Here is a 57,671-nt window from a genome sequence, read left to right as displayed (position 1 = left end):
CCTGGCTGACTTGATTGTGCTGGGTGGTGCCGTCGGCGTAGAGCAGGCGGCGAAGAATGCCGGTCACAACGTAAACGTGCCCTTCTCTCCTGGACGGGCTGACGCCTCGCAAGAACAGACCGATGTCGAGTCCTTCAGCCTGCTGGAGCCTGTAGCCGATGGCTTTCGCAACTTTGCCAAAGCCGGACTCAAGATCAAACCCGAGAAGCTACTGGTGGATAAGGCCCAGTTGCTGACCTTGAGCGCACCGGAAATGACCGTTCTTGTCGGTGGCCTGCGGGTGCTGGGCAACAATGTCGGACAAGGCACCCAGGGGGTGTTCACTCAGCGGCCGGGTCAGTTGACCAATGACTTCTTCCACAACCTGCTGGACATGAGCGTGGAATGGAAGCCGACCTCCAGTGCCAACGACAGCTATGAAGCCCGCGACCGCAAGAGCGGCGAGCTGAAATGGACGGCCAGCCGCGTCGACCTGGTGTTTGGCTCTAATGCCCAGCTACGGGCATTGGCTGAGGTGTACGGCAGCGACGATGGCAAGGACAAGTTCGTCCACGACTTCGTCGCCGCCTGGACCAAGGTGATGAATCTGGACCGTTTTGACCTGGCGTAAAAGGACCGCTGTGTTCTGCTGGTGAAATGTAAAAGCGCCCCGAGTTGCAAGGCCGACTCGGGGTGTTTTTGTCTGATCCGTATTTTTACACCACATCTGCATCTGTAATGAAAATCCCGACACTCCGACAATAAAGCCCCTACAGGGCACCTTTCGCTGCGTGCCTGAGCAGGCAGTTGCATCGTCTGCAACGCCTGTTGCCTCTTTCCTGTTCAATTCGGAGTTCATATGGGCAAGCTTGCACTTTTCGTGGTTGGCTTTCTGGTGCTGGCCATTGGTATCGGGGCGTTAGGGACGATTTCGCCGCTGTAACAAATTCAGCACCACGCAAGGAGCTGTCATCTTTGCGTCATCAATCGAGTGGAAGATCGTCGCCAACGCGTTAGAGCGTTGCCCGATGAACCTGCAAGGACCACTCGATGAAAGGCGATACCTCCCTGTTTGCGGCCATTGACCTGGGGTCAAATGCGTTTCGCATGATGATCGGCCAACCGGTCAAACGGAACCGCCAATGGCAGATCGAGGAAGTTAAATCCTTGCGTGAGCCAGTTCGTCTGGCAGAGGGCCTGCACGGAGGCACCCTCGACGAACTGGCACTGGATCGAGGCTGGCAAGCGCTGGCACGCTTTGGCAAAAAACTGCGTGGTTTCGAGCCAGGGCGAGTACGTGCCGTCGCCACCAGCGCCGTGCGCGAAGCTGCCAACGCCAAGCTGTTCTTGAGTGATGCCCAGCGTCACCTGGGCTTTCCAATCGACGTCATCTCCGGCGAGGAAGAAGCACAGCTGGTGTACGCCGGCGTCAGTCATCGGATCCCCGATGCGGCCACCATGCGTTTGGTGGTCGACATCGGCGGCGGCTCCACAGAGCTGATTCTGGGCCAAGGCGACAAGGCGCTGCTGACCGAAAGTCTGACCATTGGCAGTGGGATCTGGAGCACGCGCTTCTTCCCTGACGGCAAGGTTACCGCGCAATCCCTGCTCGACGCCGAGCGCACCGCCACGCTGCAATTTGAAAAAGTCGCGCGCCGCTATCGCTACCTGGGCTGGCAACAGGCAATCGGGTCGTCAGGCACTGCACGCATGTTGGCTAAAGTGCTCAGGGCCAATGCCTTGAACGACTGTGGTGAAGGCGGAATCACTTACCGCGGTTTGTTGCGCCTGTCAGTGCTGCTGCTCGAACAGGGCAACGTCAACACTGCTCGGCTGGGTGGCCTGCAACCTCATCGCCAGAGCGCTCTGCCCGGAGGCCTGGCAATCATGATGGCTGCATTCAAAGCCTTCGGAATCACCGAGATGATGCCTTCCGAGCCCGGTTTGAGGTTCGGCGTGCTGCATGGTTTGATGAACAAAGGCTGATCGTCACCTCGACAGGCAACGTGACTAATAGCCCGTCATTTCCAGATAACCCCTGCCGCTCGAACTGCCGCTGAAGCGCACCGGCCCCTCCCAGTACGCAAAGCTGTTGCCCATCCAGGCGTTGTCTTGCAACGCTTCGACCTGCACATCCACGCCGTGCACGGGCACCTGCACGCGCCACCGGGTGGGCACTGAGGCGCCGTGCTGCTGACGTGTCCAGGTCAACTCCGTTAGCTGTATCTGCTCACCTTGCAAAGCCTGTGGCTCGCCCTGAGGGCTGATCCAAGTGCCCGCCCGATAGGGTTGGCCGTCTTTTTCGCGCACACGAAACAGCATCAGCTTGGCGCCGCTGTCCAGATGCAAGGAAAACCAGTCCCAGCCCGTTTGCCCGGCGGCCAATGGCTGGCTGCTCCATTCGCGATCAAGCCAGGCATTGCCGGTAACCGCGAAGCGTTGGCCGTCGCGTTCGACCTCACCGCTGACCCGGTAGAACGGCTGACTGTAATAGTAGGAAGCCTGCCCCTTGCCGGATTTTTCACTGTAGCCCTGGTCACCATGAAGGACCGGCGCAAGACTGCTGGTAAGGTTCAAGCGATAGCCAAAACCCTCGCCACTGGCAGTCATCTGCAACTGATCAATGCTGCCCGAGCCCTGCAACGACCAATCATTGATCCAGGCCCTGAATGGCTGGGCCACGACGCCGGCCTGGCCGATACCGCCGCGCGCCAGCGTTTCGCTGGACTGATGACCGCCCGGGCCGGTCAGGGCCGCATGCCCCATCCATAGATTCGGACTGTTCCAGCCAAGGGTTTCCGGGCCATTGCGCAGGGCTGAACGGAACAGCGTCCATTGCACGCCCCAGTCTCGGCCTTGACTGTCCTTGAGGTTGGCAGTGACATACCACCACTCGATCCGAAAGCCCTCATGGGCGCCGTGGTCCCGCGGAAATACCAGCGGATGATCGCGCGTCACCTGCGCGAATTCAGCCGCGTCCAGCCCCAGCCCGGCATAGCTTTTGGGCCCGGGCGCAGGCTGATCACAGCCCGCCAGCAGCAGTAGCAGCGCCCACACCCAGACTTCAGGTTTCATCGCCAAACTTCCTCAACAACTCGCTCGGCTGGCGCCGCGCCAATTCCCACAATGGCCAGGCACTGGCCAGCAGACTGGTCAATAGGCCCAAAAGCCCCAACTGCAACAGCTGCCCGGGAAACAGATGCAGCGGCAAACGCCAACCAAACGCCTGCACGTTCACTTCCGCCACCAGGCACCAAGTGAGCAGCAACCCCAACGGCATTGCCAGCAGCACAGTCAGGCTACTGAGCATCAAGGTCTGCCCGAGCGACAGCCACACCAACTGGCTACGCGCTACCCCCAGCGCCCAGAGCGGCGCCAGTTGGCCCAGGCGGCTCTGGTTCAGCGTCAACAAACTGATGAACAACGCGATGCCCGCGACACCCAGGGTCAGGCTGTTGAGTGCCGTAGTCGCGGCGAAGGTGCGACTGAAAACATCAGTCGACCAGCCCTTCAACGTCGCTTGCTCGACTACGCGGCTATCGTCCAAGGCAAAGCGCTGCTGCAGTTGCGCTTTGAGTGCTATCACCGACGCAGATGCGACACTCAGGCTCAAGCCACTGAGTCGCGCCTCGGGCCAATGCCTTCGCAGCCACTGGGCATTGACCAGCATATGCCCCTTGGGATTGCCGTAGTCCGCATACACCGCCACTACACGCATCACTGGCCCTGGCTCGCCAGGCAACTGCAGGCTATCGCCCAGTTTTACACCCAGGCGTCGCGCCAATTGCTCGCTGAGCATGACCCCACCACCGCTCGCCAATTGCTCCCAGGCTTGTGCGCTGCGCTCCAGCAACGGCCAGCGCATTCGATAGGCATCGTGGGCGAGGATGCCTTGCACCTGCACCGGCCAACCCTGCAAGCGCAGCTCAATGCGCCAGCTTGGCAGTACATCGGTGACTGCTGGCTGTTGCACCAGCCAGGTATTGATCAGCAGGCCTTGTGCGGTATCACGCGGAGTTACGTAGAGATCCGCTGATAAACGCTGGTCAAGCCAGCCGGTAAATGTTTTGCGAAAGCCTTCGGTCATGCTGCCTACCCCGACACTGGCGGCCAACGCCAGCAGCAAGGCCATCAGCGCCAGACTCAATGCAGGTAACTGCTGGCGGCTGTCGGCTATGAACCACTGTGACAACGGCCCGGTGCTGCCTATACGCGCCAACCCGGTCAACAGGCTATCGAGCAAAGCTGGCAACAGCAGTGCTGCTGCCAGCAACAGGGCCGCGAGAAGAACCAGAGCACTGGCCAGGCTGCTTCCCCACTGCCAACAGCCCAGCGCGACCAACAGCAGCAATCCTGCAGCCAGCGCTTGGCGGCGCAACCAGGGGCCTTGGGCCATGCGCCACGCCTGCGGCTGGGCCAGGGCCAGCAATGGCAAACGGGCTGCACGCAGCACACTGCTCGCCCCGGCCAGCACAGCACCGAACACACTCACCAACACCCCGCCCAGCCACCACCAGGCCGGCAGGCTCAGTTGGCCGGCGACTTGCGCACCATACAAACCACCCAAGCTGGCAGCGACATCGGGCAGCAACAAACCCGCCAGCAGATACCCACTGGCGACTCCGGCCAAACCACCCAACACTGCAAAAACACCCAACTCCAAGGCAAGGCTGAACAACAGGGTTTTCAAACTGACGCCGCACGAACGCAGGTTGCGAATCAGGCCTCGGCGCTGTTCAAGTGCCAGGCCAATGGCGGCATGCGCTATGAACAGACCGACGACAAAGGCCAGCAGACCGAGCGCAGTGAGATTGAGGTGAAAACTATCGGTAAGGCGTTGCAGGTCACCATCGTCGCTGGCCTCCTGCAGTGTCAACTGACTGGCAATCGCTGCGGGCAAGGTTGGCACATCACCGTTGAGCAGTAACCGAGACAACTGTGCCGGTGCTTGCAGCAACGTTTGCGCGTGGCCGATATCTACCACCACGACCCCGGGCGCCAACTGTGCTTTCAGCACAAACGGTGGCAAGCGTTGACCGTCGCTGCCAAGCGCTTGATCCCCTTCTTTCAGGCCCAGTTGGTGCAGTGTATCCGGTCCAACCCAGGCTTGCCCGGGGGTGCCGATAAACGCCTGTAGGTCAAAGCCCTGTGCCTGGGTTCCGGCAATAGCTGCGCCGGCCGGCAGACTCAACGGCTCGATACCCATCAAGCGCACACTCAGCGCTGACTCGCCCGCAAGACGTAAACGGCCCTCCAACACAGGCGCTACCCGCCAGCCAGCCAGACGTAGTTGCAGGTAGATCGATTGAGCGAAGCGATCCCCCATTCGCGCTACCAACTGTGCTTGCCCCAGACCGCTCAGCACGGCACTGGCCCGTGCATAATCGGCCTGGGCCTGACTGTTGAGCGCCTGTACGCCGGTCCACAGCGCTGTTGCCAACCACAACCCGGTGAAGATGCTGAAAAACTGCAAACGATGGCGCCACCAGTGACTCAATAGCGCCTGTAAGGCGATGATCAATGGGCCTTTACCTCCTACTGTCCCCGTTGCACGGGCCTCATCGCAGCGCAACGCTGCTGCCTGCGGTGTATCAGTGCTCGTCGACTTGCACGCGTCCGGCCGACAGAACGCATCGTTGCTCGAGCCGTGCGGCCAAGCGACGGCTATGGGTCACCATCAGCACGCTGCTGCCTGCCTCGCCAACCAACTGCAACATCAAGTTCAGCACTTCATCGCTGCTGAGTTCATCCAGGCTACCGGTCGGCTCATCGGCCAGCACCCACGCCGGTCGCCCCGCCAGCGCCCGACCGATTGCCACGCGCTGCTGCTGACCACCCGACAACTGCTCCGGATAACGTTGCAGTAATGTACCAAGACCAAGACGCTCGGCCAGGTAATCCACCCATTGCCGCTCGAACCGGCCAGCCAAACGCGCCTGAAATGCCAGATTGGCGGCGACATTCAGGCTGCTGATCAAATTGAATTGCTGAAATACCAAGCCGATGCCCTCCCTCCGCCAACGGGCCAACGCCGACTCCGAGCGGTCATCGAGAGGCTCGCCGTCGATCAGGATGCGACCGCTGTCGGCGCGATCAAGACCCGCCAGCAAGTGCAGCAGGGTGCTTTTTCCGCTACCCGACTCGCCCATCAACGCCAGACTGCTCCCCCTCGCCAAACTCAAATCGACGCCCTGCAACACCGGCAAGGGTCCCTGGGCGGTGATGAATGCCTTGCACAGTTGTTCGACGACCAGCATCAATAGCCTACCCTTGACTGCTTGAACCCTTAGGAATAGCAGCGTTCGCATGCTTTGCCCATTCGCTGCCGCCCGATAGCTATTTATCCTAACCTTCATCCCAGACAGCCATTGCGGACGCCACCATGCCCAACCCTGAATCTGCACTCCAGCAAAGCTGGAGCGACAATGCCCGAATGTGGATCGAAGCCATCCGCAGCGGCACGATCGAAAGCCGTCGCCAGGTTACCGACCAGGCGATTCTGCTAGCGATCCTCGGACGTCAACCCGAGCGCGTGCTCGACCTTGGCTGCGGCGAAGGCTGGCTCCTGCGAACACTGGCTGAACGGGGCATTGCGGCGGTGGGCGTGGACGGTGAGCCTGCCTTGGTCGAAGCCGCACGATGGAGCGGCGCTGCGCATGTGCATCTGGCTCGCTACGAGGCCTTGGTCGAAGGCTGTGTGGATGTCGGCAACGACTACGACCTGATCTGCGCCAACTTTGCCCTGCTGCATCAGGACATCATCCCCCTGCTCGGCGAGATGAATGCCCTGCTCGCCCCTGGCGGCGCGCTGGTGATCCAGACCCTGCATCCCTGGAGCTGTGCAGCCGGCGACTATCAGGATGGCTGGCGGCAGGAGACGTTCACCGCGCTCGAAGGCCAATGGCAACCCATGCCCTGGTATTTTCGTACCTTATCCAGTTGGCTCAATGCGTTGGACATCGCCGGCTGGCGCCTGACCGCCCTGCAAGAGCCACAGCATCCACAAAGCGCCGTGCCGCAATCACTGTTGCTGGTGGCCGAGCAACAGCGCTGAGCGCTGCCCGCGAGGCCGGCTAGAGCGTGGTGCGCTGGCCCTGGCGGTCCAACTCGAACACCTTGTTGCTTTGCAGGCGTTCTTGCAGCCAGCGCTGCGCCTTGCCCATAGGCCTTTGTCGCGCCCAGAGCAGATCCACGCCCACCTGCCAATCGGTGTGGGGATAAGCATTCAGTTGCAGCTCCACCAATTCGCCGCGCTCCAGTTCGCGTTGAATCAATTGGCGCGGCAAGGTGGTCCACCCCAACCCTGCGCGCACCATTTCCAGCAACGCCAAGTAGCTCTCCGCTTGCCACAGCTGCGTGGAGCGCAGGTATTCACTGCTGGGCAGTTTGCTGGCGTGGGCACTGAATGCCAGACGCCGATGCACATGCAGATCATCGAAGGTCACGGTGGGCAATTGCGCCAACGGATGCCCGGGGTGACAGACATGCAGCATGATCAACTTGCCCAATTGCTGGAACGCCAGTTCCTTGGCATAGCCCGGTTGTGAAAAGGCGATGCCCAATGCGGCCTCGCCTTGAACCACAAGCTCGCTGACGTCGCCATGGACCGGGTGGCGGATGATCAGATCAACATACGGGAAAGCCAGCTCGAACACCTTGAGCACCGGCAGAATCGGACCATAGGGCGTCTCGATCGCCAGCGTCAGGCTCGGCTCCACAGTCTCGGACAGACAATCGGCATGCGCCTCGAGCGCCAGGCACCGCTCCAGTACCGCTTCAGCTTGAATCAGCAGTTTTTGCCCGCTGGCGGTCAGCCCCGGAATACGGCTGGTTCTATCGAACAGTTCGACACCCAGGTCCGCTTCCAGGTTGGCAATCGCCGCGCTGATCGTCGACTGGGTTTTGCCCAGCTTGCGTCCTGCTGCAGAAAAAGAGCCGCTTTTCACCGCCTCCACGAACATCAGCAATTGATCCAGAGAAAAGCGCAATGTCCCGCTCCTTGCCTAGTAGATGCCACAGCCTGCAACGCAATGTGCCTTTGTGCAAGGGTGCAACCATCGATGTGGTCGATGGCTATTAACTTGTTTCATCGCCAAAAACACTGAAATATGACCACGTCGTCGGTAGTTCCTGCTTCTAAAAACAATAAGCGCTGCACCTTCAGGAGACATGCGCCATGAGCAAAACACCGGTTCATCCAGTGGACGAAGTCTTGCCTCTGCGTCAGTTATTCACATTCGGTTTGCAACATGTACTGGTGATGTACGCCGGGGCGGTGGCGGTACCGCTGATTCTCGGTAGCGCGCTGGGGCTGACATCGGCGCAGGTCATCATGCTGATCAACGCCAACCTGCTGACGTCGGGCGTGGCGACCCTGATCCAGACCATCGGTTTCTGGAAGTTCGGCGCTCGCTTGCCCATGATCCAAGGCTGCTCGTTCATTGCCCTGGCACCCATGATCATGATCGGCAAGGAGTTCGGGCTCAGTCAGATTTTCGGAGCCGTGATCGCGGCGGGCGCCATTACTATCGCGCTGGCCCCCATATTCAGTCGCCTATTGCGCTTCTTTCCGCCGGTGGTAATCGGCAGCCTGATCACCATCATCGGTATCTCGCTAATGCCTGCCGCGGCTATCTGGCTGGGCGGCGGCAACCCCGCTGCCGAAGACTTTGGCAACCCTGCCAATCTACTGCTGGGTCTGGCGACAGTCACTGTAACCCTGGTCATCTATGCCAAGTTCTCCGGCTTCATCGGCAACCTCAGTGTGCTCATCGGCTTGTTTGTCGGCAGTTTGATCGCCGCAGCGTTTGGCATGACCAACTTCAGCCGAGTGGGTGAAGCCGCCTGGTTCGAACTGAGCCCACCCATGGCCTTCGGCGCGCCGCAGTTCTCGCTGGTGCCAATCATGGTCATGACCCTGGCCATGTTGGTGATCATGGCCGAGACCACGGGCAACTGCTTGGCCATCGGTAAATTGACCGGCAAACCGACCACGCAGCAAACCCTGGGCAACGCGTTTCGTGCGGACGGCCTATCAACCATGCTCGGCGGCCTCTTCAATAGCTTTCCGTACAACGCGTTCACGCAAAACACCGGACTGATTGCTCTTTCCAACATCAAGAGCCGCTTCGTGGTGGCCGCTGCTGGAGCAATCATGGTGTTGATGGGCTTGTTCCCCAAGCTCGGCGCCTTGATTGCTGCAGTGCCCACCCCGGTGCTGGGTGGCTGCGCCATCGTGATGTTCGGCATGACCACGGTCGCCGGTATCCAGGAGCTGTCGCGGGTGAAGTTCGAAGGTACCCGCAACGGCATCATCGTGGCTGTTTCGGTCAGCGTCGGGGTGCTGCCGATGTCCTTCCCAGCCCTGTTCGAACACGCCAACGGCGCGCTCAAGCTGGTACTGGAGAGTGGCATTTTCCTCGGCGCGATAACCGCCATCGTGCTCAACGTACTGCTCAATAACGAAAAGAAAACCAACGACAGCGTCGCCGCCGAGATGGCCGAGTGACCCGTTCACCCTTTACTACCAAGGAGTAAACCATGACCAGCATCACTCAGCTCAGCCCTGCTGGCGTTACCGAGATGGACCTGCAACTGCTGCGCCGCGCCATCGATTTGTCCACTGCGTCCCGGCAGCGCGGCCGCCACCCCTTCGCCGCCCTGGTGGCCGATCGCGATGGCAATGTGATTGCCGAAGCTGGCAACAACTCCATGCCTCCGGAAGGTGATCCGACTCAACACGCCGAACTGGTCGCGGCCGCCAACGCGGCCAAGCGGCTCGACCCTCAAGCACTGGCCAGTTGCACCTTGTACACCAGCGCCGAGCCTTGCTGCATGTGCGCCGGCGCGGTGTATTGGACGGGTATCGGCCGAGTGGTGTACGCCTTGTCCGAGCATGCCTTGCTCGGCTTGACGGGCGATCACCCGGAAAACCCGACTTTCTCACTGCCGTGTCGCGAAGTGTTCGCCAAAGGCCAACGCAAGGTCAGCGTGTTCGGCCCAATGCTTGAAGATGAAGCTGCCGCGCCGCACAAGGGCTTTTGGTCATGAATGGCGGAATCTCCATCCATGTCGTGGATGTCGCCAGCGGTTGCGTGGCACAAGGGCTGGAAGTACGCCTGGAGCGATTGGATGCAGCACGGCGTGAGCTGATCTGTGCCGGCCGTATCGGCAGTAATGGGCTGCTGGCTGAGCTAGCTGATCTCAGTGAGTGTTGCCCTGCAGGGGTATACGAGGTCAGCTTGCAGGTTGCCAACTTCTACCGGGCCCAGGGGACTGCGCTACCAGCGCAGCCGTTTCTGGATGAGCTGGTGTACCGCTTCGGCGTTGGCGAACCAACCCAGCACTACCATTTACCGTTCAAATTGACCGCCTGGGGCGTTTCCTGTTTTCGCGGTGGCGCCTGACGCTCGGCTCGACGCACATTCGTGCGTCGAGCCTCGGCCTTGATCTTCAGGCATTCAGTTGCTGCAACAGCACTTGCAGCGGATGGCGCAGGGTGCGATCAGCCTGGCGCTTGACCTGGCTGCGGCACGAATAGCCGGTCGCCAATGCTTCACCTTCCTTATCCAACTTGCTGGCCCAGGACTGTTCGAAGATGGTCTTCGACGTTTGCTGATTGCGTGCTTCATGGCCGTAAGTGCCCGACATTCCGCAGCAACCGGTGGCCTCGGTGGACAGTTTCAGGCCCACGCGCGCAAACACCTGCTCCCACTGGCGCGTGCTGGCCGGTACGTTGGTCTTCTCGGTGCAGTGAGCCATGAGTCGGAAAGTACCCGTCGTTCTGCCTGGTTGCTCAGGCAGCACCTCCATCAGCCACTCCTGTGGCAACAGGACTTTCGGGCATTCACCCAGGCCAGGAACCTTCAGGTACTCCTGGCGATACACCAGGGTCATCGCCGGGTCCAGGCCAACCAGCGGCACACCGCAATCTGCCAAGGCACTGAGCTGACGGGCGTTACGAATAGCCGCCTTGTTGAACGCGCCGAGAAAGCCCTGCACGTGCAGCGGCTTGCCGTTGGCGCTGTACGGCGCCAGGTAGATACGTTGACCAAGGCGGTAAGCCAGGTCGATGAAGGCGGCCAACACCGGCGTTTCGAAGTAGCGGGTGAAGGCATCCTGAACCAGGACGATACTGCGCTCGCGCTGCGCTGGAGTGAGCTCGCGCAGGGTCGGGATGCTGGCCATGCGCACGTTGCAACGGGTCAGCGTCGCTTGCAGGTTGTAGCGGCTGATCAAGGGACTGTCGAGCATGCCGACCTGCTGTTCCAGCAGTTTGCTCACCCACTTGGAGCCCATCACCGCGTTATACAAACCGGGGGCGTGGGCCAGGTATGGAATGCTGAACTCCAGTGAGCCGATCAGATAATCACGCAGGGGGCGCTGGTAGCGCCCGTGGTACAGCTCAAGAAAGCGCGAGCGGAATTCCGGCACATTGACCTTGATAGGGCATTGGCCAGCACAGGATTTGCACGCCAGGCAACCGGCCATGGCGTCGTAGACTTCATGGGAAAAATCCGCCTCGCCTTTGCTGCGCGAAAAATTATTGCGCAAGCGTGCTGGCAGGCCCTTGACCCAATCGAGCTTGCCCTGCGCAGTCGCCAGCACATCGATGTTGGCAGCGCCCTGCAGGCGCAGCCATTCACGGATCAGCGAAGCGCGACCCTTAGGTGAATGCTGGCGCTCACGGGTGGCCTTCCATGACGGGCACATGGCGTCGTTGGGATCATAGTTGTAGCAGGCGCCGTTGCCGTTGCAGTGCACGGCACTGCCAAAGCTTTGCCATACGCGCTCGTCGATCTGGCGGTCGAAGTCCCCTCGCAGCGGCGCCTCGTTGACCTTGATCAGGCCCTGGGCGCTATCGGGGGGTGTGCAAATCTTGCCGGGGTTGAGCTGGTTGTGCGGGTCGAACGCACCCTTGAGCGCTTGCAGCGACGGGTACAGTTCGCCGAAGTATTCCGGCACGTATTCCGAGCGCAAGCCTTTGCCGTGTTCACCCCAGAGCAGGCCGCCATAGCGCAGGGTCAAGGCGGCCACCGCATCGGAAATCGGCTTGACCAGCGCCGCCTGCGCCGGGTCCTTCATGTCCAGGGCCGGACGCACGTGCAGCACGCCGGCATCGACGTGGCCGAACATGCCATAGGCCAGGCCGTAACCGTCAAGCAAGGCACGGAACTCGGCAATGTAGTCCGCCAGTTGCTCCGGCGGCACCGCCGTGTCTTCCACGAACGGCTGCGGCCGCACTTCACCCTCGACGTTGCCGAGCAGACCCACCGAGCGCTTGCGCATGGTGTAGACCCGCGTCACCGCCTCGGCGCCTTCGGCCAGTGTGTGGCCCAGGCGTTCGACACCGGTGTCGGCCTGCAGGTGAGCGACGAAAGCCTGTACCCGGGCATTCACTTCCTGCGGGTCATCACCACAGAACTCGACCAGGTTGATCCCCAGGGTCGGGCGTTCGGCGTCAGCGGGGAAATACTCGGCAACGCTGTGCCAGACGATGTCTTTCATCGCCAGCATGAGCACCTTGGAGTCCACCGTCTCGATCGACAATGGCTTGTGCGCCATCAACGCATTGGCGTCTCGCAAGGCGTCCATGAAACTGCTATAGCGGACGTTGACCAACACGGCGTACTTGGGAATTGGTAGCACATTGAGCTTGGCCTCGACCACATACCCGAGCGAGCCTTCCGCACCGCACAACACACTGTTGAGGTTGAAACAGCCCTGCTCATCGCGCAGGTGCGCCAGGTCGTAACCGGTCAGGCAGCGGTTGAGCTTGGGGAAGATCTGCTCGATCAGCTCGGCCTTGGTTTCCTGAATGGTGCGAGCCGTGCGATACACCTCGCCGACACGGCCAGTTTCAGCACATGCCTGATCCAGTTCAGCCTCGTTCAAAGGCCGGGTATGCAGACGTTGGCCACCGAGCAGGACACTGTGCAACTCCAGCACGTGGTCACGGGTTTTGCCGTAGGTACAACTGCCCTGTCCGCTGGCATCGGTATTGATCATGCCGCCGACGGTGGCACGGTTGGAAGTGGAAAGCTCCGGCGCGAAGAACAGCCCATACGGTTTGAGCGCGGCATTGAGCTGGTCCTTGACCACCCCGGCCTGCACCCGTACCCAGCGCTCCTCGACATTGATTTCAAGAATGCTGTTCATGTGGCGCGACAGGTCGACCACAATGCCATCGGTCAGCGACTGACCGTTGGTGCCGGTACCGCCACCGCGAGGCGTGAGCTTGACCGCCTGGAAGCGCGGTTCGGCCATCAGCGCGGCAATACGCGCGACGTCATCGGCGTCCACAGGGAACACCGCCGCCTGCGGCAAGCGCTGGTAGATAGAGTTGTCCGTGGCCAGCACCGTGCGGGTCGCGTAGTCAGCACTGAGCTGGCCACGGAAACCGGCACTGCGCAGGGCTTCGAGGAAATCAGGGTAAAGAGTGGCCGGTGCGGTGCCGGTCAGTCGGGCGATCATCGGTGGATGGCCTCATTTATGTCAGGCTAATCGAGAATACTTGCTGAAACGGTATGGTCAGTACACCGCCAGGTAGTGGATGATGCCAATGATCCCGCAGCCTTGAGCCAGGCACAAACGGATATTCCCGCAGCCTTTGATGACTTTTACGAATGAATTACCGCAACCTCACCCCATCCATGTCTTTACTGCTGGCGTTCGAGGCCGCGGCGCGCTATGAAAGCTACACCCGCGCCGCCGTGGAGCTATCGCTGACCCAAAGCGCAGTCAGCCGCCAGGTCCAGGCGCTTGAGCAACACTTGGGCGTGACACTGTTCCGGCGCGAAGGCCGCACGGTAAAGCTCACCGACGTCGGGCGGCTGTACCAGCGTGAAATCAGCGAGGCCCTGGGCCGCGTCCGCAGTGCCACCCTGCACGCTATCGCCCACCAGGCAGGGGGTGGCAACCTGCGCCTGGCAACCCTGCCGACTTTCGGCTCGAAATGGTTGCTGCCACGGCTGCACGCGTTCTACCGGAACCATCCAGAAGTACTGGTACACATCAATTCACGCATTGAACCGGTGGACTTCGCCACCAGTGGTATCGACGCCGCTATCGTCGTCGCGACCAGTGATCTGCCCGGGCTGATTTGTCATCGTTTGCATGCAGAAGAGTTGATGGTGATCCTCTCGCCCACCCTGGCCGCCTCGCGGCCGACCTGGAGCCCGCAGGACATCAGCCAGCAAGTCCTGCTCAGTGTGGCCAACAACGCCAATGCCTGGGGCGAGTGGTTTACCCATCACGGCCTGACCCACCACGCCATGCGCCTTGGGCCGAGCTTTGAATTGACGTCGCATCTGATCCAGGCGGTGCGTGCCGATATCGGCATCGGCCTGGTGCCACGCATCCTCATTACCGAGGAACTGGCCGGGGGTGAACTGAGCAGCCCCGCCCTGCCCTTTGCCAGCGCGCGCAGCTATTACCTGGTATACCCGCCGCGCAACCAGGCGCTGCCAGCACTGCAAGCGTTCCGTAGTTGGCTCCTGGAAAAAGCAGGCAGGGAACTTAGCGACTGAGATCGAGCGCGACGCCGCAACGTCGCGCTCGTTGGCCCTTAATGCGGGGCGCGGGGAATGGTCTTGAGCAAGTCTTCAGGACTGATGTGCCCGACCACTTGCTGACTGCCCGGTTGCGGCAAATCGAAGATGTGACCCTTCATCTTGCCGATCACATGCATTTCGCAAGGCTTGCAGTCGAACTTCAACGTCAGCACCTCGTCACCGTGGATCAACTGCATCGGTGCAACCTTGGTGCGCACACCCGTTACGCCCTTGGCCTGCTTGGGGCACAAGTTGAAAGAGAAACGCAGGCAGTGCTTGGTGATCATCACCGGCACTTCGCCTTTCTCTTCGTGGGCCTCGTAAGCGGCGTCAATCAGCTTGACCCCGTGACGGTGATAGAAGTCGCGAGCCTTCTGGTTGTAGACGTTGGCCAAAAATGACAGGTGCGACTCCGGGTACACCGGCGGCGGATTGCTCTCTGCTTTGCGCCCACCCCGTGGATGCGCGGCAATGCGCGCAGCCGTAAGGGATTCGATGACTTCACGACGCAAGGCTTTAAGCTGCGAGTTGGGAATGAAGTATGCCTGTGGCGCATCCAGGTCGATGGCGGTGGCATGGTATTGAGTGGTACCCAACTGACCAAGCAGATCGTGCAGTTGCTCCAACGCCTGCTCCGGCTTGTTGGCGACCCCGAACGGGCCGTCAAGCGTAATGCTGGCGCTGACGCCCTCCTCGCTGGTGGCAGTCAATTGCAGGCTGCTTTCGGTCAAGCGCGCCGCCCACGCCAGGCCGATGCGACGCTCGGCAGAGGTTTTCTGCAGGGCTTGCTGCCAGTTGTGGTCCAGGTTGCGGCTCAACGGATGATTTGGCCGTAGCTGGTACATGCCCTTAGGCATTTCGTTGGGTTCGACACGATAGCGGTAGCGCTTCTCGCCGTCTTCATCGAACTCGCCTTTCGGCTCGGCGATGTTGGCGCGAAAGCCAACCACTTCACGTTTGACCAGCACATTGAGGCCGTCACCGTTGGACAGTGGCTCATGGGTGACGACTTGCATGTCACGCTTGCCGACTTTCTCCACCACGCCGACCGCCAAACCAGTGAAGGTTGGCGAGTCGAAGGCGCCGATATCGATCTTGCGCTCACTGACGAAGTAGTCGGTACTGCCACGGTGAAAGGTTTTATCCGGGTCGGGCACGAAGAAGTGCGCGGTGCGACCACTGGAGGCGCGCGCCAGGTCCGGGCGATCTTCAAGGACTTCGTCCAGGCGCTGACGGTAATAGGCGGTGATGTTCTTCACATAGCCCATGTCCTTGTAACGCCCTTCGATCTTGAACGAGCGAACACCCGCCTCGACCAGAGCGCGGATGTTGGCGCTCTGGTTGTTGTCCTTCATCGACAGCAGGTGCTTCTCATAGGCAATCACACCGCCTTTTTCGTCCTTGAGGGTGTACGGCAGACGGCAGGCCTGAGAGCAGTCGCCACGGTTGGCACTGCGACCGGTCTGAGCGTGGGAAATGTTGCATTGCCCCGAGAAAGCTACACACAACGCGCCATGGATGAAAAACTCGATGGCAGCATCGGTCTCGTCGGCAATCGCGCGAATTTCCTTGAGGTTCAGCTCTCGGGCCAGTACCAGTTGCGAGAAACCGGCCTGATCGAGAAATTTGGCCCGCGCCAGGGTACGGATGTCTGTCTGCGTACTGGCGTGCAGCTCGATCGGTGGGATATCCAGTTCCATCACGCCCAGGTCCTGGACGATCAGCGCATCGACACCGGCATCGTACAACTGGTGGATCAGCTTGCGCGCCGGCTCCAGCTCGTTGTCGTGAAGGATGGTGTTGATGGTGGTGAACACCCGCGCGTGATAGCGGTGGGCAAACTCCACCAACTGGGCGATATCGCTGACCTCGTTGCAGGCGTTGTGGCGGGCGCCGAAGCTTGGGCCACCGAGGTACACGGCGTCGGCGCCATGCAAGATGGCCTCACGAGCGATGGCCACATCGCGGGCAGGGCTGAGCAGTTCGAGGTGATGCTTGGGTAAGGACATGTTTTTTTAGTCAGGCTTGGCACGGTCAAGGCGCGCATTGTAGCGCGAAACGTACGATGGGACCCCCTACCCTGCCGGATGGCACGGTTGAGGAGTCTGCATACGTGCCACTGACCTGGCGCACAAGCCCGCCGCGGTTCAAGCCTTGGCAGCCATCGCCGTCACTTCCACGCGCATACCCTCAACCGCCAGCGATGCCACGCCAACAGCGGCGCGTACCGGCCACGGTTTGGCGAAGAAACGTTGGTAGACGTCGTTGAAAGCGCCGCGATCAGCCATGTCGGTCAGGTAGATGGTCAGGTGCAACACCCGATCCATCGAGCTGCCAGCTCGCTCCAGGGCAACCTTGAGTGCTTGCAGGGTGCACTCACTCTGCAAGGTGATATCGCCCAATTCCAGGCTGCCATCGGCGCGCGTCGGAATCTGGGTGGAAACCAGCATGCCGCCAAAACCGGCAACATCACTGGAAATGGATTCCGGATCGGGGTCAGGCGTGAAGGTGATGTCGTGGTTTGCCATGTGAGAATTTCCTGCTGAATAAGTAATCGCTACGATGATGCAACAGTAACCAGCTGTTTTAAAAACAAATTTTTTGCTTGAGGACTTCACAGACGGCGCAAAAGTTGTTAAATTCGCGGCCATTCCTGCTACAGCAGCGAATGCAGCAATCTCTTCAAATGAGTGCCAGACACTCATCGCAACATCTACAGGGGCGTCGCCAAGCGGTAAGGCAGCAGGTTTTGATCCTGCCATGCGTTGGTTCGAATCCAGCCGCCCCTGCCATTTCCTTCTTCAAATCCAAAGCTATCTCACGCCGACTCCCGTCGAAAGCAAGCGCGCCTGCAGCACAACACTCAGCAATAGGCCGGGATTGACGCTGTTCAGCGCCAACCCCAACCTGCCGGTTACTTGCCGACTACCAGTGGCGGCGTGCGCGGCGGCACCACGCGCCTGGAACCGGTGGACTCGAATGCCGAAGCCAGGCGCAGCAGCGACGAATCGTCATAGGCACGCCCGGCGAAGGTCAGCCCGACGGGCATACCAATGTCCGCCATCACCCCCATCGGCACTGTTACCGTCGGCACGCCCAGGTGTCGGATAGCCAGGTTGCCGTTGGCAACCCACACGCCGTTGCTCCAGGCTATATCGGCCGATGCCGGGTCGACATCGGAATTGGCCGGGGCAACGTCGGCGACCGTCGGAAACAGCACGGCATCGAGCTGGAGGCGATCCATCCACTCTTCAAGGTCGATACGACGGGTTGTCTCCAAACCACGCAAGCCATCAGGCACGGTGCCGATCTGATCCCAAGGCGTGATGCCCCGCTCCGCCATGCGCACGTACTCATCCATACCTGCAGCAAGATCGCCCTCGCGATTTGGCAAGGTGCCCGGATCATGGGGAAAAATCTTTGCACCCTCGACATCGACCAGGCGGTTCAACTTTGGGTCGCCATTGGCCTGGAGAAAATCGTCAAACGCCCAGGCAGTCAGGTCCCACAGTTCATGGTGCAGGAACTCCTTGGAAACCAGGCCACGATTGAACACTGTCGGCGCGCCGGGACGATCCCCTTCGCAATTGGAGACCAACGGAAAATCCACCTCGATCACCTCGGCGCCCGCCGCTTCCAGCGCCTTGCGGGCCTCCTCCCACAGTGCGATTACCGTCGGCCGAGTATTGATACGTTGACCTGTTGGTCCGCCGATACCCGGCGCTTCGCTGGTGCCCGCGTCGGGATCGGCATTGATGTACATACGCGGAATGCCCAGGCGCTTGCCGTTGAGCGATGCAGCATCGACGGCCAACTCCAAATACGAAGCCGGTCGCACCGACGCCACACTCGGAATCGGTACCCAAGGCTGCATCCGCCACAGATCACCACGGGTATCGGGGTCTTCGGCGACCACCACATCGAGTACTTCGAGCAGGTCGGTCATGGTTCGGGCAAAGGGCACGACCACGTCCATGGTGGGCGTCAGCGGCCAGTTGCCGCGCACCGAAATTACCCCGCGTGAAGGGGTGTAGGCACACAGGCCGTTGTTCGATGCAGGTCCGCGACCGCTCGACCAGGTTTCCTCAGCCAGCCCGAAAGCTGCAAAGCTGGCAGCAGTGGCAGTGCCTGCGCCATTGGATGAGCCCGATGCGAAAGGCGCAGTGAGGTAGTCGGCGTTGTACGGGCTTTCAGCCCGGCCATACACCCCACGCTGCATACCGCCGTTGGCCATGGGCGGCATGTTGGTCTTGCCCAGGCAGATCGCCCCTGCGGCACGCAGGCGCTCAATGGTGAAGGCATCGCGATAGGCAACCAGTTCGGCAAAAGCCGGGCTTCCCGAGGCAGCGGTGAGCCCCTTCACCAGATAACTGTCTTTGGCTGTGTAAGGAATGCCATCGAGTGGCCCGAGGGATTCGCCCTTGGCCCGTCGCGCATCGGCTGCCCGCGCTTCATTGAGCGCTTCGGGGTTGCGTACCACCACTGCATTGAGCGCAGTCGTGGTTGCAGGGCCGTCATAGGCATCGATTCGGGCGAGGTATGCCTCAACCAATTCCACCGAGGTCGTGCTGCCGGATTCGAGCGCGGCGCGCAATTGCGCGATGGATACTTCAGTGACCTCGATCATGGGTTCACCTCCGATGGCTGGAGGTTGACGCCAGGACGTTCGCCATCACACTGAATACTGGGCACAGACACATCAATTCTCTCAAAACGGGTTTTCATATCGAGTCTCGTTGCACGCCATTACGCGATTCCGCGCATTGGCCACCATGAAAACCCGGCGTTGCTTTTAAAGCAACAGAGCAGCCGAAGGAACAGCCGGAGCAAAATGTACCAACTTGTTAATTAGCTTGCTAAGGGTATAATTCCGCCACTCCCCTCTTCGAGTTTTTTTCGACATGAAGCAAGCATCGCGCCCTGCTGGCGCCTCAACATTCATCCTTGCCGGCCTTGGCACCATCATCGCTGTGCTCGGTCTGGCGCTGGCCGCAGGTGGCGTGAAACTGCTCAGCTTGGGTGGCTCCTGGTACTTTCTGATCGGCGGCTTGGCAATGACCGGCGCCGGCTTGCTGGTCGCGCGCCGCAAACCAGTCGGCGCCTGGCTGTATGCCACCTTCCTTGTCGGCACGGCCATTTGGGCTGTGGCCGATGTCGGGCTGGAGTTCTGGCCGCTGTTCTCGCGCCTGTTCATGTTCGGCGCAATCGGCCTGGCAGTGGCGCTGGTCTACCCCATGCTGGCCCGCTCTGCAGGCGCAACACCTGGCCGCGGCGCTTATGCCATGGCAGGCGTCATGGCCGTGGCACTGGTGGTTGCAGCCGGCAATATGTTCGTCGCCCACCCCAGCGTCAGCCCAAGCGGCGACGGCCCCGGCTTGACCCCGGTCGACCCGGCCAAGGCGCAGAAGGATTGGGCGCATTACGGCAACACCGAAGGTGGCAGCCGCTTTGCCGCCCTTGACCAGATCAATCGCGACAACGTCAATGACTTGAAAGTGGCCTGGACCTATCACACCGGAGATGTCGCCATCAGTGACGGCAATGGCGCCGAAGACCAGCTCACCCCGTTGCAGGTCGGCAACAAGGTTTTCATCTGCACCCCTCACAACAACCTGATTGCCCTGGATGCCGACACCGGCAAAGAGCTGTGGAAGAATCAGATCAATGCCCAATCGGCGGTCTGGCAACGCTGCCGCGGCATGGCCTATTTCGATGCCAGCACACCAATCGTGCAACCTACCCAAGCCAACAGCTCGGCGATCATTGCCGCCAGCGTGCCGGCGGGCGCCAACTGCCAGCGACGACTGCTGACCAACACCATCGACGCCCGCCTGATCGCCGTTGACGCTGACACCGGCGAGTTCTGCCAGGGCTTCGGCAGCAACGGTCAGGTCGACCTCAAGGCCGGTCTCGGCAATGTCCCCGACAGCTACTATCAATTGTCATCTGCACCGCTGATGGCCGGTACCACCGTAGTTGTCGGTGGACGCGTCGCAGACAACGTGCAAACCGATATGCCAGGCGGCGTGATCCGAGGTTTCGATGTCATCAGCGGGCAAATGCGCTGGGCATTCGACCCGGGCAATCCCGAAGACCGTAACGCGCCAGACGCTGACAATACCTATGTTCGCAGCACGCCCAACAGCTGGGCGCCGATGTCCTACGACCCGGCGATGAACACTCTGTTCCTGCCGATGGGCAGCTCGTCTACCGACATCTATGGGGTCGAGCGTAGCGAGCTGAACCACAAGTACGGCGCTTCAATACTGGCACTGGACGCTACCAGCGGTGAAGAAAAGTGGGTGTACCAGACCGTGCACAACGATCTCTGGGATTTTGACCTGCCCATGCAACCGAGCCTGATCGACTTCACCAAGGCCGATGGCCAAACCGTGCCAGCGGTGGTGATCGGCACCAAGGCCGGGCAGATTTTTGTACTCGATCGCGCTACCGGCAAGCCGCTGACCCAGGTCGAAGAAGTCGCCGTCAAGCCGAGCAACATCCCCAACGAACCCTACTCGCCAACCCAGCCAAAATCGGTTGGCATGCCACAGATCGGAGCCCAACAACTGACCGAGTCGGACATGTGGGGCGCCACGCCGTACGATCAATTGCTGTGTCGCATCAACTTCAAGAAAATGCGCTACGACGGCCTCTATACCGCGCCGGGCACCGACCTGTCACTGAGTTTCCCAGGCTCGCTTGGAGGCATGAACTGGGGCAGTATTTCTACCGACCCGGTGCATGGCTTTATCTTCGTCAACGACATGCGCCTGGGCCTATGGATTCAGATGATTCCATCGCAGAACAAGGCTCAGGCCAGTTCCGGCGGCGAAGCACTTAACACCGGCATGGGCGCCGTGCCGCTCAAGGGTACGCCCTACGCGGTGAACAAGAACCGCTTCCTGTCAGTGGCCGGCATTCCTTGCCAGGCGCCGCCGTTCGGCACTCTGACTGCCATCGACATGAAAACCCAGAAAGTTGCCTGGCAGGTACCCGTAGGCACGGTCGAAGACACCGGCCCCCTGGGTATCCGTATGCACTTGCCGATCAAAGTTGGCCTGCCGACCCTTGGCGGCACCCTGTCGACTCAGGGCGGGCTGATATTCATTGCCGGCACTCAAGACTTCTATCTGCGCGCTTTCAACAGCGGCAACGGTGAAGAAATCTGGAAAGTCCGCCTACCCGTCGGCAGCCAGGGTGGCCCGATGACCTACGTGTCGCCGAAAACCGGCAAGCAGTACATCGTGATTACCGCAGGTGGTGCCCGCCAGTCGACCGATCGCGGCGACTACGTCATGGCCTACGCCCTGCCGTAACCACGCCACTGCTGTATGGCGCGGCGCCTGGGTGCCGCGCCCCTGCCCTTGTCTTTTCTCGCGATTCTTTTCAGATAGGTTGTGCATGTCCCGCGCTTTTCGCTTCTCTCGCCCTCGCCTGCTTACCGGCCCGCTATTGACCCTAACGTGCATCACCTTCCAACCCGCGCTGGCCAACGAGGCGGACCTGATGACCCGCAGCAGCCTCAGCGGTGACTGGGGTGGCCTGCGTCACCGACTGGACAGCCAAGGCATCAAATTCACTGGCGACTACAGTGGCGAGACTGCCTACATCGCCGAGGGTGGCCTGCATCGCTCCGCCAGGTACTCGCAAAACATCAAACTTGGCGTGCAATTCGATCTGGGCAAGCTTTATGGCCTGGATAACGGCGGCAAGCTGCAAATGACCATTAATGATCGTCGCGGCAACAGTGCTTCTGAAGACTTGGTAGGCAACCGTCTGCCTATCCAGGAAAACTTCGGTGGTCTCTATACCCGCCTGACCGAATTGAGTTACGAGCGCACCCTGTTCACCCCCGAGCTGAACGTCAAGCTGGGTTACATGGCCATGGGCAACGATCTGGGTGGCCTGGACAGCGGCATTCTCTGCAACTTCATGAACGCAGGTTTCTGCGGCCATCCGTTGAACATGTCCGGCGGTAGCGGCTGGACCAATTACCCCAACGCTCACCTCGGCGTGCGCCTGAAGTACGACCTGTCATCGACCTGGCAAGTGCGGGTCGCCGCGTTCAACGTTGATCCACAGAGCAACGGCAACTCCAGCCGCGCGTGGCACTTGGGACCCAAGCACACCACCGGCACTGTGCTGCCCCTAGAGCTGGTATACAAGCTGCAGGGCGAGTTGCCCGGTGAGTACAAGCTGGGCTACTACTACGACAGCTCCGACGCCAAGCGCATCGGCAGTGACAAGGAAGTCTCCGGTCGTGACGGCCATTACCTGCTGATCGACCAGGCCGTGTGGCATTCGCAAGCTTCGCCAGGGCGCAGCATGCATGCCTTTGGTCAGTACTCGGCAGCGAGCACCGCCGCGTCCCCGTTCAGCACGTGGTATGGCGTCGGCCTGGTCTTGTACAAGCCGTTCGAAGGTCGCGCGCGAGACACCCTCGCTATTGGCTACGGCCGCGCCGTGCCCAATCCGCGCAGCCGCGACGTCCAGCAAGATGCCGCCGCCGCCAATGGCGAAAGCTTTCCCAACCTCAACAGCGCCGAACAACTGATCGAACTCAGCTACGGCTATCAGGCTACCCCCTGGCTGACGCTGCGCCCGGATGTGCAATACATCATCGAGCCTGGGGCATTTTCCGCAGAGAAAATCGACAACGCCTTGGTGGTGGGAGTCCAAGTCAAAGCGAGTTTCTAAGCCTGCCCAAGTCGATTATGGTTCGAAAAGACAAGGCCCCGTCCATTTCTGGCGGGGCCTTGTTTTACCTACTGCCTAAAGTTCAAGCGCCGGTACCGGACCCGCGATTGGCGGTAGTCGTGGTACGCATCGAGGTCAGCAGGCAAATCGTGTTGATTTCATACTGCGCCGGTGCTGGCGACCGGTCAACGTCAAACCCTCTACCGTTTGTCAGACGATTTTGAGTACTACCATGGTCCAATCTATGACTGGCCGTTTCCCATCTGCACGGGATGTATTATCGTGGCTGCGTGCGCAATAAGAGACGCCTGTTCGTCAGGCATATGCAAATCGATTCGAGGGTGCCATGAGTAACGAAAGCATTAACTGGGACAAGCTGGGCTTCGACTACATCAAGACCGACAAGCGCTACCTGTCCTATTTCCGTAACGGCGAGTGGGACCAGGGCACCCTGACCGAAGACAACGTGCTGCACATCAGCGAAGGCTCAACTGCGCTGCATTACGGCCAGCAATGTTTCGAGGGTATGAAGGCCTACCGCTGCAAGGACGGTTCGATCAACCTGTTCCGCCCTGACCAGAACGCCCTGCGCATGCAGCGCAGCTGCGACCGCCTGTTGATGCCACAGGTACCGACCGAGCAGTTCATCGAAGCGTGCAAACAGGTGGTAAAAGCCAACGAACGCTTCGTCCCGCCGCACGGCAAAGGCGCCCTGTACCTGCGTCCGTTCGTAATCGGTGTAGGCGACAACATTGGCGTGCGTACCGCCCCGGAATTCATTTTCTCGATCTTCGCCATTCCGGTCGGCTCCTATTTCAAAGGCGGCATGACCCCGCACAAGTTCCTGATTTCCGACTACGACCGCGCCGCACCGCAAGGCACCGGTGCCGCCAAGGTTGGCGGTAACTATGCCGCCAGCCTGCAGCCCGGCTACAAAGCCAAGCAGGCCGGTTTTGCCGACTGCATCTACCTGGACCCACTGACCCACACCAAAATTGAAGAAGTCGGCTCAGCCAACTTCTTCGGGATCACCCCGGACAATAAGTTCATCACCCCGAAATCGCCGTCGGTATTGCCAGGCATCACTCGCCTGTCGCTGATGGAACTGGCCAAATCGCGTCTGGGCCTGGAAGTGATAGAAGGTGATGTGCTGATCGACAAGATCGGCCAGTTCAGCGAGGCCGGTGCCTGCGGTACTGCTGCGGTGATCACCCCGATCGGCGGCATCCAGTACAACGGCGAGCTGCATGTGTTCTACAGCGAAACCGAAGTCGGCCCGGTTACCCGCAAGCTCTACGATGAGCTGACCGGCATCCAGAGCGGCGACGTCGAAGCGCCAGCTGGCTGGATCGTCAAAGTAGCGTGACCCACAGACCCCGCCGATGGCGGGGTTTGTTTTTCTGCAGGCATGCGTTTATTCACGCTTGCAGTGCCTGATCCTCGCAGATGAATTTTTCTTTAACCCGGGCACCGCCTATTCTTTGGCACAATCAAGTCTCTACTCGCCGCCCAGGTACTAGCATGCCCCGCGTACTGACTATCGAAGACGACGCCGTGACCGCCCAGGAGATCGTCGCCGAGCTCACCAGCCATGGCCTGGAAGTGGATTGGGCCGATAACGGCCGTGAAGGCTTGGCCAAAGCCATAGCCGGTGGCTACGACCTGATCACGCTCGACCGCATGCTCCCCGAGCTGGACGGCCTGACCATCGTCACCACCCTGCGCAACCTGAAAATCGCCACGCCGATTCTGATGATCAGCGCACTGTCCGATGTCGATGAACGGGTGCGCGGCCTGCGTGCCGGTGGCGATGATTATCTGACCAAACCCTTTGCCTCGGATGAAATGGCTGCCCGCGTTGAAGTGCTGCTGCGGCGCAACAGCGTGCCCCTGGCGCAGACCCGCCTGCAGGTGGCCGACCTGCAACTGGACCTGATCAGCCATGAGGCCCGACGCGGGGAGCAGGCGCTGAACTTGCTCCCCACCGAGTACAAGCTACTGGAATTTCTCATGCGCCATGCAGGCCAGGTCATCACCCGGATGATGATCTTCGAAGAAGTCTGGGGCTATCACTTCGATCCCGGCACCAACCTGATTGACGTACACATCGGACGCTTGCGCAAAAAAATCGACGCGGCCGGTCAGACGCCCCTGATTCGAACCGTACGGGGCTCGGGCTATGCCATTGCCGAACCCGTCTAAGGGTTGGAGTTCCTCCACCAGTCGTCTGCTGGCGCTCTACAGTTTTTTGTTCGTGGCCTGGAGCAGCATCCTCATGGGGGTGCTGTATTTTGAGGTTTCCGGCTACCTGAACAAGCTCACCCGGCACTCGTTACAACAGCGCCAGCATTTGTTCGCGCACATGAGTGGCAAGCAACTGGACGACGCCTTGATCGCAAGCCAAGCCTTCGAAGAACGCAGCTTCGACGCCTACGGTTTGTTCGACGCACAGTTCAACCCATTGGCCGGACAGATCCGCCAGGTGCCGACCGACCTGGGGCTGGACGGCAAAATCCACGAGCTGAGCCGTTGTCTGGACGCCGATGATCCGCACCTACCTCGCGACAGTTGTGACGCCGTGGCCATCAAAGTGCGTGATGGCCGCTGGCTGGTGCTGGTACGCGACAACGGCTCGTTGTTTGTCGTGACCCGCATCATTCTTCATGCCCTGCTCTGGGGACTGTCACTGACGATCATCCCCGGGATTGCCGGCTGGTACCTGCTGCGCCGGCGACCGCTCAAACGTATTCGCGCCATTCAGGCGACTGCCGAACAGATCGTCGCAGGTGATCTTACCCAGCGCCTGCCACTGTCTCAGCGACGCGACGAACTGGACATGCTCGCAGCCATTGTCAACGCCATGCTCGATCGCATCGAACGCCTGATGCACGAGGTCAAGGGCGTATGTGACAACATCGCTCATGACCTGCGCACCCCGCTGACGCGCCTGCGTGCCCAGCTCTACCGGATACGCCAGCAGGCCGGGGACAATTCCGCGCAAGCCGACGCACTGGAGCAGGCGATTGGAGAAACCGACACCCTGATGGCGCGCTTTCGTGGCTTGCTGCGCATCAGCGAACTGGAAGACCGCCAGCGCCGGGCGGGATTTGTCGAGCTTGATCCGCGCGTCCTGTTGGTGGAAATGCACGACTTCTACCTGCCTTTGGCAGAGGACGGCGAGATTCAGTTGGCGCTGGAACTGCCCGCACAGCTACCGTCGCTCAATGGTGACCGCGAGCTGTTGTTCGAGGCGCTGGCCAATTTATTGGGCAATGCGATCAAATTTACCCCTGCCGGCGGCGCTGTACGCATGCGTGCCCGCAATGAGGCCGGCGTGGTGAGCATCGAGGTGGAGGACAGCGGCCCGGGAATTCCCGAGAGCGAGCGCGAAGCAGTGTTAAAGCGCTTTTATCGTAGCGAAGAAGGTCATCGTCACCCAGGCTTCGGGCTGGGGTTGTCGGTGGTTGCGGCGATTGTCGACCTGCATGGCTTTGCGCTTGAGATCGGGTCGAGTGAATTGGGCGGCGCGAGATTGGTGTTGCATTGCCGGACCGGGGTAATTCGTTAGAGCCATCGCGGGGCAAGCCCTGCTCCCACCGTGGGAGCGGGCTTGCCCCGCGAGTGTTCAGTCAGCCAGACGCCAGGTGGTCGCCCCTTTACTGTCTTCCAGCACCACGCCCATGGCGGTGATCTGGTCACGGATGCGGTCCGATTCTGCCCAGTTCTTGTCGGCACGCGCCTGCAGGCGCGCCTGGATCAACGCTTCGACCTCGGCGGCATCGACCTTGCCTTCGGCACCCGCGCGCAGGAAGTCGTCGGCCTCCAGTTGCAGTACACCCAACAAGCCTGCCAGCTCGCGAAGACGCGCAGCCAGACCGGCAGCCGCCTCAGGCTCGCTCTCGCGCAAGCGGTTGATCTCGCGCACCAGATCGAACAGCACCGCACAGGCTTCAGGCGTACCGAAGTCGTCGTTCATCGCCGCGGTGAAACGCTCGACGTAGGCTTCGCCACCCTTGGCTTGCACTCGCGGCAAGCCGCGCAATGCGTGGTAGAAGCGCTCCAGGGCGCCCTTGGACTCGCGCAGGCTGTCTTCGGAGTAGTTGATCGAGCTACGGTAGTGGCTCGACACCAGCAGGTAGCGGACCACCTCCGGGTGATATTTGTCGAGCACATCACGAATGGTGAAGAAGTTGTTCAAGGACTTGGACATCTTCTCGCCATTGATGCGAATCATGCCGCAGTGCATCCACGAATTGGCGTACTGCTTGCCGGTTGCAGCCTCGCTCTGGGCGATTTCGTTTTCGTGGTGCGGGAACTCCAGGTCGTTGCCACCGCCATGGATGTCGAAACTTTCACCCAGGCAGCAGGTGGACATCACCGAGCATTCGATATGCCAGCCAGGACGGCCTGGGCCCCACGGCGACTCCCAACTTGGCTCGCCCGGCTTGACGGCTTTCCACAGGACGAAGTCGAGCGGATCCTGCTTGGCTTCGTCCACTTCGATACGAGCACCAATACGCAAGTCTTCGATCTTCTTGCGTGACAACTTGCCGTAACCGACGAACTTGCCGACCCGGTAATACACATCACCGTTCGCCGCGGCGTAGGCAAAACCCTTGTCGATCAGGGTCTGGATCATCGCGTGCATGCCGGCGATATGGTCGGTGGCACGCGGCTCCTGATCTGGCGGCAAGATATTCAGGCGGCGCTCATCTTCGTGCATCGCATCTATCATGCGCGCCGTCAGGGCGTCGAACGACTCGCCGTTTTCATTGGCCCGGTTGATGATCTTGTCATCGATGTCGGTGATGTTGCGCACGTAGGTCAGGTCGTAGCCGCTGTAACGCAGCCAGCGCGTGACCAGGTCGAAGGCTACCATGCTGCGACCGTGGCCCAGGTGGCAGTAGTCGTACACGGTCATGCCGCAGACATACATGCGCACTTTGTTGCCATCGAGCGGCTTGAAAACTTCCTTGGTCTTGCTAAGCGTGTTGTAGATGTTAAGCACGAGCGTTCCTCAGCTGCCCCACGAATCGCGCAGGGTCACAGTCCGGTTGAATACCGGGCGACCCGGCTGGGAGTCTTTCAGGTCGGCGCAGAAATAGCCTTCGCGCTCGAACTGGAAGCGGTCTTCTGGCTGGGCCTGGCCCAGTGAAGGTTCCGCACGACAACCGGTGAGTACCTGCAGCGAATCGGAGTTGATATTGTCGAGGAAGCTGCCGCCGTCTTCGGTTTTCTCGGGATTGGCCGAGCGGAACAGACGGTCGTAAAGGCGCACTTCGCATTCGACGCTGGCTGCAGCCGGCACCCAGTGAATCACGCCCTTGACCTTGCGACCTTCAGGGTTTTTGCCCAGGGTGTCCGGGTCGTAGGAACAATGCAGCTCGACGATATTGCCATCAGCGTCCTTGATCGCCTCGTCGGCGCGAATCACGTAGCTGCCGCGCAGACGCACTTCACCGGCTGGCTCCAGGCGCTTGTAGCCTTTTGGCGGCTCTTCCATGAAGTCGTCGCGGTCGATGTAGATCTCGCGAGCGAACGGCAGCGCACGCACGCCCATGTCTTCTTTAGGGTGACGCGGCAGTTCGAGGTTCTCGACCTGGCCCTGCGGATAGTTGGTGATAACCACCTTCAAGGGACGCAGCACGCACATGGCGCGTGGCGCGGTGCGATCAAGGTCGTCACGGATGCTGAATTCGAGCATCGACATGTCGACCACACCGTCGGAACGGTTGGTGCCGATCATTTCGCAGAAGTTGCGGATCGATGCCGGGGTATAGCCGCGACGGCGAAAGCCCGACAGCGTCGACATGCGTGGGTCGTCCCAACCGTTGACGTGCTGCTCATCAACCAGTTGCTTGAGCTTGCGCTTGCTGGTGATGGTGTAGTTAAGGTTCAGGCGGCTGAATTCGTACTGGCGCGGCTTGGCCGGCACCGGCAAGTGGTCAAGGAACCACTCGTACAGCGGGCGATGACCTTCGAACTCCAGGGTGCAGATGGAGTGCGTGATGCCCTCGATAGCGTCCGACTGGCCATGGGTGAAGTCGTAGTTCGGGTAGATACACCACTTGTCACCGGTCTGATGGTGGTGAGCATGACGAATGCGGTACAGGATCGGGTCCCGCAGGTTCATGTTCGGCGAGGCCATGTCGATCTTGGCCCGCAGCACACGTTCACCGTCCTTGAACTCGCCTGCTTTCATGCGGGCGAACAAGTCCAGGTTCTCTTCGACGCTGCGCTCACGGAACGGGCTGTTCTTGCCGGGCTCGGTCAGGTTGCCACGGTATTCCTTGGCCTGCTCCGGGGTCAGGTCGCAGACGTAGGCATTGCCCGACTTGATCAGGTCCACGGCCCAGTCGTGCAACTGGTCGAAGTACTCGGAGGCGTAACGCACCGGGCCGGTCCACTGGAAGCCCAGCCACTGCACATCGCTCTGGATGGCATCGATGTACTCCTGGTCCTCTTTGGCCGGGTTGGTGTCATCGAAACGCAGGTGACAAGCCCCACCGAATTCCTGGGCCAGGCCGAAGTTCACACAAATCGACTTGGCATGGCCGATGTGCAGGTATCCGTTGGGCTCTGGTGGAAAACGGGTGACGATGCTGCTGTGCTTGCCCGAATCCAGGTCGGCCTGCACGATCGGACGCAGGAAGTTCGCAGGGATGGCGGGTGCGCCTTTGGCAGCGGCGTTAGGAGCGGTGTCGGCAGTGGGCTTGCTCATAGGATCCTTGAATACGGGTACACGGCCTGGGTAGGCCGACTGAATCAAAGCGCTTATCATAGCCGAAGCGGTCGAGCTGCCGACAGCTTCGGTCCGACAAACTGGCCCGATATTCGGCAGGCAATGCGAAAAAACTCCCGCGAACCACGTATCGCGGGCTGTAGACTGTGCGTCAGGTTTGTATCGCGATCCTGCGTAACCCCAATTCGAATGCCTTGAAAGAGCGAATTCCAGTATGTCCAAAGTCAAACTGAGCACCAACCACGGCGACATCGTCATTGAACTGAATGCCGAAAAAGCCCCGATCACCGTGGCCAACTTCATCGAATACGTAAATGCCGGTCACTACAGCAACACCGTATTCCACCGCGTAATCGGCAACTTCATGATCCAGGGTGGCGGTTTCGAGCCAGGCATGAAAGAAAAGAAAGACAAGCGTCCGAGCATCCAGAACGAAGCCGACAACGGCCTGAGCAACGACAAGTACACCATCGCCATGGCTCGTACCATGGAGCCGCATTCGGCGTCAGCACAGTTCTTCATCAACGTGACCGACAACAGTTTCCTCAACCACAGCGGCAAGAACGTGCAGGGCTGGGGTTATGCGGTATTCGGTAAAGTTACCGAAGGTACCGACGTTGTCGACAAGATCAAGGCTGTTTCCACCGGTTCCAAGTCTGGCCACCAGGACGTACCGGTCGAAGACGTGATCATCGAGAAAGCCGAGATCATTGAGTGATACTGCTGATCTCTGATCTGCACTTGCAAGAAGAACGCCCGGATATAACCCGGGCGTTTCTTGATCTGCTCGACGGCCGTGCGCGCCATGCCCAGGCGCTGTACATCCTCGGCGACTTCTTCGAGGCCTGGATCGGCGATGACGCCATGACGCCCTTCCAGACCAGTATTTGCCAGGCCCTGCGCGCCTTGAGCGACAGTGGTACCCAAGTCTACCTAATGCATGGCAACCGCGATTTCCTGATCGGCGAGGCCTTCTGCAAGGCTGCCGGCTGCACCCTGCTGAGCGACCCAAGTGTCGTGCAACTGGGCGGCGAGCCGGTGTTGTTGATGCACGGCGACAGCCTATGCACCCTTGATCTGGCCTACATGAAAATGCGCCGTTACCTGCGTAACCCGGTAAGCCTATGGCTTCTTCGGCACCTGCCGCTGAGCACCCGCCAGAAGCTGGCGCGCAAGCTGCGCAGTGAAAGCCGGGCGCAGACGCGAATGAAAGCCAACGACATAGTCGACGTGACGCCGGAAGAAGTTCCGCGGATCATGGCGCACTATGGCGTACGCACCCTGGTGCACGGCCACACCCACCGTCCGGCGATTCACAAACTGATGGTCGATGATCAACCGGCTCGGCGAATCGTGCTGGGCGATTGGGACCGCCAGGGTTGGGCACTGGAAGTGGATGAGCAAGGGTTTCAGTTGCAGCCGTTTGCTTTTCCTTGAGACTTGATCGCAGGGCAAGCCCTCTCCCACCCCTACGGCAGGAGCAGGCTTGTCCGGCGATTACTCAATGCCCCGCCGACGCCGGCCCTGCCTTGGCCGCAAACGGCGGCTTGGCCAGCCACACCAGTAAGATCAGCCCAGCAAACACCCAACCCATCATGGTGAAGTAATCCACCGTCGACATCATGTAAGCCTGACTGCTGAGCATTCGCTCCAACTGCGCAAAAGACTGTCCATTCACACCCCCGAGTTGATTGAGCGCTTCACGGGTGGCCGGCTCGTAGGTGCTGATGCTTTCGCTCAGGTAGGCGTGATGCTGGTCCGCGCGGCGAATCCACAACCAGGTCGTCAAGGATGCGGCGAAGCTGCCACCCAGGGTGCGCAGGAAGGTGGCTAGCCCGGAGCCGTCGGCGATCTGGTGCGGTGGCAAGTCCGACAACAGGATGCTCAAGGTCGGCATGAAGAACAGCGCCACGCCGATACCCATGAATAGCTGCACCAGGGCGATGTGCTGAAAGTCGACCTCATTGGTAAAGCCTGCTCGCATGAAACAACTGGTGCCGATGGCCAGGAACGCCAGGCCTGCCAGCAGGCGCAAGTCGATTCTGTGTGCATATTTACCGACGAACGGCGACATCAGTACCGGCAGCAATCCGATGGGCGCCACCGCCAGGCCAGCCCAGGTGGCGGTGTAGCCCATTTGTGTCTGCAACCACTGCGGCAGAATCAGGTTGATACCGAAAAAGCCCGCATAGCCTCCTACCAATACGATGGTGCCGATGCGAAAGTTGCGATGGACGAACAAGCGCAGATTGACCACCGGATGCTTATCGGTCAGTTCCCAGATGATAAAGATCGCCAGGAATACCACCGATATCAGACTGCCAACAATAATGAAATTGGACTCGAACCAGTCCAGGTCATTGCCCTTGTCCAACACCACCTGCAAGGCACCGACACCGACGATCAGGGTCAGTAGGCCGATGTAGTCCATCGGCTGGCGCTGGGTCGACACCGGACGCGTGCGCATCTGCTGGCGTACGACTGCCGCAGCGAACAGGCCGATCGGAACGTTGATGAAGAAGATCCACGGCCAACTGTAACTGTCGGTTATCCAACCGCCGAGGATCGGACCGGCGATCGGCGCCACGACCGTGACCATCGCCAGCAAGGCCAGGGCCATGCCGCGCTTGGCCGGCGGATAGACAGCGATCAACAATGTTTGGGTCATCGGATACAAAGGACCGGCAACGATCCCCTGCAAAACCCGGAAGCCCACCAACTCCGGCATCGACCGGGCGATACCACAGAGAAACGACGCCAGCACGAACAGCAAGGTGGCCCAGATAAACAGCTTCACTTCGCCGAAACGCCGGCTCAGCCAGCCGGTCAACGGCAAGGCAATGGCGTTACTCACCGCGAACGAGGTGATGACCCAGGTGCCCTGCTCGGTACTTACCCCCAGATTGCCGGAAATGGTCGGCAAGGCGACGTTGGCAATGGTGGTATCGAGCACCTGCATGAACGTTGCCAGCGACAACCCGATGGTGGTCAGCAGCAAGCTCGGCGGGGTGAATGAAGCGGTGTTGCTCATCGCACGGCCGTCTTGCTGGAGCCTTCACTGTTTTCATGGATCAACCGCGAGATCATGGCATCGGCTTCAACCAACTGGCGGTCATACACCTGGGTGGTAAACGATGCCTTTTGCGCAGGCACCTGGGCCAACACAGGGCCGCTCTGGTCATGCAGGTCAACGCTAACCTGGGTCGAAAGACCGATACGCAGTGGATGGGCGGCCAGTTGCTCGGCATTGATATGAATACGCACTGGCACCCGCTGGACGATCTTGATCCAGTTGCCAGTGGCGTTCTGCGCTGGCAGCAGCGCGAAGGCACTGCCGGTGCCGGCGCCGAGACTGTCGATGGTGCCGCTATACTTGACCTCGCTACCATACAAGTCAGCAACAATGTCTACCGGCTGACCGATGCGCATGTTGCGCAACTGGGTTTCCTTGAAGTTGGCGTCGATCCATAGCTGGTCCAGGGGAATCACCGCCATGGTTGCGGTACCGGGTTCCAAGCGCTGACCCAATTGCACGGTGCGCTTGGCCACATAACCTGTAACCGGCGCCACCAGAGTGGTGCGTGCGGCAGCTAGGTAGGCCTGGCGCAACTCGGCAGCCGCGGCCATCACCTGTGGATGGGACGAAACCACGGTGTCATCAACCAGCGCAGTGGTGGTATTGAGCTGCTGCTTGGCATTGATCAGCGAACTTTGTGCCGAGGCCAGATCATCACGGGCGTGAGACAGCTCTTCCAGGGAAATTGCCCCGCCCGCAGCAAGGGTCTTGCGTCGGTTGTAGTTTTCCTGGGCTTTGGTCTGTTCAGCCTGACGCGCCGCGACCTGAGCCCGCATGCCATCGACATTGCTGTACAACCCGCGCACCTGACGCACAGCACGGGCCAACTGCGCCTGCGCAGCCTGTAAACCCACTTCGGCATCACTGGGATCGAACTCAATCAGTACTTGGCCAGCATGAACCAGATCACCATCGTCGGCGCCGATGCTGACGACGGTACCGGTGATCAACGGCGTGATCTCTACAACGTTGCCGTTGACATAGGCATCGTCGGTTTCTTCATTCCATCGCCCGTAAAGCTCATGCCAGGCCCATACCGTGCCCCCGCCAAGCACGACCAGCAAGGCAAGGCCGAACAACCAGGTTTTGCGTTTTCGGGTGTTGTGGAGATCTTGCGCGCTGTTGGCGCTATCAGGCATGTCGCTCATTTCGCACCTACCCGCAGAGCTGTCAGGGTGTCGCCGGCTGCAAGCAATACTTTTGTCAGCAAGCCTTCAAGGGTTGCCAGTTCCGTTGCATCGAGCACGCCTACCAACTCATTCATTGCTGCTGCACCGATCTGCGGCAATTGGTCCGCCAGTTTCTGCCCTTCCTCGCTCAAACCAAGACGCACTTGACGCCGGTCATCCGGGCAACGCCGACGCTCGATCAATTGCTTTTGTTCGAGACGATCGAGCATGCGCGTCATCGAACCGCTATCCAGAGACAGATAACGGCACAGCTCGGCAGGGGTATCGACACCGTATTGGGAAACGATGATCAACACCTTGAACTGCGCGGCAGTGACGCCGAAGTCTTGCAGGTGGCTGTCGAGAATGCGGTCCTTGACCAGCGCGGCGCGCCCCAGGAGCAAGCCTATGGTGCAGGTCTGGAAGTTTTCGGGGGAGAAATGCTGCATGAAGGCATTACCTGCTTAGGCAGTTAGTAACATAATGTTACTGCCTAGACAGCTAGCGTCAAGCCATTAATTAGCCTGCTTACTATTTGCCTATAAAAAATCGCGGGGCAACTCAGTGGCCGCACCGCGATGGTTTAAGCAGGAATACCGCTATGGAAACGAAATTCTTCATCCGGGGTGGTGATCAATTCGGCTTCAACCTCTCTGACCTTCAGTACTACCCGCTCGACATCCGCCGCTTCACCGTATTGATGCGCCAGCTTGAGGTAACCCTGGTAATGCCGGGCTTCGCTGTTGAGCAGGCCGTGATAGAACTTGCCCAATTCTTCGTCCAGATGCGGCACCAACGCGGCAAAGCGCTCGCAGCTGCGCGCCTCGATAAATGCACCGACCACCAGCGTGTCGACCAGTTTCACCGGTTCGTGCGTGCGCACCACGCGACGCAACCCGGATGCATAGCGCCCGGCCGAAAGTGGACGCAGACCGATCTTGCGGCGCTTCATCAGCCGCAGGACTTGTTCATGATGCACCAGCTCTTCACGTGCCAGGCGCGACATCATGTTGATCAGGTCCAGGTGCGTGTTGTACTTGGCCATCAGGCTCAACGCTGTACTGGCGGCCTTGAACTCGCAGTTCTTGTGGTCGATCAGCAGGGTTTCCTGATCGGCAAGGGCGGCCTGAACCCAGGCATCGGGAGTACGGCAACCAAGGAACGCATCAATTTCGGGAATAAGGTGCATAGGCTCACAAACAGGCAGGGCAACGACAAGAGCGGCGATTATACCGGCGGTGGAGGCGATCACCAGTGGACTATGCTTGATACATATCAGGCCCATCGCATTGAGTGCCGTCTATAGTCAGACAGCGGTGACCAATTCTGAAGGGAGTTCACGCTCATGCTAGAAGTACGCAGCATCCTGGTGGTACTCGATCCCGAGCACGCCCACAGCCGGGCCCTGACCCGGGCGAAACTGATCGCAGGCGTCACGGGTGCTCGTCTGCACTTGTTGATGTGCGATAAAAAACACGACCACAGCGCCTTGTTGAGCCTGTTGTGCAGCCAACTGCACGACGACGGCTACAACAATGTGACCTACGAACAAGCGTGGCATGACACCCTGCATGAATCGATCATCAGCGTACAACAAGCTGAAGGTTGCGAGCTGGTCATCAAGGAGCACCGGCCAGACAACCCCCTGAAAAAAGCCCTGCTCACCCCTTCCGACTGGAAACTGTTGCGCCAATGCCCGTGCGCGGTGCTGATGGTCAAGACCGAGCGGCCGTGGACCGGCGGGGTAATCCTCGCCGCCGTGGATGTCGGCAATCACGACGAACCGCATCGTCTACTGCATACGAGCATCATCAATCATGGCTACGAGATCGCCAGCCTGGCCAAGGGCGACCTGCATGTGATCAGCGCCCATCCGTCGCCGATGCTCTCGGCGGCCGACCCGGTGTATCAATTGAAAGAAACCATCGAGCAGCGCTATCGCGAAGAATGCACCGCCTTCCAAGCCGAATTCGACATCAAGGATGATCGCTTGCATGTTGCCGAGGGCCCAGCCGATGTGCTGATTCCTTACACCGCGAAGAAGTACGATGCGGTGGTGACCGTGATCGGCACCGTGGCCCGTACGGGCATCTCCGGCGCATTGATAGGCAACACTGCCGAGGTTGTGCTCGATTCGCTGGAATGCGACGTGTTGGTACTCAAGAGCGATGAAGCAAAAGTCCACCTGACCGAGCTGGCGCGGGGCTGAGGCCTGGATCGTAGGGTTTGCCCCGCGCTTTACGGATCGCGGGGCAAACGAATTTAACCCAGGGCATCCTTGAGAAAGCCTGGCGCGATATAGCGCTGGTAATGCGCTTCGGACAGCAAGAAGAATTCCCGATCAATGGCATCACGCAGTTCGGGCAATTCCCAGCCACGAAACTCCGGCAACAACACCATGCCATAGGCCTCCAGCTCGCGAATTACCCGCGCGCCGCGGGCGATCAACTGATAGGCCCAGCAGTATTCGGATTGATGTGGCACAAAGCGGATTTTGCGCTGCACCAGTTGCTGGCGCAGGCGCTCGGCATCAAAGACCTCAAGTTTGGCCACCATGACCTGTACCAGCAATTGCTCAAGACGCAGCCAGACCGCGCGCTTTTCATCTTCGTTATAGCCGTTCCAATTGATCACTTCATGATGAAAACGCTTGCAGCCACGACACACCAGATCCCCGTAAACCGTGGAACACAGGCCGACACAAGGCGTTTTAATTGACTGATTGGACATGAAAAAACCGACAGCTATGCGGTGGAACAGGCTGTCATGTTAGCCCTTTGTCTAACGGGGGTCACCCGCTAAAGTGATGAAGCGCGCCTTACCTTTATCAACTTTTTCCAGTAGAATTGCCCGGCCTTTTTAAGGCGCCAAATGTCCGTTAGAAGCTGTTTTCAAAGCGTCACGAGCACAGTTGATCCGGTAGAACGGCGTTGGCCTGGGATATTCGCCTGTCGCATATCCCTCGCCAGCCCTCATCAGCCTCCGTTCTACAGGCGTAAAACTTTGAAAGCAGCTTCTGTAAGGATTTCCTGCAACCCTGGCTACGCGGCCCAAGAAGCCGTATTGCGCACGGGTGCCGGAATTTCTGGATGAGCGTCCCGGACACCCATTTGGGACCACTGATGAGGGTAATAACTGTGCTTGAAGCCTACCGCAAACACATCGAAGAGCGTGCCGCCCAGGGTATCGTGCCCCAGCCGCTTAACGCCGAACAAACCGCAGGCCTGGTCGAGCTGCTGAAGAACCCTCCTGCTGGCGAAGAGGCAGTCCTCGTCGACCTGATCACCAATCGCGTTCCACCAGGAGTGGACGAAGCTGCCTACGTAAAGGCCGGCTTCCTCTCCGCTATCGCCAAAGGCGAAGCCACTTCCCCACTGATCGACAAGAAGCGTGCTGTCGAACTGCTGGGCACCATGCAGGGCGGCTACAACATCGCCACCATGGTCGAGCTGCTGGATGACGCTGAACTGGCCGCTGTTGCTGCCGAACAGCTCAAGCACACCCTGCTGATGTTCGACGCCTTCCACGACGTCGCCGAAAAAGCCAAGGCCGGTAACGTTCACGCCAAGGCCGTCATGGAATCCTGGGCTGCAGGCGAGTGGTTCACTGCCCGTCCGGCCATCGAAGACAAATACACCTTGACCGTTTTCAAGGTCCCTGGTGAAACCAACACCGACGACCTGTCCCCTGCCCCGGACGCCTGGTCGCGCCCTGACATCCCGCTGCACGCCCTGGCCATGCTGAAAATGGCCCGTGACGGCATCGAGCCTGAGCAACCAGGCGTTGTCGGCCCCCTCAAGCAGATCGAACAAGTCAAGGCCAAGGGCTTCCCGGTCGCCTACGTCGGTGACGTAGTGGGTACCGGTTCCTCGCGTAAATCCGCCACCAACTCGGTGCTGTGGTTCTTCGGCGACGACATCCCTTACGTGCCGAACAAGCGCGGCGGTGGTTTCTGCTTCGGCACCAAGATCGCCCCGATCTTCTACAACACCATGGAAGACGCCGGCGCTCTGCCAATCGAGTTCGACTGCACCAACCTGGGCATGGGCGACGTCATCGACGTCTACCCGTACAAGGGCGAAGTGCGTCGTCACGGCAGCGACGAGCTGGTCACCAACTTCCAGCTGAAAACCGAAGTACTGCTCGACGAAGTCCGCGCTGGCGGCCGTATCCCGCTGATCGTCGGCCGTGGCCTGACCGAGAAGGCGCGTGCCGAACTGGGCCTGGGCCCAACCGATCTGTTCAAGCTGCCTGAAACCCCAGCCGACACCGGCAAGGGCTACAGCCTGGCACAGAAAATGGTCGGCAAGGCTTGCGGCCTGGCAGAAGGCAAAGGCGTTCGTCCTGGCACCTACTGCGAACCGAAGATGACCACCGTCGGCTCCCAGGACACCACTGGCCCGATGACCCGCGACGAGCTCAAAGACCTCGCCTGCCTGGGCTTCTCTGCTGACCTGGTCATGCAGTCGTTCTGCCACACTGCGGCCTATCCGAAGCCAATCGACGTCAACACCCACCACACCCTGCCGGATTTCATCCGCACCCGTGGCGGCGTGTCCCTGCGTCCAGGCGACGGCATCATCCACAGCTGGCTGAACCGCATGCTGCTGCCGGATACCGTCGGTACCGGTGGTGACTCGCACACCCGTTTCCCGATCGGCATTTCCTTCCCGGCCGGTTCCGGCCTGGTCGCCTTCGCCGCAGCCACCGGCGTCATGCCGCTGGACATGCCGGAGTCGGTACTGGTGCGCTTCAAGGGCAAACTGCAACCCGGCATCACCCTGCGCGACCTGGTTCACGCCATCCCTTACTACGCCATCCAGAAAGGCCTGCTGACCGTCGAGAAGAAGGGCAAGATCAACGCCTTCTCCGGCCGCATCCTGGAAATCGAAGGCCTGGACGAACTGACCGTCGAGCAAGCGTTCGAACTGTCCGACGCCTCGGCTGAGCGTTCTGCTGCCGGTTGCTCGATCAAGCTGCCAGAAAAGGCCATTGCCGAGTACCTGCAGTCGAACGTTACCCTGCTGCGCTGGATGATCAGCGAAGGCTATGGCGACGCCCGTACCCTGGAACGTCGTGCTCAAGCGATGGAAGCCTGGTTGGCCAACCCAGTTCTGCTGGAAGCCGACAAGGACGCCGAATACGCCGAAATCATCGAGATCGACCTGGCCGACGTCAAAGAGCCTGTGCTCTGCGCGCCGAACGACCCGGACGATGCTCGCCTGCTGTCGAGCGTACAAGGCGAGAAGATCGACGAAGTGTTCATCGGTTCGTGCATGACCAACATCGGTCACTTCCGCGCTGCCGGCAAGTTGCTGGAGAAGGTCAAGGGTGGCATCCCTACCCGTCTGTGGCTGGCTCCGCCAACCAAGATGGACGCCCACCAGTTGACCGAAGAAGGCTACTACGGCATCTACGGCAAAGCCGGTGCACGCATGGAAATGCCAGGTTGCTCGCTGTGCATGGGTAACCAGGCACGCGTACAGACCGGTTCGACTGTGGTTTCCACTTCGACCCGTAACTTCCCGAACCGCCTGGGCGACGCCACTAACGTCTACCTGGCCTCGGCCGAACTGGCTGCTGTTGCCTCGATTCTGGGCAAGCTGCCAACCGTCGAAGAGTACATGGAATATGCGAAGAACATCGACAGCATGGCTGCCGACGTTTACCGCTACCTGAGCTTCGACCAGATCGCCGAGTTCCGTGAAGCTGCTGCGAGCGCCAACATCCCGGTCGTTCAAGCCTAAGCTGACTTAGCGTAAAAGAGCCCCGCCAATCGGCGGGGCTCTTTGTTTTTGGCTGTCCAACCCATACAATCGCGGCGCAAGTCGAGTCGTCGCACCGCAGCTCCCACAGACGCCTAAATCACAAACAGATCCACAAATCGATGCACAGCCGTCGCCTCAAGCACTTGCTGATTCTTGCACAAAGCAAAAATCTCATTCACCCGCTGCCCGGCAAAACGCGTTGCCAAGCTGGCTTTGAACTTCTCCTCCAACAACGGGATACCTTCGGCACGGCGCCGACGATGGCCTATCGGGTATTCCACCAGCACCTGCTCAGTGCTTGACCCATCATTAAAAAATACCTGCACGGCATTGGCGATCGAGCGCTTGTCGGCCTCCAGGTACTCACGCGTGAACCGAGGGTCTTCGACGATATCCATCTTCTCGCGCAAGCGATCGATGATGGGGTGCGCAGCATGGAATTCATCCTCGTACTGTTCGGCCACCAGATTGCCGAAGATCAGCGGCACGGCGGTCATGTACTGGATGCAGTGGTCGCGATCAGCGGCATTGGCCAGCTTGCCAACCTTGGAAATGATCCGTATCGCCGACTCATGCGTGGTGATCACAATCCGTTCGATCTCATGCAGGCGATTGCGTACCTGCGGATGAAGCGCTACGGCTGCTTCACAAGCGGTCTGGGCATGGAACTCGGCAGGGAAACTGATCTTGAACAGTACGTTTTCCATCACGTAGCTGGAGAAGGGTTGAGAGAAGCTGAAGGTGCGTTCGCCTTCAGGCTTGAGCGCCAGATCCTTATTGGTATGGCTGAACAATACATCGTAGAAGCCCCACTGCGGGGCACTCATTACACCAGGTACCCCCATTTCGCCGCGCAGGGCGATGTCCGCCAAGCGTACACCGCGACTTGAAGCATCCCCCGCCGCCCAGGACTTACGCGAGCCTGCATTGGGCGCATGACGGTAGGTGCGCAGCGCCTGGCCATCGACAAACGCGTGGGACAATGCCGACAACAACTGCTCGCGGTCGGCACCCATCAGCTTGGCGCACACAGCAGTAGACGCGACCTTGACCAGTAGCACGTGGTCCAGACCAACGCGATTGAACGAGTTTTCCAAGGCTATCACCCCCTGGATCTCGTGGGCCATGACCATGGCCTCAAGCACTACCCGCATGCTCAATGGCGCTTCGCCATTAGCCACACGCTTTTGCGATAGATGGTCGGCCACCGCCAGGATGCCACCGAGGTTGTCCGAGGGATGCCCCCATTCGGCGGCCAGCCAGGTGTCGTTGTAGTCGAGCCAGCGGACGATACAACCAATGTCCCAGGCTGCCTTGACTGGGTCCAGACGGTAGCAGGTGCCCGGTACTCGCGCACCGTACGGCACCACCGTGCCCTCCACCAACGGTCCCAAGTGCTTGGTGCATTCGGGGAAGCGCAACGCCAACAGGCCGCATCCCAGCGTATCCATCAGGCAATTGCGCGCCGTATCCAGCGCCTGCGCGGACTCGACCTTGTAGTTCAGGACATAGTCAGCAATGTCCTGCAGCACCCGGTCGTAGTCAGGGCGGTTATTCAGATCAACGTTGGCACTCATTTCACTTCTCTCTGTTGTAGGCAAACAGGGAGCCAAGCGCCGCTACTGATTAGAAGGCATCACCGGGTACGCGCACCCAACCCTCCATCAGTACCCGAGCACTACGGCTCATGATCGCTTTGGTGACGGTCCATTCACCATTCACCTGACGGGCTTCGGCGCCAACGCGCAAAGTGCCCGACGGATGACCGAAACGTACTGCACTGCGCTCACCGCCGCCGGCCGCGAGGTTGACCAGGGTGCCGGGAACCGCCGCTGCGGTGCCGATGGCCACGGCTGCCGTACCCATCATGGCGTGGTGCAACTTGCCCATGGATAGCGCACGTACCACTAGATCAACGTCTGTGGCTGCCACAGCTTTACCACTGGACGACTGGTAAGCCGTTGCTGGCGCGACAAATGCCACTTTAGGCGTGTGCTGGCGCTTGACAGCTTCGTCGACGTGCTTGATCAAGCCCATGCGCACCGCGCCATGGGCACGGATGGATTCAAAACGGGCCAAGGCTTGCGGGTCGCTGTTGATCGCGTCCTGCAGCTCGGTACCGGTGTAGCCGATCGCTTGGGCCTGAACAAAAATGGTCGGGATACCGGCGTTGATCAAAGTAACCTTGAGCGTGCCGATACCCGGCACCTCCAAGTCATCGATCAGGTTGCCGGTAGGGAACATCGAACCACCCTCGCCGTCCTCGTCCGCTGCCGGGTCCATGAACTCTAGTTGCACTTCTGCGGCCGGAAAGGTCACGCCATCGAGCTCGAAGTCGCCGGTCTCCTGCACTTCACCGTTGGTGATCGGGACATGAGCGATGATGGTCTTACCGATGTTGGCTTGCCAGATCCGCACGGTGGCGATGCCGTTTTGCGGCACACGACTGCTGTCGACCAGGCCAGCGCTGATCGCAAAAGAGCCGACGGCAGCCGATAGGTTGCCGCAGTTACCGCTCCAGTCAACGAACGCCTTGTCGATCGATACTTGCCCGAACAGGTAGTCGACATCGTGCTCGGCCTTGATGCTGCGCGAGAGAATCACGGTCTTGCTGGTGCTGGAAGTAGCACCCCCCATGCCGTCGATTTGCTTGCCGTAAGGGTCCGGGCTGCCGATTACTCGCAGCAACAACGCATCGCGTGACTCACCGGGAATCTGCGCACTCTCGGGCAGATCCTGAAGACGGAAGAACACACCTTTGCTGGTGCCGCCACGAATGTAAGTGGCGGGGATTTTCACTTGAGGAACATGTGCCATAGCTGTTGTCCTGTTGATGCTTTGGGGGAGCTATCACGAGACAAGCCCACCCCCATTGGAGCAGGCTTGTCCCGCGATCGGCCTTACCTCAGGCTGTCGCTGATTCGAGGAAGTCCTGGGCAAAGCGCTGCAACACGCCACCCGCTTCGTAGATCGACACTTCTTCGGCGGTATCCAGACGGCATGTCACAGGCACGTCGACGCGCTCGCCATTGCGACGGGTGATCACCAAGGTCAAGGTTGCCCGCGGCGTACGCTCACCGATGACGTCATAGGTTTCAGTGCCGTCGATTTCCAGGGTCTTGCGATTGACCCCCGGCTTGAACTCCAGCGGCAGCACACCCATACCCACCAGGTTGGTGCGGTGGATACGTTCGAAGCCTTCGGCAACGATGGCCTCGACGCCCGCCAGACGCACACCTTTGGCCGCCCAGTCACGAGATGAGCCCTGGCCGTAGTCGGCACCGGCAACGATGATCAGTGGCTGCTTGCGCTCCATGTAGGTTTCGATGGCTTCCCACATGCGAGTAACTTTGCCTTCCGGCTCGATCCGCGCCAGCGAACCCTGCTTGACCTTACCGCCTTCCTGGACCATTTCGTTGAACAGTTTCGGGTTGGCGAAGGTTGCACGTTGTGCGGTCAGGTGGTCACCACGGTGGGTCGCGTAGGAGTTGAAGTCTTCTTCCGGCAAGCCCATCTTCGCCAAGTATTCACCGGCTGCGCTGTCGAGCATGATGGCGTTGGACGGCGACAGGTGATCGGTAGTGATGTTGTCCGGCAACACCGCCAACGGACGCATACCCTTGAGCGTACGCTCACCGGCCAGCGCACCTTCCCAGTACGGCGGACGACGGATGTAGGTGCTCATTGGGCGCCAGTCGTACAGTGGCTCGACCTTCGGACCACGATCTTCCTCGATGGCAAACATCGGTATGTACACCTGACGGAACTGTTCCGGCTTCACCGAGGCACGGACCACCGCGTCGATTTCCTCGTCGCTCGGCCAGATGTCCTTGAGACGGATTTCCTTGCCATCAACCACCGCCAGGACGTCTTTTTCGATGTCGAAGCGAATGGTACCGGCAATGGCATAGGCCACCACCAGGGGCGGAGAAGCCAGGAAGGCTTGCTTGGCATAAGGATGGATACGGCCGTCGAAGTTGCGGTTACCCGAAAGCACGGCGGTGGCGTACAGGTCGCGGTCGATGATTTCCTGCTGGATAACCGGGTCCAGAGCGCCGGACATGCCGTTGCACGTGGTGCAGGCAAACGCCACGATGCCGAAACCGAGTTCTTCCAACTCCTGGTCAAGACCGGCTTCCTTGAGGTACAGGGCCACAGTTTTCGAGCCCGGAGCCAGGGACGACTTGACCCATGGCTTGCGCACCAGACCAAGCTTGTTGGCATTGCGCGCCAAGAGGCCTGCCGCAATCACGTTGCGCGGGTTACTGGTATTGGTGCAACTGGTAATGGCGGCGATGATTACCGCACCGTCCGGCATCTGTCCCGGCACTTCCTGCCATTCACCGGCAATACCCTTGCTTGCCAGCTCGCTGGTGGCGACGCGGGCGTGCGGGTTGGACGGGCCCGCCATGTTACGCACGACGCTGGACAGGTCGAAGCGCAGCACGCGCTCGTATTCGGCGTTGACCAGGCTGTCGGACCACAGGCCGGCGACCTTGGCGTAGGTCTCGACCAGCTTGACCTGCTCGTCTTCGCGGCCGGTCAGTTTGAGATAGTCGATGGTTTGCTGATCGATGGAGAACATCGCAGCGGTGGCGCCGTATTCCGGTGCCATGTTGGAGATGGTCGCACGATCACCCAGGGTCAAGGCGCGAGCACCTTCGCCGTAGAATTCCAGGTAGGCGCCAACGACTTTTGCCTTGCGCAGGAACTCGGTCAAGGCCAGCACTACGTCGGTCGCGGTGATGCCTGGCTGGGGCTTGCCGGACAGCTCGACGCCTACGATTTCCGGCAGGCGCATCCACGAGGCTCGGCCGAGCATGACGTTCTCGGCCTCCAGACCGCCAACACCGATGGCAATCACGCCCAAGGCATCGACGTGCGGAGTGTGGCTGTCAGTGCCGACACAGGTATCAGGGTACGCCACGCCACGTTCGGCATGGATCACCGGCGACATCTTCTCCAGGTTGATCTGGTGCATGATGCCGTTGCCTGGCTGGATCACATCGACGTTCTTGAACGCCTTTTTGGTCCAGTTGATGAAATGGAAACGGTCTTCGTTTCGACGATCTTCGATAGCGCGGTTCTTCTCGAACGCCTGTGGGTCGAAGCCGCCACATTCCACTGCCAACGAGTGGTCGACGATCAGTTGCACCGGCACCACTGGGTTGACCTTGGCCGGATCACCGCCGCCATCGGCGATGGCATCACGCAGACCAGCAAGGTCGACCAGCGCGGTCTGACCAAGAATATCGTGACAGACAACACGCGCAGGAAACCAAGGGAAGTCCAGGTCACGCTTGCGCTCGATCAGTTGGCTCAGCGACGCATTGAGGCTGGCCGGATCACAGCGGCGCACCAGGTTTTCTGCCAATACGCGAGAGGTGTAGGGAAGTTGATCATAGGCGCCGGGCTTGATCGCATCGACAGCCGAGCGAGCATCGAAATAATCCAGGCCAGTGCCCGGCAGGTTTTTGCGAAATTCAGTATTCATGGCACAGGGACTCAATCACGGTAAGTTCAGTGGCTGGCAGGCCGTCTGCATGCCCGTGGGTGAGAGCTTGCTTGCCCGGCGACTGCGACCTCTCGGCTAAGTCGCAATCGTGGGGCAAGCCCGCTCCTACCCGGCGCTGACAGGCTTACTGCCTCAGGCTCAGCGTTGTTCGATTGGCACGAACTTGCGCTGATCGACGCCGGTGTACTCGGCGCTCGGACGGATGATGCGGTTGTTGGCGCGCTGCTCGAACACGTGCGCTGCCCAGCCGGTCAGGCGCGAGCAGACGAAGATCGGGGTGAACAGCTTGGTTGGAATGCCCATGAAGTGATAGGCCGAGGCATGGTAGAAGTCGGCGTTGGGGAACAGCTTCTTCTGCTCCCACATGGTCTTGTCGATCGCCTCGGACACCGGATACAGCACAGTGTCACCGACTTCGTCAGCGAGCTTCTTCGACCAGCCCTTGATCACTTCGTTACGTGGGTCGGACTCTTTGTAGATGGCATGGCCAAAGCCCATGATCTTGTCTTTGCGCTCGAGCATCTGCAGCAGTTCGGCCACAGCGTCCTGCGGACTCTGGAAACGCTCGATCAGTTCCATTGCCGCTTCGTTCGCGCCACCATGCAGCGGGCCGCGCAACGAGCCAATGGCCGCCGTGATGCACGAGTACAAGTCAGACAGGGTGGAGGCGCACACACGGGCAGTGAACGTCGATGCGTTGAATTCGTGCTCGGCGTAAAGAATCAGCGAGACGTTCATCACCTTGACGTGCAGTTCGCTCGGCTTCTTGTCATGCAGCAGGTGCAGGAAGTGGCCACCGATGGTGTCTTCGTCGCTGGTGCAGTTGATACGCACGCCGTCATGGCTGAAGCGGTACCAGTAGCACATTACTGCCGGGAACAGTGCCAGCAGACGGTCGGTCTTGTCGCGCTGCTGCTCAAAAGTCAGTTCAGGCTCCAGAGTACCGAGCATCGAGCAACCGGTACGCATCACATCCATCGGATGGGCGTCAGCCGGGATACGCTCGAGCACTTCTTTGAGTGCTTGCGGCAGATCGCGCAGGGTTTTGAGCTTGCCTTTGTACTCGGCCAACTGAACCTTGCTCGGCAGCTCACCATACAGGAGCAGGTAGGCGACTTCTTCGAATTCGGCACCCGCGGCCAGGTCACGTACGTCGTAACCACGATAGGTCAGGCCGGCACCAGCCTGGCCCACGGTAGACAGTGCGGTTTGCCCGGCCACTTGACCACGCAGGCCGGCACCACTGAGTACTTTTGCTTCGGCCATGTCTTTCTCCGTTCTTGAAATTTTTATGGAATCTTGGCTAATCGCGGGTCAGGCCCGCAGCTACGGTTCAGTTCTTTTTCTGGGCGAACAGAGCGTCGAGGCTTTGCTCGAACGCGTGGTAGTTGATGGCGTCGTACAGCTCCATGCGGGTCTGCATGGTGTCGATCACATTCTTTTGAGTGCCATCGCGGCGCAGCGCGGTGTAGACATTCTCGGCCGCCTTGTTCATGGCGCGGAATGCCGACAGCGGGTAGAGCACCAGCGATACGTCGACCGAAGCAAGCTCTTCGGTGGTGTACAGAGGGGTCGCACCGAATTCGGTGATGTTCGCCAGGATCGGCGCTTTCACTCGATCAGCGAAGGTCTTGTACATGGCAAGTTCAGTAATGGCTTCCGGGAAGACCATGTCGGCACCGGCTTCAATGCAGGCCGCGGCACGGTCCAACGCAGCTTCCAGGCCTTCGACGGCCAGGGCGTCAGTACGCGCCATGATCACGAAGCTGTCGTCGGTACGGGCATCGACGGCGGCCTTGATGCGGTCGACCATCTCTTGCTGAGAGACGATTTCCTTGTTTGGACGGTGGCCACAGCGCTTGGCGCCAACCTGGTCCTCGATGTGGATGGCCGCCGCGCCGAACTTGATCATCGACTTGACGGTGCGCGCCACGTTGAATGCCGAAGAACCGAAGCCGGTGTCCACGTCTACCAGCAGCGGCAGATCACATACATCGGTGATCCGGCGCACGTCGGTGAGCACGTCATCCAACCCGGTAATACCAAGATCCGGCAGGCCCAGGGAGCCGGCCGCTACACCGCCACCCGACAGGTAAATCGCCTTGAAGCCGGCTCGCTTGGCCAGCAACGCATGGTTGGCGTTGATCGCACCGACGACCTGCAGCGGGTGCTCGGCGGCGACAGCATCACGAAAACGCTGGCCGGGACTGCTTTTCTGACTCATGACTCACCTCGTGGGCTGGTAGCGTCCAGGTAATGACGCTCGATATTGCGTTTGGAGGCGCCGATGTGACGACGCATCAAGAGCTCGGCCAGTTCACCGTCACGGTCGGCGATGGCATCGAGAATCCGGTGGTGTTCAGCGAACGCCTGGTGTGGTCGATTGGGCGTGGCGGAGAACTGGATGCGGTACATACGCACGAGTTGATACAGCTCGCCACAGAGCATCTGCACCAAGGTGCGGTTGCCACTGCCCTGAATGATCCGGTAATGAAAATCGTAATCGCCTTCCTGCTGGTAGTAGCCCAGCCCAGCCTGGAAGGTGGCATCGCGCTCATGGGTGTCGAGCACCCGGCGCAGCTCGTCGATCTCGGCTACGCTCATACGCTCGGCAGCCAGGCGACAGGCCATGCCTTCCAGCGACTCGCGAATCTCGTACAGCTCGATCAGCTCGGCATGGCTTAGCGAAACCACCCGCGCACCGACATGAGGCACCCGCACCAACAGGCGCTGGCCTTCGAGGCGATGGATGGCCTCGCGCAGCGGGCCGCGGCTAATGCCGTAGGTGCGCGCCAGCTCTGGCTCGGAGATTTTGCTGCCAGGGGCGATCTCACCCTTGACAATGGCCGCCTGGATACGCCGGAAGACGTTTTCCGAGAGTGTTTCGGAATCCTCGGCTATTGCGCCAGGCGCTTGGGCTGTATCCAGCATATTGTCGACACCTCGCAAATCAGTGAGGCCAAAACTAGCCAAATCCAACGACATAGTCAAAGACAAAATCAATATTGTCGACAATCGTCTAAGAACGAAACTCACCGCCCCTGCTGTTGTCAGAGTCCAGCCGCTGGCGCCAGCACACCAGCGTGATAGAATGCCGCGCCCCCACACAGGGCATGAATAGTGTGCTTGCCATCATTTTGTGGTGATGGCAGATAAACGAGGAAGCTTGCGCAGAACTGCCAGTGGCCTTGACCCAAACATCGCACAGCACCGCGCCAGGATTTATGAGACTTACGCCCCTCCCACTGTTGCTCAGCCTGTTTTTGTTGCCTGCCCTCGGCCAGGCCGCGGAAAAGACCGTGTACGGTCTTAATGAATACGCCCGTCTTGCCGATATCGACCTGGAGGTTGCCGCCAAGCTCGATACCGGTGCCAAGACCGCCTCGCTCAGCGCCCGCGACATAAAGCGCTTCAAGCGCAATGGCGAATCCTGGGTACGCTTCTACCTGGCAATTGACGCAGCCCACGCGCATCCGATAGAACGGCCTCTGGCCCGTGTCAGCAAGATCAAGCGACGTGCCGGCGATTACAACCCGGATGAAGGCAAGGCCTACACTGCCCGCCCGGTTATCGAAATGAACATCTGCATGGGGACGGCCAAACGCGTGATCGAAGTGAACCTGACCGACCGTAGTGCTTTCCAGTACCCGCTGCTGATTGGCTCCGAGGCGCTGAAGCACTTTGATGCACTGGTCGACCCAAGCCTTAAATACGCGGCCGGCAAACCTGCCTGCGCCCCTGACGCTCAAACCGCAGAGTAATCCCGATGCGCTCTCTTACCCTTCATCTGAAAGTCCTGATCACCGTACTGGTGCTGCTGGGCATCATTGTCACGGCCTACCAGATCTTCTTTCTCGGGATCCCGGTGACCGAAGACGAGACCGACGATCTGTGGAACATCGACGCCAAGGTCGAGTTCGTCGCCAACCCCAAGGACCCGGTCAAGGTACAGATGTTCGTGCCCCCGTTGAGCCATGACTATGTCAGCCTCAATGAGAGCTTCATTTCCAACAACTATGGCGTCAGCGTCAACCGTGTCGACGGCAACCGCAAGGTAACCTGGTCGGCCCGCCGCGCCAGCGGCAATCAGACCCTGTACTACCGCCTGGTGCTGACCAAGCGCTACAGCACCGAAAAAGCCAAGATCAAGGGCCCGACTTTCCGCGACAGCCTGGCCGTGGAAGGCCCGGAAAAAATTGCCGCCGAAGCATTGATGGCCCCCATTCGCCAGCACTCTGCCGACGTCGAGACCTTTGTCAGCGAGACCATCAAGCGGGTCAACAACCTCAATGACGATAACGTCAAGTTGCTGCTGGCAGGCGACACCTCGTCCCTGAACAAAGCCAAGGTCATCGACCTGCTGCTGTCGATCGCGCACGTCCCGGTAGAAAAAGTCCACACCATTCGCCTGGTGGCCGACCAACCGCAAACCCCTGAACTGTGGTTGCGCAGCTTCAATGGCACCGACTGGCTGTACTTCAATCCAGATACCGGCGAGCAAGGCCTGCCAACCGACCGCCTGCTGTGGTGGACCGGTGATGACAATCTGATCACCGTCGATGGCGGCAAAAAAGCCAATGTCAGCTTCAGCCTGAACAACAGCGAGATGAACGCCATCCGCCTGGCCAAGCTGACTGATGAGAACACCGACGCCGACTTCCTCGAATACTCGCTCTACGGCCTGCCGCTGCAAACCCAGCAGACCTTCATGATCATGGTCATGATCCCGATCGGCGTTCTGGTGATCCTGGTGCTGCGCAACCTGATCGGCCTGCAGACCCTGGGTACCTTTACCCCGGTGCTGATCGCCCTGGCTTTCCGTGAAACGCAGTTGGGCTTCGGCATCATCCTGTTCACAGTGATTACCGCGCTCGGGCTGTCGCTACGCTCCTATCTGGAACACCTCAAGCTGCAAATGCTGCCGCGCCTGTCGGTGGTGTTGACCTTCGTCGTGGTGTTGATCGCCGCCATCAGCCTGTTCAGCCACAAGCTGGGCCTGGAGCGCGGCCTGTCTGTGGCGCTGTTCCCGATGGTGATCCTGACCATGACCATCGAGCGTCTGTCGATCACCTGGGAAGAGCGTGGTGGTGGCCATGCCATGAAGGTTGCCATCGGCACCCTGTTCGCCGCCTCGATTGCCCACCTGCTGATGAGCGTGCCGGAGCTTGTGTACTTCGTCTTCACCTTCCCAGCCGTACTGCTGATTCTGGTTGGCTTCATGCTGGCAATGGGTCGCTACCGCGGCTACCGCCTGACGGAGCTGGTACGTTTCAAAGCTTTCGTGAAGGCTGACGCCTGATGTTCGGTCTCTGGAAAACCTGGAAAGCCCTGGAGGCCCGGGGCATCATGGGTATCAATCGGCGCAATGCGGACTATGTCCTCAAGTACAACAAGCGCCACTTGTACCCGATTGTCGATGACAAGATCATCACCAAGGAGCGTGCGATCCAGGCCGGCATCCATGTGCCGGAAATGTACGGCATCATCTCGACCGAGAAAGAGATCGACAAACTTGGCGAGATCATCGGTGGGCGCAGCGACTTCGTGGTCAAGCCCGCCCAGGGCGCCGGCGGTGACGGCATCCTGGTGGTAGCCGATCGCTTCGAGGACCGCTATCGCACGGTGTCGGGCAAGATCATCAGCCACGAGGAAATCGAGCACCAGATTTCCAGCATCCTCACCGGCCTGTACTCCCTGGGCGGTCATCGCGACCGCGCCCTGATCGAGTACCGGGTCACCCCCGACCAGATCTTCAAGAGCATCAGCTACGAAGGTGTACCGGATATCCGCATCATCGTGCTGATGGGCTACCCGGTCATGGCCATGTTACGCCTGCCGACCCGCCAGTCGGGCGGCAAGGCCAACCTGCACCAGGGTGCCATCGGCGTGGGTGTCGACCTGGCTACGGGCGTGACCCTGCGGGGTACTTGGCTGAACAACATCATCAGCAAGCACCCGGACACCACCAACGCGGTGGACGGCGTGCAACTGCCGAACTGGGACGGCTTCATGAAGCTGGCCGCCGGTTGCTACGAGCTTTGCGGCCTGGGCTATATCGGTGTCGACATGGTACTCGACCAGGAAAAGGGCCCGTTGATTCTCGAACTCAACGCCCGTCCTGGCCTGAACATCCAGATCGCCAACGACTGCGGCCTGACCACGCGCACCCACGCGGTAGAAGCGCACCTGGAACAACTGGCCAAAGACGGTCGCCAGGAGTCTCCCGAGGAGCGTGTACGCTTCGCCCAGGAGCTCTTTGGCCACATACCGTCGAACTGAGTGCATCCATCCGCCGTGCGCCAACCGGCCCTGGTTGACGCACGTCGGGCACTTAAGGGCGTTCAACGCTAGGCGCCATACCTGCACGGGACTACAATCGCTCCCCCGCATTCTTAGCTGTTCACTTGCATGCCGACCTGTACGCTTCACCCCCTGCCCTACCTGGCCGACCCTGCGGCCTACTTTGCGCGCATCCGCCAGGCACCTGGCGCGGTACTGCTCGACAGCGCTCGACCGAACGCCGAACGCGGGCGCTTTGACCTGCTCAGCGCCTGGCCCGTGCAAACCCTGGCGCCCGCGCCAGACGAAGGCGGCAAGGCTTACCTGCAACGCCTGCGCATCAGCCTTGAACAACTGGGCCGGGCAGAGTTGCCAGACAACAGCGAACTACCCTTTGCCGGTGGCCTGATCGGCTACCTGAGCTATGACTTCGGACGACGCTTGGAGCAGCTACCCAGCCTTGCAGCCGACGACCTGGGCCTGGCCGATGCCTGCCTTGGGCTCTATGCCTGGGCCCTTATCAGCGATCATCTGCATGGGCGTACGCAATTGCTGTTCCACCCACAGTTGGCCGAGGACGAGCGCCAGCGTCTGATCAGCCTGTTTGAATCCCCGGCACCGGCCGCCGAAGCGCAGTTCTCGCTAATGGCACCGATGCGCGGCGATATCAGCGCCGAGGCCTATCGCCAGTCCTTTGACCGGGTACAGGCATACATCCATGCGGGCGACTGCTACCAGATCAACCTCACGCAACGATTCCGTGCGCCGTGCCAGGGCGACCCCTGGCATGCCTATCAGGCCGTGCGCCGCGCCTGCCCTACGCCTTTCTCCGGTTTCCAACTGCTGGCCGATGGCAGCGCCCTGCTGAGTTTCTCGCCTGAACGTTTTATCCAGGTCAGCAATGGCCGGGTCGAAACCCGACCCATCAAGGGCACCCGCCCGCGCAGTGCGGATGCCGAGCAAGATGCACGTAACGGGGCTGAGCTACTGACCAGCACCAAGGACCGCGCCGAAAACCTGATGATTGTCGATTTGCTGCGCAACGATCTGGGACGCACTTGCAAGATTGGCTCGGTGAAGGTACCTGAACTGTTCAGCCTGGAAAGCTACCCCAACGTGCATCACCTGGTCAGCAGCGTCACCGGCCAACTGGCCAGCGGCAAGGATGCTCTGGACTTGATCGCCGACAGCTTTCCTGGAGGCTCGATCACCGGGGCGCCAAAAATTCGCGCCATGCAGATCATCGATGAGCTCGAACCCAGCCGCAGGGCACTGTATTGCGGGTCATTGCTGTATGTGGACGTGCGCGGCGAGATGGACAGCTCCATCGCCATTCGCAGCTTGCTGGTCAAGGATGGACAGGTGAGCTGCTGGGGCGGTGGCGCAGTGGTCGCCGATTCGCAATGGCAGGCGGAATACGAAGAATCGATTACCAAAGTGAAGGTACTGCTCGATACGCTGCAAAGCCTGTAGCGAGCATCGCGGGGCAAGCGTGCGTCCACTCAGGCGGTGGGAGCGCGCTTGCACCGCGGTCAGGCCGCTACAGACTCAACGACCGATTGGAAGCCTTGATGAACTCTTTCTTCAACGCCTCGAAATCATGCACCGCCGGAAACTGCGGGAACTCGCGAATCACATTCTCCGGTGCGTGGAACAGAATTCCGGCATCGGCTTCGCCCAGCATGGTGGTGTCGTTGTACGAATCGCCCGCGGCAATCACACGATAGTAAAGGCTCTTGAAGGCCAGCACCGACTGGCGCTTGGGGTCCTTCTGACGTAGCTGGTAGCCGGTCACCCGGTCGGTTTCGTCGGTAAGCAGACGATGGCATAGCAAGGTCGGAAAGCCCAGCTGACGCATCAGCGGCTGGGAGAACTCGTAGAAAGTGTCGGAAAGGATCACCACCTGGAAGCGCTCGCGCAGCCAGTCCACGAATTCGATAGCGCCATCCAAAGGCTTGAGTGTGGCGATTACCGCCTGGATATCGGAAAGCTTCAGGCCATGCTCATCAAGAATGCGCAGGCGCTGCTTCATCAGCACGTCGTAATCGGGAATATCACGGGTGGTAGCCCGCAACGATTCGATTCCGGTTTTTTCCGCAAAGGCGATCCAGATCTCCGGGACCAATACGCCTTCCAGGTCGAGACAGGCAATTTCCACAACACACTCCTCGAACAACAGCAAAAATGGGAAGCGGCACTCTACATGCGCGGCGTCTGCCCGGGCAATTTTTGTTAACATTGCCTGATTACGAGCGCCAAGCGCCATTCAATGACCGGAAGCCGCCTGATGAGCCAACCCTTCGACGTCGCCGCCCTGGCCGCGACCTATGCCAACAAGTCGCCCCAAGACATCCTCAAGCTCGCCTTCGAGCACTTTGGCGATGATCTGTGGATCTCCTTCAGCGGCGCCGAAGATGTGGTGCTGGTGGACATGGCCTGGAAGCTGAACAAGAACGTCAAGGTGTTCAGCCTCGACACCGGCCGCCTGCATCCGGAAACGTATCGCTTCATTGATCAGGTGCGCGAACACTACAACCTGCCAATCGAAATCCTCTCCCCCGATCGCAGCAAGCTTGACCCTTTCGTCAAGGACAAAGGCCTGTTCAGCTTCTACAAGGATGGCCATGGCGAATGCTGCGGGATCCGCAAGATCGAACCGCTGCGGCGCAAGTTGAGCACCGTCAGCGCCTGGGCCACCGGTCAGCGCCGCGATCAGAGCCCGGGCACCCGCAGCCAAGTGGCGGCGTTGGAAATCGACGGCGCGTTTTCCACCCCCGAGCGTACCTTGTACAAATTCAACCCACTGGCGCAGATGAGTAGTGAGGAAGTCTGGGGCTATATCCGCATGCTTGAACTGCCTTACAACAGCTTGCATGAGCGCGGTTTCATCAGCATCGGCTGCGAGCCTTGCACCCGGCCCGTGCTGCCCAATCAACATGAACGCGAAGGTCGCTGGTGGTGGGAAGAGTCCACTCAGAAGGAATGCGGGTTGCATGCCGGCAACCTGATCAGCAAGGGCTGATCGCCCTGCGCCAAAACAACCGGCTTCGGCCGGTTTTTTCATGCCCGTGAAAAAGTGCTTGTGTCGCCACCATAGTGTATTGCTACACTAATACACATGGACGCCATGACGCTGCACATCGAACCCAGCTCCCCCGACCCGATCTACCGCCAGATCGTCGGCCAGATCACTCGCCTGATCAGTGCCGGAGCCTGCCCGCCGGGTACCCGCCTGCCCTCGGTGCGCGAGGTGGCCGCCGCCCACGCAATCAATCCGATGACCGTCTCCAAGGCCTATGCCTTGCTCGAAGCCCAAGGCTTGCTGGAGCGCCATCGCGGCAAGGGCATGCAGGTTGCTGCAGACCTTCAGACCGCTACCCCGACCGCCACCCGCCTGCAAGCATTGCTACCTACGCTGCAGGAACTGGCCCGCCAGGCACGCCAACTGGACTTGAGCCTCGATCAACTGGTCGAGGCACTCACACCTCTCATGAATGAAGCAACGCTTTCGAAGGATCGTAATGAATAACCTGCCCCTCGTGGTTGAAGCCCACGCCCTGAGCAAACGCTACAAGGATCACATGGCACTGGACGGCGTCTCGCTAAGCATCGCGCCTGGTACCGTTCTTGGCTTGCTGGGGCGCAATGGGGCGGGCAAAAGCACCCTGATCGAGTGCCTGCTGGGCCTGCGCCAGGCAAACAGCGGTCAGGCACGACTGTTTGGAAAACCCGCCACGCAAATCGACGATCATGACAAGGCCGCCTTGGGCTACGTGCCACAACTCACCGATAGCCTGCAATGGATGAAGGTTGGCGATGCTCTGGCGTTTTTTGCCACCCTGTACCCAACTTGGGACAATCCGTTGGCCGAACGCCTGCTGCAGCGTTGGAACCTCGACAGCAAGCGTCTGTTGCAGGAACTATCGCCTGGGCAACGCCAGCAAGTGGCAATCATCCGCGCCTTGGCGCCCCGCCCACGGTTATTGGTGCTGGATGAGCCAGCGGCTGCCCTGGACCCACTGGCTCGCCGCGAGCTATTGCGAGAAATTGTCGAGTTGGCAGGTGAACATGGCAGCACCGTGGTGTTTTCGACGCATATCATTTCCGATCTGGAGCGAGTCGCCTCTCACGTCGCCCTCATGCATCAGGGCAGGCTGCGCCTTTATGCTGAAGTCGATCAACTCAAGGATCAGCTGCGCCGGGTGCGCTGGCCACAAGATGTACCCCTGCCCGCACAACCGCTGCCGGGAGAGTCAGTCCGGCGCGCACTCGCTGAGGGTGGCTGGAGTCTGGTGCTGAACCTGAGCGACAGCGATGCCCTGTCAGCCCTGCCCAAACAGGCCAGCGTTCACAGTCTCAGCCTGGAAGACTTGTTTGTGGAGCTGACGGCATGAAGTCCGAAGCGCTCAAACCTGTATTTTTCGGCCCCAGAATAATGACCCTAAGCTTGTTGAGCTACGTGGCAATACTGGCAGTCGGCATGGTTATTTCGCATTCAGCCAGTAGCGAATCCCTGGCCTGGCCCTTTACCGTGGCGATGACTGCCGCGCTGTGGTGGCTGCTGCAGGGCCCGCGACTCTGCAACCTGACCGTCAACATGATCGCGCTGCAAGTGCCGGGCGTTCACCTCACGTTGCTGCGCGGTGTCGCTCTACACATGGCACTGAGTATTGGGCCGACGCTGGCCTTCCTGCTGCTATGGCCCCCTACTAACGACAATACGCTGCAACTCGCTGCCGCTCTCTGGCTAGGCTCGTGCTATGGCCTGTGGTTCATCAGCATGCCGGGGGCGCTGAACATCATCCCGATGGCGCTGCTCGGCCTTTACTGGCCAGTAGTGGCTGATCCCGTGCTGTGTACCCTGCTTGGGCTTTTGTTACTGGCATTGAGCGCGGCACTTTGGCACTGGCAGATTGTACGACCTCGAACACGCTTTCTCAGCCCTCTGGGCGTGGCGCTGGACGAACATCTTCTGAGCCTGTCCGGTTCGGCACGGGAGCGCTTTGCGCCAGTGGCCGGCATGTCGAGCCGCTCGACGACAACACCCAACCGCTTGAGCCAGGATCGAGTCGCGGTAATTCTTGGCCTTCAGACCATCAGGCAGACCTACGGAAAACGCCGACAGTACTGGACCTACTTGGCTTTTGCCTGCGCGTTAGCGTCTTTGTATGCATTTCAGGCCAATTTCAGCGGGGTTTACCTGTCGATGTGGGTCGCCGTCATTTTGATCTGGGTTCCGCTTCGCACCCTTCGCAATCTGACCGGCCTGCATGGCCAACATAGCGCGCCGCTGGCCGATTTGCTGTTGACACCCGGCCTACCGCCCCGTGAGCACCTGCAGGCAAGCGTGATGCGCCAACTGCGCGATCGGCTGCTGGAACAATTGACGCTGCTGACACTTGTGCTCATGGCCATGGCGGCATCGAACAACGACCCGGGGCTCCACCAGCCATTGCCTGCAATTACCTTCAGTTGTTTGATGTTCGTGGTGACGCTGGGCCTGGCCAGGCTGGCCTGGCGCGGCGCGCTCAGCCGTCGTCAACTGACCCTGGGAACGATAGCCGCGATGGTTGCCGTTTACGTTGGCACAATCTGGGTGAATATTTCCTGAGCCCTGCCCAGGCATGAAAAAACCGGCACGAAGGCCGGTTTTTTCATGCCTGGGCAGGCGTCAGTGCACGGGTAATTCGACATCGGCAAACAGCTCTTCGAGCTCTTGTTTGTTGTGGCACTGAATTGCCTTGGCCATGACTTCACGTGTCAGGTGCGGAGCAAACTTCTCGATGAAGTCGCACATGAATCCACGCAGGAAGGTGCCGCGACGGAAACCGATCTTGGTCACGCTGGATTCGAACAACTCGCTGGCATCGAGCACGACCAAATCGTTATCG

47 protein-coding genes and 1 tRNA gene (2 of these 48 only partly in view) are annotated in these 57,671 nt (G+C 60.0%); 25 read left to right on the top strand and 23 right to left on the bottom strand.

Features of this window, described 5'->3' with window-relative positions; all coding sequences use genetic code 11:
* Together katG and V0R60_RS14615 are read left to right on the top strand one after the other, a co-directional pair.
* Positions 1-610, top strand: partial view of a catalase/peroxidase HPI gene (gene katG / locus V0R60_RS14620; protein ID WP_330079438.1) — the end only. Its footprint begins 1,649 nt before the window's first position; the window shows 610 of its 2,259 coding nt (coding positions 1,650-2,259); the start codon falls outside the window, past its left edge; its stop codon occupies positions 608-610.
* A gap of 419 nt (positions 611-1,029) precedes the next feature.
* Entirely contained in the window at positions 1,030-1,965 is a 936-nt protein-coding gene (locus tag V0R60_RS14615; protein ID WP_330079437.1) for a Ppx/GppA family phosphatase, read from the top strand.
* 24 nt (positions 1,966-1,989) lie between these two features.
* Here the strand turns inward: V0R60_RS14615 and V0R60_RS14610 are convergent, their stop codons facing one another.
* The 3 genes from V0R60_RS14610 to V0R60_RS14600 form a co-directional block, all read right to left on the bottom strand.
* Entirely contained in the window at positions 1,990-3,054 is a 1,065-nt protein-coding gene (locus V0R60_RS14610) for a lipocalin-like domain-containing protein (RefSeq protein ID WP_330079436.1), read from the bottom strand.
* Entirely contained in the window at positions 3,044-5,500 is a 2,457-nt protein-coding gene (locus V0R60_RS14605) for an FtsX-like permease family protein (protein ID WP_330079435.1), read from the bottom strand. Before V0R60_RS14605 ends, V0R60_RS14610 begins: the two co-directional genes overlap by 11 nt.
* 70 nt (positions 5,501-5,570) lie before the next feature.
* Positions 5,571-6,236, bottom strand: a complete 666-nt coding sequence (locus V0R60_RS14600) for an ABC transporter ATP-binding protein (protein WP_330079434.1) — start codon at positions 6,234-6,236, stop codon at positions 5,571-5,573.
* A gap of 125 nt (positions 6,237-6,361) precedes the next feature.
* Here V0R60_RS14600 and V0R60_RS14595 point away from each other — a divergent pair, with 125 nt between their 5' ends.
* The gene (locus V0R60_RS14595) at positions 6,362-7,033 is read left to right on the top strand and encodes a class I SAM-dependent methyltransferase (RefSeq protein WP_330079433.1); all 672 of its coding nucleotides are present in this window, start codon (positions 6,362-6,364) and stop codon (positions 7,031-7,033) included.
* Positions 7,034-7,052: 19 nt separating this feature from the next.
* Here V0R60_RS14595 and V0R60_RS14590 read toward each other — a convergent pair whose 3' ends face one another.
* Positions 7,053-7,967, bottom strand: a complete 915-nt coding sequence (locus V0R60_RS14590) for a LysR family transcriptional regulator (RefSeq protein WP_330079432.1) — start codon at positions 7,965-7,967, stop codon at positions 7,053-7,055.
* A gap of 188 nt (positions 7,968-8,155) precedes the next feature.
* Here V0R60_RS14590 and V0R60_RS14585 point away from each other — a divergent pair, with 188 nt between their 5' ends.
* From V0R60_RS14585 to V0R60_RS14575, 3 genes are read left to right on the top strand one after another with little or no spacing between them, the layout of a single operon-like run.
* Positions 8,156-9,487, top strand: a complete 1,332-nt coding sequence (locus tag V0R60_RS14585) for a nucleobase:cation symporter-2 family protein (RefSeq protein ID WP_330079431.1) — start codon at positions 8,156-8,158, stop codon at positions 9,485-9,487.
* A gap of 32 nt (positions 9,488-9,519) precedes the next feature.
* A complete protein-coding gene (locus V0R60_RS14580) occupies positions 9,520-10,029 on the top strand; it encodes a nucleoside deaminase (protein ID WP_136475420.1) in 510 nt (169 codons plus the stop codon).
* The gene (locus V0R60_RS14575) at positions 10,026-10,385 is read left to right on the top strand and encodes a hydroxyisourate hydrolase (RefSeq protein ID WP_330079430.1); all 360 of its coding nucleotides are present in this window, start codon (positions 10,026-10,028) and stop codon (positions 10,383-10,385) included. The genes V0R60_RS14580 and V0R60_RS14575 overlap by 4 nt, the downstream gene beginning before the upstream one ends.
* Positions 10,386-10,431: 46 nt before the next feature.
* Here the strand turns inward: V0R60_RS14575 and ydiJ are convergent, their stop codons facing one another.
* On the bottom strand, positions 10,432-13,452 hold the full coding sequence (ydiJ, locus tag V0R60_RS14570) for a D-2-hydroxyglutarate dehydrogenase YdiJ (protein ID WP_330079429.1): 3,021 nt from the start codon (positions 13,450-13,452) through the stop codon (positions 10,432-10,434).
* A gap of 152 nt (positions 13,453-13,604) precedes the next feature.
* Between ydiJ and V0R60_RS14565 the strand changes: the two genes are divergently transcribed.
* Positions 13,605-14,507: a LysR substrate-binding domain-containing protein gene (locus tag V0R60_RS14565; protein ID WP_136475417.1), complete on the top strand. Its 903-nt coding sequence runs from the start codon at positions 13,605-13,607 to the stop codon at positions 14,505-14,507.
* 38 nt (positions 14,508-14,545) lie between these two features.
* Here V0R60_RS14565 and V0R60_RS14560 read toward each other — a convergent pair whose 3' ends face one another.
* Both V0R60_RS14560 and V0R60_RS14555 read right to left on the bottom strand, forming a co-directional pair.
* Positions 14,546-16,540: a peptidase U32 family protein gene (locus V0R60_RS14560; RefSeq protein WP_136475416.1), complete on the bottom strand. Its 1,995-nt coding sequence runs from the start codon at positions 16,538-16,540 to the stop codon at positions 14,546-14,548.
* A 138-nt stretch (positions 16,541-16,678) separates the two neighbouring features.
* Positions 16,679-17,059 (bottom strand): RidA family protein, encoded by a 381-nt coding sequence (locus V0R60_RS14555; protein WP_168198446.1) that lies wholly within the window; start codon positions 17,057-17,059, stop codon positions 16,679-16,681.
* Between the two features lie 189 nt (positions 17,060-17,248).
* Between V0R60_RS14555 and V0R60_RS14550 the strand changes: the two genes are divergently transcribed.
* Positions 17,249-17,323: transfer RNA gene (locus V0R60_RS14550), tRNA-Gln, on the top strand.
* A 122-nt stretch (positions 17,324-17,445) separates the two neighbouring features.
* Here the strand turns inward: V0R60_RS14550 and V0R60_RS14545 are convergent.
* On the bottom strand, positions 17,446-19,158 hold the full coding sequence (locus V0R60_RS14545; protein ID WP_330079428.1) for an amidase: 1,713 nt from the start codon (positions 19,156-19,158) through the stop codon (positions 17,446-17,448).
* Positions 19,159-19,432: 274 nt separating this feature from the next.
* On the opposite strand from V0R60_RS14545, the gene V0R60_RS14540 reads away from it, so the two are divergent.
* From V0R60_RS14540 to V0R60_RS14520, 5 genes are all read left to right on the top strand, one after another.
* Complete coding sequence (locus V0R60_RS14540; RefSeq protein WP_330079427.1) at positions 19,433-21,850, top strand: glucose/quinate/shikimate family membrane-bound PQQ-dependent dehydrogenase; 2,418 nt, start codon at positions 19,433-19,435, stop codon at positions 21,848-21,850.
* 85 nt (positions 21,851-21,935) lie between these two features.
* On the top strand, positions 21,936-23,231 hold the full coding sequence (locus tag V0R60_RS14535; RefSeq protein ID WP_375547267.1) for a carbohydrate porin: 1,296 nt from the start codon (positions 21,936-21,938) through the stop codon (positions 23,229-23,231).
* A 346-nt stretch (positions 23,232-23,577) separates the two neighbouring features.
* Complete coding sequence (locus tag V0R60_RS14530; RefSeq protein WP_136475412.1) at positions 23,578-24,597, top strand: branched-chain amino acid aminotransferase; 1,020 nt, start codon at positions 23,578-23,580, stop codon at positions 24,595-24,597.
* 155 nt (positions 24,598-24,752) lie between these two features.
* The gene (locus tag V0R60_RS14525; RefSeq protein WP_136475411.1) at positions 24,753-25,433 is read left to right on the top strand and encodes a response regulator transcription factor; all 681 of its coding nucleotides are present in this window, start codon (positions 24,753-24,755) and stop codon (positions 25,431-25,433) included.
* Positions 25,411-26,799, top strand: a complete 1,389-nt coding sequence (locus tag V0R60_RS14520; protein ID WP_330079426.1) for a sensor histidine kinase — start codon at positions 25,411-25,413, stop codon at positions 26,797-26,799. The genes V0R60_RS14525 and V0R60_RS14520 overlap by 23 nt, the downstream gene beginning before the upstream one ends.
* A gap of 57 nt (positions 26,800-26,856) precedes the next feature.
* Here the strand turns inward: V0R60_RS14520 and cysS are convergent, their stop codons facing one another.
* Positions 26,857-28,239, bottom strand: a complete 1,383-nt coding sequence (gene cysS / locus V0R60_RS14515) for a cysteine--tRNA ligase (protein WP_136475409.1) — start codon at positions 28,237-28,239, stop codon at positions 26,857-26,859.
* 9 nt (positions 28,240-28,248) lie between these two features.
* Complete coding sequence (locus V0R60_RS14510; RefSeq protein ID WP_330079425.1) at positions 28,249-29,952, bottom strand: glutamine--tRNA ligase/YqeY domain fusion protein; 1,704 nt, start codon at positions 29,950-29,952, stop codon at positions 28,249-28,251.
* A 235-nt stretch (positions 29,953-30,187) separates the two neighbouring features.
* On the opposite strand from V0R60_RS14510, the gene V0R60_RS14505 reads away from it, so the two are divergent.
* Both V0R60_RS14505 and lpxH read left to right on the top strand, forming a co-directional pair.
* Positions 30,188-30,691 carry a peptidylprolyl isomerase gene (locus V0R60_RS14505; RefSeq protein ID WP_136475407.1) on the top strand — a complete coding sequence of 168 codons (504 nt, stop codon included), beginning with the start codon at positions 30,188-30,190 and terminating at the stop codon, positions 30,689-30,691.
* Positions 30,688-31,410, top strand: coding sequence for a UDP-2,3-diacylglucosamine diphosphatase (gene lpxH, locus V0R60_RS14500; protein WP_330079424.1), 723 nt, complete (start codon positions 30,688-30,690; stop codon positions 31,408-31,410). Before V0R60_RS14505 ends, lpxH begins: the two co-directional genes overlap by 4 nt.
* A gap of 64 nt (positions 31,411-31,474) precedes the next feature.
* Here the strand turns inward: lpxH and V0R60_RS14495 are convergent, their stop codons facing one another.
* The 4 genes from V0R60_RS14495 to miaE all read right to left on the bottom strand — a co-directional run bounded on the left by V0R60_RS14495 (position 31,475) and on the right by miaE (position 35,407).
* The gene (locus V0R60_RS14495) at positions 31,475-33,004 is read right to left on the bottom strand and encodes a DHA2 family efflux MFS transporter permease subunit (protein WP_330079423.1); all 1,530 of its coding nucleotides are present in this window, start codon (positions 33,002-33,004) and stop codon (positions 31,475-31,477) included.
* A complete protein-coding gene (locus tag V0R60_RS14490; protein WP_330079422.1) occupies positions 33,001-34,197 on the bottom strand; it encodes an HlyD family secretion protein in 1,197 nt (398 codons plus the stop codon). Before V0R60_RS14490 ends, V0R60_RS14495 begins: the two co-directional genes overlap by 4 nt.
* Positions 34,194-34,667 (bottom strand): MarR family winged helix-turn-helix transcriptional regulator, encoded by a 474-nt coding sequence (locus V0R60_RS14485; protein WP_330079421.1) that lies wholly within the window; start codon positions 34,665-34,667, stop codon positions 34,194-34,196. The genes V0R60_RS14490 and V0R60_RS14485 overlap by 4 nt, the downstream gene beginning before the upstream one ends.
* A 134-nt stretch (positions 34,668-34,801) precedes the next feature.
* Positions 34,802-35,407 (bottom strand): tRNA-(ms[2]io[6]A)-hydroxylase, encoded by a 606-nt coding sequence (gene miaE, locus V0R60_RS14480; protein WP_136475402.1) that lies wholly within the window; start codon positions 35,405-35,407, stop codon positions 34,802-34,804.
* 156 nt (positions 35,408-35,563) lie between these two features.
* Between miaE and V0R60_RS14475 the strand changes: the two genes are divergently transcribed.
* Positions 35,564-36,427 (top strand): universal stress protein, encoded by an 864-nt coding sequence (locus tag V0R60_RS14475; RefSeq protein WP_136475401.1) that lies wholly within the window; start codon positions 35,564-35,566, stop codon positions 36,425-36,427.
* Positions 36,428-36,480: 53 nt separating this feature from the next.
* On the opposite strand, the gene V0R60_RS14470 is transcribed toward V0R60_RS14475, so the two are convergent.
* Positions 36,481-36,948 carry a DUF1289 domain-containing protein gene (locus V0R60_RS14470; RefSeq protein WP_136475400.1) on the bottom strand — a complete coding sequence of 156 codons (468 nt, stop codon included), beginning with the start codon at positions 36,946-36,948 and terminating at the stop codon, positions 36,481-36,483.
* 407 nt (positions 36,949-37,355) lie between these two features.
* Between V0R60_RS14470 and acnB the strand changes: the two genes are divergently transcribed.
* The gene (gene acnB, locus V0R60_RS14465) at positions 37,356-39,965 is read left to right on the top strand and encodes a bifunctional aconitate hydratase 2/2-methylisocitrate dehydratase (RefSeq protein ID WP_136478903.1); all 2,610 of its coding nucleotides are present in this window, start codon (positions 37,356-37,358) and stop codon (positions 39,963-39,965) included.
* Between the two features lie 113 nt (positions 39,966-40,078).
* On the opposite strand, the gene prpD is transcribed toward acnB, so the two are convergent.
* From prpD to V0R60_RS14435, 6 genes are all read right to left on the bottom strand, one after another.
* The gene (gene prpD / locus V0R60_RS14460) at positions 40,079-41,563 is read right to left on the bottom strand and encodes a 2-methylcitrate dehydratase (protein ID WP_330079420.1); all 1,485 of its coding nucleotides are present in this window, start codon (positions 41,561-41,563) and stop codon (positions 40,079-40,081) included.
* 49 nt (positions 41,564-41,612) lie between these two features.
* Entirely contained in the window at positions 41,613-42,803 is a 1,191-nt protein-coding gene (gene prpF / locus V0R60_RS14455; RefSeq protein WP_136475399.1) for a 2-methylaconitate cis-trans isomerase PrpF, read from the bottom strand.
* Positions 42,804-42,891: 88 nt separating this feature from the next.
* Positions 42,892-45,480 carry a Fe/S-dependent 2-methylisocitrate dehydratase AcnD gene (gene acnD, locus V0R60_RS14450; RefSeq protein WP_330079419.1) on the bottom strand — a complete coding sequence of 863 codons (2,589 nt, stop codon included), beginning with the start codon at positions 45,478-45,480 and terminating at the stop codon, positions 42,892-42,894.
* A gap of 159 nt (positions 45,481-45,639) precedes the next feature.
* Positions 45,640-46,767, bottom strand: a complete 1,128-nt coding sequence (prpC, locus tag V0R60_RS14445; RefSeq protein ID WP_136475397.1) for a bifunctional 2-methylcitrate synthase/citrate synthase — start codon at positions 46,765-46,767, stop codon at positions 45,640-45,642.
* A 67-nt stretch (positions 46,768-46,834) separates the two neighbouring features.
* Positions 46,835-47,725: a methylisocitrate lyase gene (prpB, locus tag V0R60_RS14440; RefSeq protein ID WP_203476588.1), complete on the bottom strand. Its 891-nt coding sequence runs from the start codon at positions 47,723-47,725 to the stop codon at positions 46,835-46,837.
* Positions 47,722-48,432, bottom strand: coding sequence for a GntR family transcriptional regulator (locus V0R60_RS14435; RefSeq protein ID WP_136475395.1), 711 nt, complete (start codon positions 48,430-48,432; stop codon positions 47,722-47,724). The genes prpB and V0R60_RS14435 overlap by 4 nt, the downstream gene beginning before the upstream one ends.
* A 293-nt stretch (positions 48,433-48,725) precedes the next feature.
* On the opposite strand from V0R60_RS14435, the gene rloA reads away from it, so the two are divergent.
* From rloA to pabB, 4 genes are all read left to right on the top strand, one after another.
* The gene (rloA, locus tag V0R60_RS14430; protein ID WP_136475394.1) at positions 48,726-49,262 is read left to right on the top strand and encodes a retropepsin-like aspartic peptidase RloA; all 537 of its coding nucleotides are present in this window, start codon (positions 48,726-48,728) and stop codon (positions 49,260-49,262) included.
* 5 nt (positions 49,263-49,267) lie between these two features.
* The gene (rloB, locus tag V0R60_RS14425) at positions 49,268-50,800 is read left to right on the top strand and encodes an osmotic stress tolerance membrane protein RloB (RefSeq protein ID WP_136475393.1); all 1,533 of its coding nucleotides are present in this window, start codon (positions 49,268-49,270) and stop codon (positions 50,798-50,800) included.
* On the top strand, positions 50,800-51,780 hold the full coding sequence (locus V0R60_RS14420) for an alpha-L-glutamate ligase-like protein (RefSeq protein ID WP_136475392.1): 981 nt from the start codon (positions 50,800-50,802) through the stop codon (positions 51,778-51,780). The genes rloB and V0R60_RS14420 overlap by 1 nt, the downstream gene beginning before the upstream one ends.
* A 129-nt stretch (positions 51,781-51,909) precedes the next feature.
* Positions 51,910-53,253: an aminodeoxychorismate synthase component I gene (pabB, locus tag V0R60_RS14415; protein WP_330079418.1), complete on the top strand. Its 1,344-nt coding sequence runs from the start codon at positions 51,910-51,912 to the stop codon at positions 53,251-53,253.
* Positions 53,254-53,320: 67 nt separating this feature from the next.
* Here the strand turns inward: pabB and thrH are convergent, their stop codons facing one another.
* On the bottom strand, positions 53,321-53,938 hold the full coding sequence (gene thrH / locus V0R60_RS14410; protein ID WP_136475390.1) for a bifunctional phosphoserine phosphatase/homoserine phosphotransferase ThrH: 618 nt from the start codon (positions 53,936-53,938) through the stop codon (positions 53,321-53,323).
* Positions 53,939-54,067: 129 nt separating this feature from the next.
* On the opposite strand from thrH, the gene V0R60_RS14405 reads away from it, so the two are divergent.
* The 4 genes from V0R60_RS14405 to V0R60_RS14390 all read left to right on the top strand — a co-directional run bounded on the left by V0R60_RS14405 (position 54,068) and on the right by V0R60_RS14390 (position 57,391).
* Positions 54,068-54,802, top strand: a complete 735-nt coding sequence (locus tag V0R60_RS14405) for a phosphoadenylyl-sulfate reductase (RefSeq protein WP_136475389.1) — start codon at positions 54,068-54,070, stop codon at positions 54,800-54,802.
* A gap of 105 nt (positions 54,803-54,907) precedes the next feature.
* Positions 54,908-55,309, top strand: coding sequence for a GntR family transcriptional regulator (locus V0R60_RS14400; protein ID WP_330079417.1), 402 nt, complete (start codon positions 54,908-54,910; stop codon positions 55,307-55,309).
* Positions 55,302-56,174 carry an ABC transporter ATP-binding protein gene (locus V0R60_RS14395; protein ID WP_136475387.1) on the top strand — a complete coding sequence of 291 codons (873 nt, stop codon included), beginning with the start codon at positions 55,302-55,304 and terminating at the stop codon, positions 56,172-56,174. The genes V0R60_RS14400 and V0R60_RS14395 overlap by 8 nt, the downstream gene beginning before the upstream one ends.
* On the top strand, positions 56,171-57,391 hold the full coding sequence (locus V0R60_RS14390; RefSeq protein ID WP_330079416.1) for a hypothetical protein: 1,221 nt from the start codon (positions 56,171-56,173) through the stop codon (positions 57,389-57,391). The genes V0R60_RS14395 and V0R60_RS14390 overlap by 4 nt, the downstream gene beginning before the upstream one ends.
* Positions 57,392-57,451: 60 nt before the next feature.
* Here V0R60_RS14390 and cysB read toward each other — a convergent pair whose 3' ends face one another.
* Positions 57,452-57,671, bottom strand: the end of a protein-coding gene (cysB, locus tag V0R60_RS14385) for an HTH-type transcriptional regulator CysB (protein ID WP_038609205.1). It continues 755 nt past the right edge of the window; only the last 220 of its 975 coding nucleotides appear in the window; its start codon lies beyond the right edge, outside the window; the stop codon is at positions 57,452-57,454.

This window comes from Pseudomonas auratipiscis, from assembly GCF_036324085.1.
GTDB classification, from domain to species: domain Bacteria; phylum Pseudomonadota; class Gammaproteobacteria; order Pseudomonadales; family Pseudomonadaceae; genus Aquipseudomonas; species Aquipseudomonas auratipiscis.
This window is presented reverse-complemented; position numbering and strand designations above follow the sequence as displayed.

Excerpts from the sequence above, each read along its gene's own strand:
- V0R60_RS14615 (WP_330079437.1), top strand. The coding sequence starts at position 1,030 with ATGAAAGGCGATACCTCCCTGTTTGCGGCCATTGACCTGGGGTCAAAT.
- V0R60_RS14610 (WP_330079436.1), bottom strand. The coding sequence starts at position 3,054 with ATGAAACCTGAAGTCTGGGTGTGGGCGCTGCTACTGCTGCTGGCGGGC.
- V0R60_RS14600 (WP_330079434.1), bottom strand. The coding sequence starts at position 6,236 with ATGCTGGTCGTCGAACAACTGTGCAAGGCATTCATCACCGCCCAGGGA.
- V0R60_RS14595 (WP_330079433.1), top strand. The coding sequence starts at position 6,362 with ATGCCCAACCCTGAATCTGCACTCCAGCAAAGCTGGAGCGACAATGCC.
- V0R60_RS14585 (WP_330079431.1), top strand. The coding sequence starts at position 8,156 with ATGAGCAAAACACCGGTTCATCCAGTGGACGAAGTCTTGCCTCTGCGT.
- V0R60_RS14580 (WP_136475420.1), top strand. The coding sequence starts at position 9,520 with ATGACCAGCATCACTCAGCTCAGCCCTGCTGGCGTTACCGAGATGGAC.
- V0R60_RS14575 (WP_330079430.1), top strand. The coding sequence starts at position 10,026 with ATGAATGGCGGAATCTCCATCCATGTCGTGGATGTCGCCAGCGGTTGC.
- ydiJ (WP_330079429.1), bottom strand. The coding sequence starts at position 13,452 with ATGATCGCCCGACTGACCGGCACCGCACCGGCCACTCTTTACCCTGAT.
- V0R60_RS14565 (WP_136475417.1), top strand. The coding sequence starts at position 13,605 with ATGAATTACCGCAACCTCACCCCATCCATGTCTTTACTGCTGGCGTTC.
- V0R60_RS14560 (WP_136475416.1), bottom strand. The coding sequence starts at position 16,540 with ATGTCCTTACCCAAGCATCACCTCGAACTGCTCAGCCCTGCCCGCGAT.
- V0R60_RS14555 (WP_168198446.1), bottom strand. The coding sequence starts at position 17,059 with ATGGCAAACCACGACATCACCTTCACGCCTGACCCCGATCCGGAATCC.
- V0R60_RS14545 (WP_330079428.1), bottom strand. The coding sequence starts at position 19,158 with ATGATCGAGGTCACTGAAGTATCCATCGCGCAATTGCGCGCCGCGCTC.
- V0R60_RS14540 (WP_330079427.1), top strand. The coding sequence starts at position 19,433 with ATGAAGCAAGCATCGCGCCCTGCTGGCGCCTCAACATTCATCCTTGCC.
- V0R60_RS14535 (WP_375547267.1), top strand. The coding sequence starts at position 21,936 with ATGTCCCGCGCTTTTCGCTTCTCTCGCCCTCGCCTGCTTACCGGCCCG.
- V0R60_RS14530 (WP_136475412.1), top strand. The coding sequence starts at position 23,578 with ATGAGTAACGAAAGCATTAACTGGGACAAGCTGGGCTTCGACTACATC.
- V0R60_RS14525 (WP_136475411.1), top strand. The coding sequence starts at position 24,753 with ATGCCCCGCGTACTGACTATCGAAGACGACGCCGTGACCGCCCAGGAG.
- V0R60_RS14520 (WP_330079426.1), top strand. The coding sequence starts at position 25,411 with ATGCCATTGCCGAACCCGTCTAAGGGTTGGAGTTCCTCCACCAGTCGT.
- V0R60_RS14510 (WP_330079425.1), bottom strand. The coding sequence starts at position 29,952 with ATGAGCAAGCCCACTGCCGACACCGCTCCTAACGCCGCTGCCAAAGGC.
- V0R60_RS14505 (WP_136475407.1), top strand. The coding sequence starts at position 30,188 with ATGTCCAAAGTCAAACTGAGCACCAACCACGGCGACATCGTCATTGAA.
- V0R60_RS14495 (WP_330079423.1), bottom strand. The coding sequence starts at position 33,004 with ATGAGCAACACCGCTTCATTCACCCCGCCGAGCTTGCTGCTGACCACC.
- V0R60_RS14490 (WP_330079422.1), bottom strand. The coding sequence starts at position 34,197 with ATGAGCGACATGCCTGATAGCGCCAACAGCGCGCAAGATCTCCACAAC.
- V0R60_RS14485 (WP_330079421.1), bottom strand. The coding sequence starts at position 34,667 with ATGCAGCATTTCTCCCCCGAAAACTTCCAGACCTGCACCATAGGCTTG.
- miaE (WP_136475402.1), bottom strand. The coding sequence starts at position 35,407 with ATGCACCTTATTCCCGAAATTGATGCGTTCCTTGGTTGCCGTACTCCC.
- V0R60_RS14475 (WP_136475401.1), top strand. The coding sequence starts at position 35,564 with ATGCTAGAAGTACGCAGCATCCTGGTGGTACTCGATCCCGAGCACGCC.
- V0R60_RS14470 (WP_136475400.1), bottom strand. The coding sequence starts at position 36,948 with ATGTCCAATCAGTCAATTAAAACGCCTTGTGTCGGCCTGTGTTCCACG.
- prpD (WP_330079420.1), bottom strand. The coding sequence starts at position 41,563 with ATGAGTGCCAACGTTGATCTGAATAACCGCCCTGACTACGACCGGGTG.
- prpF (WP_136475399.1), bottom strand. The coding sequence starts at position 42,803 with ATGGCACATGTTCCTCAAGTGAAAATCCCCGCCACTTACATTCGTGGC.
- acnD (WP_330079419.1), bottom strand. The coding sequence starts at position 45,480 with ATGAATACTGAATTTCGCAAAAACCTGCCGGGCACTGGCCTGGATTAT.
- prpC (WP_136475397.1), bottom strand. The coding sequence starts at position 46,767 with ATGGCCGAAGCAAAAGTACTCAGTGGTGCCGGCCTGCGTGGTCAAGTG.
- prpB (WP_203476588.1), bottom strand. The coding sequence starts at position 47,725 with ATGAGTCAGAAAAGCAGTCCCGGCCAGCGTTTTCGTGATGCTGTCGCC.
- V0R60_RS14435 (WP_136475395.1), bottom strand. The coding sequence starts at position 48,432 with ATGCTGGATACAGCCCAAGCGCCTGGCGCAATAGCCGAGGATTCCGAA.
- rloA (WP_136475394.1), top strand. The coding sequence starts at position 48,726 with ATGAGACTTACGCCCCTCCCACTGTTGCTCAGCCTGTTTTTGTTGCCT.
- rloB (WP_136475393.1), top strand. The coding sequence starts at position 49,268 with ATGCGCTCTCTTACCCTTCATCTGAAAGTCCTGATCACCGTACTGGTG.
- V0R60_RS14420 (WP_136475392.1), top strand. The coding sequence starts at position 50,800 with ATGTTCGGTCTCTGGAAAACCTGGAAAGCCCTGGAGGCCCGGGGCATC.
- pabB (WP_330079418.1), top strand. The coding sequence starts at position 51,910 with ATGCCGACCTGTACGCTTCACCCCCTGCCCTACCTGGCCGACCCTGCG.
- V0R60_RS14405 (WP_136475389.1), top strand. The coding sequence starts at position 54,068 with ATGAGCCAACCCTTCGACGTCGCCGCCCTGGCCGCGACCTATGCCAAC.
- V0R60_RS14400 (WP_330079417.1), top strand. The coding sequence starts at position 54,908 with ATGACGCTGCACATCGAACCCAGCTCCCCCGACCCGATCTACCGCCAG.
- V0R60_RS14395 (WP_136475387.1), top strand. The coding sequence starts at position 55,302 with ATGAATAACCTGCCCCTCGTGGTTGAAGCCCACGCCCTGAGCAAACGC.
- V0R60_RS14390 (WP_330079416.1), top strand. The coding sequence starts at position 56,171 with ATGAAGTCCGAAGCGCTCAAACCTGTATTTTTCGGCCCCAGAATAATG.